51 protein-coding genes and 3 tRNA genes (1 of these 54 running past the window's edge) are annotated in these 56,333 nt (G+C 67.9%); 13 read left to right on the top strand and 41 right to left on the bottom strand.

All coding sequences use genetic code 11. The features are described from left to right. The 12 genes from AB4Y91_RS15675 to AB4Y91_RS15620 all read right to left on the bottom strand — a co-directional run. Positions 1-1,356 carry the 5' portion of a pyridoxal phosphate-dependent decarboxylase family protein gene (locus AB4Y91_RS15675; RefSeq protein ID WP_441419353.1) on the bottom strand. Its footprint begins 39 nt before the window's first position, so 1,356 of the gene's 1,395 nt are visible here — the first part of the coding sequence; its start codon is at positions 1,354-1,356; its stop codon lies off the left edge, out of view. Positions 1,357-1,428: 72 nt separating this feature from the next. Then, entirely contained in the window at positions 1,429-2,223 is a 795-nt protein-coding gene (locus AB4Y91_RS15670) for a sulfite exporter TauE/SafE family protein (protein ID WP_441419352.1), read from the bottom strand. Positions 2,224-2,244: 21 nt separating this feature from the next. Beyond that, a complete protein-coding gene (locus tag AB4Y91_RS15665; RefSeq protein WP_441419351.1) occupies positions 2,245-4,056 on the bottom strand; it encodes a proline--tRNA ligase in 1,812 nt (603 codons plus the stop codon). Positions 4,057-4,432: 376 nt separating this feature from the next. Further along, positions 4,433-5,344, bottom strand: a complete 912-nt coding sequence (locus AB4Y91_RS15660; RefSeq protein ID WP_441419350.1) for a GNAT family N-acetyltransferase — start codon at positions 5,342-5,344, stop codon at positions 4,433-4,435. Further along, positions 5,307-6,473 carry a flavodoxin-dependent (E)-4-hydroxy-3-methylbut-2-enyl-diphosphate synthase gene (ispG, locus tag AB4Y91_RS15655; RefSeq protein WP_138769799.1) on the bottom strand — a complete coding sequence of 389 codons (1,167 nt, stop codon included), beginning with the start codon at positions 6,471-6,473 and terminating at the stop codon, positions 5,307-5,309. The genes AB4Y91_RS15660 and ispG overlap by 38 nt, the downstream gene beginning before the upstream one ends. 62 nt (positions 6,474-6,535) lie before the next feature. Continuing rightward, on the bottom strand, positions 6,536-6,829 hold the full coding sequence (locus AB4Y91_RS15650) for a YciI family protein (RefSeq protein ID WP_441419349.1): 294 nt from the start codon (positions 6,827-6,829) through the stop codon (positions 6,536-6,538). A gap of 126 nt (positions 6,830-6,955) precedes the next feature. Then, positions 6,956-7,480, bottom strand: a complete 525-nt coding sequence (locus tag AB4Y91_RS15645; protein WP_441419348.1) for a hypothetical protein — start codon at positions 7,478-7,480, stop codon at positions 6,956-6,958. Continuing rightward, a complete protein-coding gene (locus AB4Y91_RS15640; RefSeq protein WP_441419347.1) occupies positions 7,477-8,202 on the bottom strand; it encodes a MarR family transcriptional regulator in 726 nt (241 codons plus the stop codon). The genes AB4Y91_RS15645 and AB4Y91_RS15640 overlap by 4 nt, the downstream gene beginning before the upstream one ends. Positions 8,203-8,382: 180 nt before the next feature. Further along, the gene (locus AB4Y91_RS15635; protein WP_441419346.1) at positions 8,383-9,714 is read right to left on the bottom strand and encodes a M50 family metallopeptidase; all 1,332 of its coding nucleotides are present in this window, start codon (positions 9,712-9,714) and stop codon (positions 8,383-8,385) included. A 40-nt stretch (positions 9,715-9,754) separates the two neighbouring features. Continuing rightward, entirely contained in the window at positions 9,755-10,939 is a 1,185-nt protein-coding gene (gene dxr, locus AB4Y91_RS15630; protein WP_441419345.1) for a 1-deoxy-D-xylulose-5-phosphate reductoisomerase, read from the bottom strand. Between the two features lie 103 nt (positions 10,940-11,042). Beyond that, entirely contained in the window at positions 11,043-11,729 is a 687-nt protein-coding gene (locus AB4Y91_RS15625; protein WP_441419344.1) for a response regulator, read from the bottom strand. Continuing rightward, a complete protein-coding gene (locus AB4Y91_RS15620; protein WP_441419343.1) occupies positions 11,726-13,333 on the bottom strand; it encodes an ATP-binding protein in 1,608 nt (535 codons plus the stop codon). The genes AB4Y91_RS15625 and AB4Y91_RS15620 overlap by 4 nt, the downstream gene beginning before the upstream one ends. Before the next feature lie 294 nt (positions 13,334-13,627). Between AB4Y91_RS15620 and AB4Y91_RS15615 the strand changes: the two genes are divergently transcribed. From AB4Y91_RS15615 to AB4Y91_RS15600, 4 genes are read left to right on the top strand one after another with little or no spacing between them, the layout of a single operon-like run. Then, on the top strand, positions 13,628-14,638 hold the full coding sequence (locus AB4Y91_RS15615) for a Bug family tripartite tricarboxylate transporter substrate binding protein (protein WP_441419342.1): 1,011 nt from the start codon (positions 13,628-13,630) through the stop codon (positions 14,636-14,638). Continuing rightward, on the top strand, positions 14,635-15,138 hold the full coding sequence (locus AB4Y91_RS15610) for a tripartite tricarboxylate transporter TctB family protein (RefSeq protein ID WP_441419341.1): 504 nt from the start codon (positions 14,635-14,637) through the stop codon (positions 15,136-15,138). Before AB4Y91_RS15615 ends, AB4Y91_RS15610 begins: the two co-directional genes overlap by 4 nt. Continuing rightward, on the top strand, positions 15,139-16,773 hold the full coding sequence (locus AB4Y91_RS15605; protein WP_441419340.1) for a tripartite tricarboxylate transporter permease: 1,635 nt from the start codon (positions 15,139-15,141) through the stop codon (positions 16,771-16,773). Next, complete coding sequence (locus AB4Y91_RS15600) at positions 16,770-17,171, top strand: universal stress protein (protein WP_441419339.1); 402 nt, start codon at positions 16,770-16,772, stop codon at positions 17,169-17,171. The genes AB4Y91_RS15605 and AB4Y91_RS15600 overlap by 4 nt, the downstream gene beginning before the upstream one ends. Positions 17,172-17,254: 83 nt before the next feature. Here AB4Y91_RS15600 and AB4Y91_RS15595 read toward each other — a convergent pair whose 3' ends face one another. The 7 genes from AB4Y91_RS15595 to AB4Y91_RS15565 are packed head-to-tail and all read right to left on the bottom strand — an operon-like array spanning position 17,255 to position 25,241. Beyond that, positions 17,255-18,091, bottom strand: coding sequence for an HpcH/HpaI aldolase/citrate lyase family protein (locus AB4Y91_RS15595; protein WP_441419338.1), 837 nt, complete (start codon positions 18,089-18,091; stop codon positions 17,255-17,257). Further along, positions 18,088-18,666 carry a MaoC family dehydratase gene (locus AB4Y91_RS15590; protein WP_441419337.1) on the bottom strand — a complete coding sequence of 193 codons (579 nt, stop codon included), beginning with the start codon at positions 18,664-18,666 and terminating at the stop codon, positions 18,088-18,090. The genes AB4Y91_RS15595 and AB4Y91_RS15590 overlap by 4 nt, the downstream gene beginning before the upstream one ends. After that, a complete protein-coding gene (locus tag AB4Y91_RS15585) occupies positions 18,663-19,424 on the bottom strand; it encodes a CoA transferase subunit B (protein ID WP_441419336.1) in 762 nt (253 codons plus the stop codon). Before AB4Y91_RS15585 ends, AB4Y91_RS15590 begins: the two co-directional genes overlap by 4 nt. Before the next feature lie 2 nt (positions 19,425-19,426). Then, on the bottom strand, positions 19,427-20,209 hold the full coding sequence (locus AB4Y91_RS15580) for a CoA transferase subunit A (protein WP_441419335.1): 783 nt from the start codon (positions 20,207-20,209) through the stop codon (positions 19,427-19,429). 19 nt (positions 20,210-20,228) lie between these two features. Further along, a complete protein-coding gene (locus tag AB4Y91_RS15575) occupies positions 20,229-21,392 on the bottom strand; it encodes an acyl-CoA dehydrogenase family protein (protein WP_441419334.1) in 1,164 nt (387 codons plus the stop codon). A gap of 53 nt (positions 21,393-21,445) precedes the next feature. Further along, complete coding sequence (locus AB4Y91_RS15570; protein WP_441419333.1) at positions 21,446-23,626, bottom strand: ATP-binding protein; 2,181 nt, start codon at positions 23,624-23,626, stop codon at positions 21,446-21,448. A 7-nt stretch (positions 23,627-23,633) separates the two neighbouring features. Then, positions 23,634-25,241, bottom strand: a complete 1,608-nt coding sequence (locus AB4Y91_RS15565; RefSeq protein WP_441419332.1) for a carboxyl transferase domain-containing protein — start codon at positions 25,239-25,241, stop codon at positions 23,634-23,636. A 156-nt stretch (positions 25,242-25,397) separates the two neighbouring features. Between AB4Y91_RS15565 and AB4Y91_RS15560 the strand changes: the two genes are divergently transcribed. Then, a complete protein-coding gene (locus AB4Y91_RS15560; protein ID WP_441419331.1) occupies positions 25,398-26,024 on the top strand; it encodes an SACE_7040 family transcriptional regulator in 627 nt (208 codons plus the stop codon). A 745-nt stretch (positions 26,025-26,769) separates the two neighbouring features. Here the strand turns inward: AB4Y91_RS15560 and AB4Y91_RS15555 are convergent. From AB4Y91_RS15555 to pdhA, 3 genes are read right to left on the bottom strand one after another with little or no spacing between them, the layout of a single operon-like run. Continuing rightward, a complete protein-coding gene (locus AB4Y91_RS15555) occupies positions 26,770-28,182 on the bottom strand; it encodes a dihydrolipoamide acetyltransferase family protein (protein WP_441419330.1) in 1,413 nt (470 codons plus the stop codon). After that, positions 28,179-29,189: an alpha-ketoacid dehydrogenase subunit beta gene (locus AB4Y91_RS15550; RefSeq protein WP_441419329.1), complete on the bottom strand. Its 1,011-nt coding sequence runs from the start codon at positions 29,187-29,189 to the stop codon at positions 28,179-28,181. The genes AB4Y91_RS15555 and AB4Y91_RS15550 overlap by 4 nt, the downstream gene beginning before the upstream one ends. Further along, a complete protein-coding gene (gene pdhA / locus AB4Y91_RS15545; RefSeq protein ID WP_441419328.1) occupies positions 29,189-30,367 on the bottom strand; it encodes a pyruvate dehydrogenase (acetyl-transferring) E1 component subunit alpha in 1,179 nt (392 codons plus the stop codon). Before pdhA ends, AB4Y91_RS15550 begins: the two co-directional genes overlap by 1 nt. Before the next feature lie 195 nt (positions 30,368-30,562). On the opposite strand from pdhA, the gene AB4Y91_RS15540 reads away from it, so the two are divergent. Then, positions 30,563-31,036 (top strand): Lrp/AsnC family transcriptional regulator, encoded by a 474-nt coding sequence (locus tag AB4Y91_RS15540; RefSeq protein ID WP_441419327.1) that lies wholly within the window; start codon positions 30,563-30,565, stop codon positions 31,034-31,036. A 127-nt stretch (positions 31,037-31,163) separates the two neighbouring features. On the opposite strand, the gene AB4Y91_RS15535 is transcribed toward AB4Y91_RS15540, so the two are convergent. After that, positions 31,164-32,780: a solute symporter family protein gene (locus tag AB4Y91_RS15535; protein WP_441419326.1), complete on the bottom strand. Its 1,617-nt coding sequence runs from the start codon at positions 32,778-32,780 to the stop codon at positions 31,164-31,166. Further along, positions 32,777-33,157 (bottom strand): DUF485 domain-containing protein, encoded by a 381-nt coding sequence (locus AB4Y91_RS15530; RefSeq protein WP_441419325.1) that lies wholly within the window; start codon positions 33,155-33,157, stop codon positions 32,777-32,779. Before AB4Y91_RS15530 ends, AB4Y91_RS15535 begins: the two co-directional genes overlap by 4 nt. Before the next feature lie 229 nt (positions 33,158-33,386). Between AB4Y91_RS15530 and AB4Y91_RS15525 the strand changes: the two genes are divergently transcribed. The 4 genes from AB4Y91_RS15525 to AB4Y91_RS15510 are packed head-to-tail and all read left to right on the top strand — an operon-like array spanning position 33,387 to position 37,208. Continuing rightward, positions 33,387-34,604: a sensor histidine kinase gene (locus AB4Y91_RS15525; RefSeq protein ID WP_441419324.1), complete on the top strand. Its 1,218-nt coding sequence runs from the start codon at positions 33,387-33,389 to the stop codon at positions 34,602-34,604. A gap of 27 nt (positions 34,605-34,631) precedes the next feature. After that, positions 34,632-35,351, top strand: a complete 720-nt coding sequence (locus tag AB4Y91_RS15520) for a LytR/AlgR family response regulator transcription factor (protein ID WP_175323149.1) — start codon at positions 34,632-34,634, stop codon at positions 35,349-35,351. Continuing rightward, positions 35,348-35,734: a hypothetical protein gene (locus AB4Y91_RS15515; protein WP_441419323.1), complete on the top strand. Its 387-nt coding sequence runs from the start codon at positions 35,348-35,350 to the stop codon at positions 35,732-35,734. Before AB4Y91_RS15520 ends, AB4Y91_RS15515 begins: the two co-directional genes overlap by 4 nt. 7 nt (positions 35,735-35,741) lie before the next feature. Further along, on the top strand, positions 35,742-37,208 hold the full coding sequence (locus tag AB4Y91_RS15510; RefSeq protein ID WP_441419322.1) for a sodium/solute symporter: 1,467 nt from the start codon (positions 35,742-35,744) through the stop codon (positions 37,206-37,208). A gap of 32 nt (positions 37,209-37,240) precedes the next feature. Here the strand turns inward: AB4Y91_RS15510 and AB4Y91_RS15505 are convergent, their stop codons facing one another. The 6 genes from AB4Y91_RS15505 to rpsB all read right to left on the bottom strand — a co-directional run bounded on the left by AB4Y91_RS15505 (position 37,241) and on the right by rpsB (position 42,238). Further along, a complete protein-coding gene (locus AB4Y91_RS15505; protein WP_441419321.1) occupies positions 37,241-37,819 on the bottom strand; it encodes a DivIVA domain-containing protein in 579 nt (192 codons plus the stop codon). 102 nt (positions 37,820-37,921) lie between these two features. Continuing rightward, on the bottom strand, positions 37,922-38,842 hold the full coding sequence (locus tag AB4Y91_RS15500; protein ID WP_441419320.1) for a phosphatidate cytidylyltransferase: 921 nt from the start codon (positions 38,840-38,842) through the stop codon (positions 37,922-37,924). Next, the gene (gene frr / locus AB4Y91_RS15495; RefSeq protein WP_138769830.1) at positions 38,842-39,399 is read right to left on the bottom strand and encodes a ribosome recycling factor; all 558 of its coding nucleotides are present in this window, start codon (positions 39,397-39,399) and stop codon (positions 38,842-38,844) included. The genes AB4Y91_RS15500 and frr overlap by 1 nt, the downstream gene beginning before the upstream one ends. A 74-nt stretch (positions 39,400-39,473) precedes the next feature. Continuing rightward, positions 39,474-40,211 carry a UMP kinase gene (gene pyrH, locus AB4Y91_RS15490; RefSeq protein ID WP_138769831.1) on the bottom strand — a complete coding sequence of 246 codons (738 nt, stop codon included), beginning with the start codon at positions 40,209-40,211 and terminating at the stop codon, positions 39,474-39,476. A 137-nt stretch (positions 40,212-40,348) separates the two neighbouring features. Then, the gene (gene tsf / locus AB4Y91_RS15485; RefSeq protein WP_441419319.1) at positions 40,349-41,185 is read right to left on the bottom strand and encodes a translation elongation factor Ts; all 837 of its coding nucleotides are present in this window, start codon (positions 41,183-41,185) and stop codon (positions 40,349-40,351) included. Between the two features lie 144 nt (positions 41,186-41,329). Next, entirely contained in the window at positions 41,330-42,238 is a 909-nt protein-coding gene (rpsB, locus tag AB4Y91_RS15480) for a 30S ribosomal protein S2 (RefSeq protein ID WP_441419318.1), read from the bottom strand. 463 nt (positions 42,239-42,701) lie between these two features. On the opposite strand from rpsB, the gene AB4Y91_RS15475 reads away from it, so the two are divergent. Then, the gene (locus tag AB4Y91_RS15475; RefSeq protein ID WP_441419317.1) at positions 42,702-43,217 is read left to right on the top strand and encodes a murein hydrolase activator EnvC family protein; all 516 of its coding nucleotides are present in this window, start codon (positions 42,702-42,704) and stop codon (positions 43,215-43,217) included. 56 nt (positions 43,218-43,273) lie between these two features. Here AB4Y91_RS15475 and AB4Y91_RS15470 read toward each other — a convergent pair whose 3' ends face one another. From AB4Y91_RS15470 to AB4Y91_RS15445, 6 genes are all read right to left on the bottom strand, one after another. After that, positions 43,274-44,464, bottom strand: coding sequence for an acyl-CoA dehydrogenase family protein (locus AB4Y91_RS15470; RefSeq protein ID WP_441419316.1), 1,191 nt, complete (start codon positions 44,462-44,464; stop codon positions 43,274-43,276). Positions 44,465-44,835: 371 nt separating this feature from the next. Then, positions 44,836-44,909 (bottom strand) — tRNA-Ile (locus AB4Y91_RS15465). 111 nt (positions 44,910-45,020) lie between these two features. Next, the gene (locus tag AB4Y91_RS15460) at positions 45,021-46,220 is read right to left on the bottom strand and encodes a glycosyltransferase (RefSeq protein ID WP_441419370.1); all 1,200 of its coding nucleotides are present in this window, start codon (positions 46,218-46,220) and stop codon (positions 45,021-45,023) included. Positions 46,221-46,328: 108 nt separating this feature from the next. Further along, a complete protein-coding gene (locus AB4Y91_RS15455) occupies positions 46,329-47,234 on the bottom strand; it encodes a DMT family transporter (RefSeq protein WP_441419315.1) in 906 nt (301 codons plus the stop codon). Beyond that, on the bottom strand, positions 47,234-47,896 hold the full coding sequence (locus tag AB4Y91_RS15450) for a CDP-alcohol phosphatidyltransferase family protein (protein ID WP_441419314.1): 663 nt from the start codon (positions 47,894-47,896) through the stop codon (positions 47,234-47,236). The genes AB4Y91_RS15455 and AB4Y91_RS15450 overlap by 1 nt, the downstream gene beginning before the upstream one ends. Before the next feature lie 55 nt (positions 47,897-47,951). Continuing rightward, positions 47,952-48,845: a phage holin family protein gene (locus AB4Y91_RS15445; RefSeq protein ID WP_441419313.1), complete on the bottom strand. Its 894-nt coding sequence runs from the start codon at positions 48,843-48,845 to the stop codon at positions 47,952-47,954. A 393-nt stretch (positions 48,846-49,238) separates the two neighbouring features. Here AB4Y91_RS15445 and AB4Y91_RS15440 point away from each other — a divergent pair, with 393 nt between their 5' ends. Beyond that, a complete protein-coding gene (locus AB4Y91_RS15440; protein WP_441419369.1) occupies positions 49,239-50,399 on the top strand; it encodes a multidrug effflux MFS transporter in 1,161 nt (386 codons plus the stop codon). Between the two features lie 488 nt (positions 50,400-50,887). Continuing rightward, positions 50,888-51,295 (top strand): hypothetical protein, encoded by a 408-nt coding sequence (locus AB4Y91_RS15435; RefSeq protein ID WP_441419312.1) that lies wholly within the window; start codon positions 50,888-50,890, stop codon positions 51,293-51,295. Positions 51,296-51,370: 75 nt separating this feature from the next. Here AB4Y91_RS15435 and AB4Y91_RS15430 read toward each other — a convergent pair. From AB4Y91_RS15430 to dusB, 5 genes are all read right to left on the bottom strand, one after another. After that, a tRNA-Asn gene (locus AB4Y91_RS15430) sits at positions 51,371-51,443 on the bottom strand. Between the two features lie 148 nt (positions 51,444-51,591). Then, a tRNA-Asn gene (locus AB4Y91_RS15425) sits at positions 51,592-51,664 on the bottom strand. Positions 51,665-51,729: 65 nt separating this feature from the next. After that, positions 51,730-53,673, bottom strand: coding sequence for a DNA primase (gene dnaG / locus AB4Y91_RS15420; protein WP_441419311.1), 1,944 nt, complete (start codon positions 53,671-53,673; stop codon positions 51,730-51,732). A 64-nt stretch (positions 53,674-53,737) separates the two neighbouring features. After that, positions 53,738-55,036, bottom strand: a complete 1,299-nt coding sequence (locus tag AB4Y91_RS15415; protein WP_441419310.1) for a deoxyguanosinetriphosphate triphosphohydrolase — start codon at positions 55,034-55,036, stop codon at positions 53,738-53,740. After that, positions 55,020-56,198 (bottom strand): tRNA dihydrouridine synthase DusB, encoded by a 1,179-nt coding sequence (gene dusB, locus AB4Y91_RS15410; protein WP_441419309.1) that lies wholly within the window; start codon positions 56,196-56,198, stop codon positions 55,020-55,022. The genes AB4Y91_RS15415 and dusB overlap by 17 nt, the downstream gene beginning before the upstream one ends. Positions 56,199-56,333 lie beyond the last annotated feature (135 nt).

The raw sequence follows: 56,333 nt of genomic DNA, 5'->3' as shown, positions 1-56,333 counted from the left end.
GGCGTCGACGGCGGCTGCCACGTCGTCGTCGTCCGTGCTCCAGTTGCTTACCGAAATCCGCAGGATGTCCCGGTCCTGCCAGCGTGAGCCGGACATCCAGACCCGGCCCTCGGCAATGATCCGGGCCGTCACGGCGCGCGTGCTCGCGTCGTCGCCGAAGGCCAGCGAGACCTGGGTGTAGCCGACGTCGTTGAGCACCTCGACTCCGTCCAGCCCGGCGAGTCGTTCGGCGAGCTGCGCGGCGCGCTGGGCCAGCCTGCGGACCTGCTCTGCCACCCCGGTGCGCCCGAGCGATTTCAGCGCCGCCCACACTGGGACGCCGCGGGCCCGTCGGGAGAGCTCCGGGACGGTTTCCAGCGGATCCCCCGCCCCGTCCCCGGCTTGGATCAGGTAGCTAGTGTGCACTCCCAGCGACGAGCGGAGAGCCGTGCGGTCCCGGACCACGACGATGCCGCAGTCGTAGGGGACGTTGAGGGTCTTGTGCGCGTCGGTAGCCCAGGAATCGGCCAGCCCCATGCCCGCCGTCAGGCCGGCGAGTTCGGGCACGGCGGCGGCCCAGAGCCCGAAGGCGCCATCCACGTGGACCCAGGCGCCGTGCTCCTTCGCCACCCTGACTGCCTCGGCAAACGGGTCGAAGGCTCCGGAGTGAAGGTTCCCGGCCTGCAGGCAGACGAGGGCCGGACCGGAGCCCTCGGCGAGTTGGCGTTCCAGTTCGGCCGGGATGATCCGTCCCTGCCGGTCCGACGGAACCGGGGTGGGCGTCCCGAGCCCGAGGTAGCGCAGCGCCAGGTCCACGGAGTCGTGCCGTTCCCTGCCCACCAGGCAGCGGATCCTGGGGGCGCCGAAGAGCCCGTCCCGTTCAAGGTCCCAGCCCGCGTCGGTCATCAGCCGCCAGCGGGCCGCGGCGAGCCCGGCGAAATTCGCCATGGTCGCTCCGGTGGTGAAGCCGACGTCGGACTCCGCCGGAAGTCCGAGCAGTCCGACGAGCCAGTTCCCGGCGGCTTCCTCGATCGCGGACACCGCTGGCGCGGCATAGCGCAGTACGGCGTTCTGGTCCCAGGCGCTGACCAGCCAGTCGGCCGCCAGCGCGGCCGGAAGCGTGCCGCCGATGACCCAGCCGAAGAAGCGGCCGGAGGGCATGGCCATCAGGCCGGGTTCCGCCCTGGCCGCAAGGTGCTCCACCACTTCGGCGGCGGGGGTTCCTGTCTCCGGCAGCGGGCCGCCGAACTCGGCCGCCAGTTCCGCTGCGGTGGCGCTGGGCGCCACCTTGCGGCTGGACTGGCTGTCCAGCCATTCGTGGGCGTGGCGCACGGCGGCTTCCAGGGCAGCGCGGTAAGGGTCCGGACCGTCAGGCATAGCTGCATGCTACGCCTGGCCGCGCCGGTCCGGGAGTGCTTGGAGGTGCCGGCGCCGGGGGGCCGTGGTCCTTCAGGCGAAGGCGTCCTGCCAGACGTCGGAGCCGAGCTTGAGGATCAGCGCGCCCACCACTACGAGGAAGACGATCCGGATGAACTTGCTGCCCCGGCTGACGGCGGTCCGGGCGCCGAGGTAGCCGCCGGCCATGTTCGCTGCGCCCAGGACCAGCCCGAGCCCCCACAGCAGCGAACCGTGCGGCAGGAAGAACATCAGCGCGCCGGCGTTGGTGGCCATGTTGACGATCTTGGCCTTGGCGCTGGCCTCCAGGAAGGCGTAGCCCATCGCGGAGACCAGCGCGATGATCAGGAAGGAACCGGTGCCCGGGCCGATCATGCCGTCGTAGAAGCCTATGACGGCGCCGATCAGGCAGGCCACGACATAGTGCCGGTGGCCGTCGTGCCGCAGCCTGGTCAGCTCGCCCACGTTGGGACGGAAGGCGGTGAACAGGGCGACGGCGACCAGCGCCGCCACGATGATCGGCTTGAACACGCTGGCCGGCAGGGTCGCCGCCAGCACCGCCCCGCCGAAGCTGCCGGCCAGGGCGATCACCGCCATCGGCACCGCGGTGCGCAGGTCCGGCCGCACGCGCCGGTAGAAGGTGACGGCGCTCGTGGTGGTGCCGAAGATGGAACCCATCTTGTTCGTCGCCAGTGCCTGCACCGGGCTGATCCCGGGGATCAGCAGCATGACCGGGAGCTGGATCAGCCCGCCGCCGCCCACCACCGCGTCGACCCAGCCGGCGGCGAAACCGGCCACCACCACCAGGATGAGCGTGCCGAGCTGGATCGACTCAAGTCCGGAAACCATTCCCTGCAACGCCGGGGCGGGTCAGTTGTTGCGGACGGCGTTGACCACGTAATCAACGGCCTTGTCAACGGTCACGTTCTCGGCGTTGCCACTGCGGCGGTCCTTGATCTCCACGACGCCGTCCACCAGCCCGCGCCCGACGGCGAGGATGGTGGGGACGCCCACGAGTTCGGCGTCGCCGAACTTGACGCCCGGGGACACCTTGGGGCGGTCGTCGTAGATGACCTCGAGGCCGGCGGCCTCCAGGTCGAGGGCCAGCTGCTCGGCGGCCGCGAAGATCTCCTCGCCGCGGCCCACCGCGACGACGTGGACATCGGCCGGAGCGACGGCGCGCGGCCAGACCAGTCCCTTGTCATCGTGGTTGGATTCGGCCAGGGCGGCCACCGCGCGGGTGACGCCGACGCCGTATGAGCCCATGGTCACGACGACCTGCTTGCCGTTCTGGTCCAGGACCTTCAGGTCCAGGGCCTCGGCGTACTTGCGGCCTAGCTGGAAGATGTGTCCCATCTCGATGCCGCGGGCGGTTTCCAGCGGGCCGGAACCGTCGGGGGCTTCGTCGCCGGCGCGCACCTCGGTGCACTCGATTACGCCGTCCCAGCCGAAGTCGCGGCCGGCGACCAGGCCGAAGACATGCTTGCCGGCCTCGTTGGCGCCGGTGACCCAGGCGGTCCCGCGGACCACGCGGGGATCAACGAGGTAGAGGAGCTTCGAGGCGGCTTCGGCACCGAGCAGCGGCGCGTCCAGGGACAGGCCGGGGCCGATGTAGCCCTTGACCAGGAGGGCCTGCTTCTTGAGGTCTTCCTCGTTGGCTGCCTCGAGCGTGATCTCGCCGCCGATGGGCAGGAAGGCGCCGATGTTCGCTTCGACGCGCTTGAGGTCCACGCCGCGGTCGCCCGGCACGCCGATCACGACGAGCTGGCGTTCACCGGTGGGCAGGGTCACGGCGAGGACCACGTTCTTGAGCGTGTCCGCGGCGGTCCAGGCGCCGCCGTCGGCCTCGCTGCGGGGAGCCAGGGCGTTGGCGGCGTCGACGAGCGTTTCGATCGTCGGCGTGTCCGGGGTGTCGCGGACCTCCGCGGCCGGGGCGTTGGAAAAGTCGATGTCCGCGGGGACCACGGTGGTGACGGCTTCGACGTTGGCTGCGTAGCCGCCGGCGGAGCGCACGAAGGTGTCCTCGCCGATCTCGGTCGGGTGCAGGAATTCCTCGCTCTTGGACCCGCCCATGGCGCCGGCCGTGGCCGTGACCGGGATGACCTCCAGGCCGAGGCGTTCGAAGATCTTCAGGTAGGCGCCGCGGTGTGCGGCGTAGCTGGCGTCCAGGCCGGCGTCGTCGACGTCGAAGGAGTAGGAGTCCTTCATGATGAATTCGCGGCCGCGCAGCAGGCCGGCCCGGGGACGGGCCTCGTCGCGGTACTTGTTCTGGATCTGGTAGATGCTCAGCGGCAGGTCCTTGTACGAGGAGTACAGGTCCTTGACCAGCAGGGTGAACATTTCCTCGTGCGTGGGAGCCAGCAGGTAGTCATTGCCCTTGCGGTCCTTGAGCCGGAAGATGCCCTCGCCGTATTCGGTCCAGCGGTTCGTCGCCTCGTAGGGCTCCTTGGGCAGCAGCGCGGGGAAATGCACTTCCTGCGCGCCGATGGCGGTCATTTCCTCACGGATGATCTGCTCCACCCGGCGCAGCACACTCAGCCCCAGCGGCAGCCAGGTGTAGATGCCCGGGGCCGCGCGGCGGATGTAGCCGGCCCGGACCAGCAGCCGGTGGCTGGCCACTTCGGCGTCGGCGGGGTCTTCACGCAGGGTGCGCAGGAACAGCTTTGAGAGTCGAAGGACCACTGGGAGGTATCCGTTTCTGAGGAAGTGCGGGTGGACTGGGTAGGTACGAAAATGTCCAGAGACTAATCTACCGCCAAGCCGGGGCCCGGGTTCCCTTCCGGAAATGGAAGAGCCACGCCATGACACGGAAGCCCCTGGCCGTTTCCGGCTGGTCATCCTGTGATGGCGTGGCCCCTGCGACCCCAGTGCCGCTAAGTCCAAGGCTGCCGGGTTGACTGATGCTGCCCTGCCGGGTGGCACCCGCAGCCCATGGTTGGTTTCCCCCTGAGACCGCACGCGCCTGCACGGCGCGGCTAGCTAGAACCTATGTGATCCAAGTCGCTAAAACAAGAGTCTGCAACCAGATTTCTGTCATAAATGGCTGTCACGAACGTGTCTAGAAGAGCACGGTCGCAAAAGTTCCCACCTGGTGGAAACCCACCCGCTCATAGCTGGCGCGGGCACGGGTGTTGAAGTCGTTGACGTACAGGCTCGTGACAGGCGCCAGGGTCTGGGCGAGGACCACGACGGCGGCCATGTAGCCGGCGCTCAGGCCCAGCCCGCGGGAGGCCGGGTTCATCCAGACGCCCTGCACCTGTGTGACCTGCGGTGTCACCGCACCGAGTTCGGCCTTGAACACCACGTCGCCGTCCGGACCAAGATGGACCAGCGAGTGGCCGGCCCGGATCAGGCCCTTGACCCGGCGGCTGTAGTACTCGCGGCCGCCCAGGTAAGGCGAATAGCCCACTTCCTCCTCGAACATGGCCGCGCAGGCGGGCAGGATCCGGTCGAAGTCGGCGAGGTGGCCGAAGCCAAGCGCAGGGTTGGGCTCGACGGCCGGCGACCCGGCGATGGTCAGGAGTGGCTGCTCGCTGCGGATCTCCTGGGCGGAATGGCCCAACTGCTCCAACGCGGCATGGAGCGCCAGGACCGCCTCGGCGGGGCCGAAGATGGAGGCGTAGCGGCGGCCGGCCCGGTGCGCCGCGGCTGCCACCGGGCCGGCCAGCTCCGGATCCAGCTGCACCGGCACCAGATTGGCGCCGGCCCAGCAGGCGCCAACCAGGGCGCCGCCGTCGAACACGCCGAAGATGCTGGCGCCGCCGGCGGTGGGCGACGCCGTCCCGGCGGTCTCGAGGTGGGACAGGATGAAGACGTTGGCGACGGCGTCCTGCCGGGCCAGGTCCAGCAGGGCACGGGTGTCCGCGCCCGCCAGGACCCTGACGGTGAGGCCGGCGGTGAGGCCAGTGGCGGCGCCGGTTGCGGCGCCGTCCCTACGAGACGCTAACCACGGGGCTACCCTGGACAGCATCTTCGCCATCGGACTCCCCCATCTCTTCAGCGAGACGCATGGCCTCTTCGATCAGTGTTTCAACAATCTGGTCTTCGGGAACAGTCTTGATGACTTCGCCCTTCACGAAGATCTGGCCCTTGCCGTTGCCGGAGGCGACGCCGAGGTCCGCTTCCCGGGCCTCGCCGGGACCGTTCACGACGCAGCCCATGACGGCGACGCGCAGCGGGACTTCCATGCCTTCCAGTCCGGCCGTGACCTGCTCGGCCAGCGTGTAGACGTCCACCTGGGCACGTCCGCAAGAGGGGCAGGAAACAATCTCGAGCTTGCGCGGGCGCAGGTTCAGGGACTGCAGGATCTGGTTGCCCACCTTGATTTCCTCCACCGGCGGTGCGGAAAGGGAAACCCGGATGGTGTCGCCGATCCCGCGGGAGAGCAGGGCGCCGAAGGCGGTGGCGGACTTGATGGTGCCCTGGAAGGCCGGGCCCGCCTCGGTCACGCCGAGGTGCAGCGGCCAGTCGCCCTTTTCCGCCAGCATTTCGTAGGCGGCCACCATGATCACGGGGTCGTTGTGCTTGACCGAGATCTTGAAGTCGTGGAAGCCGTGCTCTTCGAAGAGCGAGGCTTCCCAGACGGCGGATTCGACGAGGGCTTCGGGGGTGGCCTTGCCGTATTTCTTCAGGATGCCCGGCTCCAGCGACCCGGCGTTGACGCCGATCCGGATCGAGGTGCCGTGGTCCTTGGCCGCGCGGGCGATTTCCTTGACCTGGTCGTCGAACTTGCGGATGTTGCCCGGGTTCACGCGGACGGCCGCGCAGCCGGCCTCAATCGCCGCGAACACGTACTTCGGCTGGAAGTGGATGTCCGCGATCACCGGGATCTGCGACTTCCTTGCAATGATCGGCAGGGCCTCGGCGTCGTCCGCGGACGGGCAGGCCACCCGGACAATGTCACAGCCTGAGGCCGTGAGTTCGGCGATCTGCTGCAGGGTGGCGTTGATGTCCGTGGTCGGAGTCGTCGTCATCGACTGCACGCTGATCGGCGAGTCGGAGCCGACGCCGACCGAGCCCACCTTGATCTGGCGGGTCTTCCGACGCGGGGCAAGAACGGGGGGCGGTGCCGACGGCATTCCCAGGCTGACCGAGGTCACGTGGACTCCTCTGTGAATCGAATTCTAGGTCGATGGATCGATGGCGGGATTGGCGGTGCGGGCTAGGCCGCAGGGCCGGCCAACAGGCCGGTCAGCGGAGCCCAAGCCATCGTACGGGTGCCGGAGATAGCGCTGGCACCGGCGAAGGGGTCCTGCTTGAGCAACTCATTCAGGGCCTCTTCGTCCGCGGCCTTGAAGATGAGCAGGGCGCCGGCGCCGTCCGAGTAGGGGCCGCTGGCCAGGATGGTGCCCTCCTGCGCAAGTGCGGCGGTCCATTCGCGGTGCGCGGGACGGGCAGCGTCCCGAGCTTCGGCGGATTCGGCATCGTAAACGTACTCAACAGCAAAAACAGTCATACAGCTACCCTATCGCCCTGCCCGCCCGGTTCCCATCCGCGCGGACCCGTTCGCATTGTCGGGGATGTCCGACGCCGGCCCGGCTTCCGTTTGCGCCGCCTGGCGCCGTTTCCGCCGGGACGCGTCTCAGCCGAGGAAAAGCACCTTGGCGAGGGCCGCGACACCGGCCGCCCACAGCAGCGAGGTGAGGGTGCCGATGATGAACCGTTCCGCGGCCACCGGCGTTTCCTTCAGCTCCGCGAAGCGTCCGAGGCCCTTGATCGCCACGACGTAGGCGATCGCGACGGGCTGGCCGGTCAGGATGGCCAGGCAGACCGCCAACCGTTCGAGCACGCCGATGATCGCGCCGCCGCGCAGGATGCGGGTGCCGGCTCCCGGAACCGCGGGCACCGGTCCGGTGCCGTCCGCAGCAGCCTCCGGGGTGGCGCCGTCCTCCGCGGGCAGGGACGGCGCCGTAGCAGGCCGGGTGATCTCGCCGTCGACCGTTCCGTCCGCGTCGGGACTGTCAGGGGTACGGGAACCGCCGGCGGCGTCGGCCCGGCTGTCCGAGCGGTCATCAATGGTCCGGGCGAGCCGGAACACCAGGGCGGTGACCGGCCAGCCGGCGAACCCGGCAATCAGCAGGGCCAGCGTGATCCAGAGGGTGTTCACCGGTCTCCTTCGCTAGGGGCTTGGCGGGCGGCGTTCCGGCCGGCGTCGTTGTCCGGCCCGGCGGTCAGGCCGTTGGCCAGGGCCAGCAGCATTTCCGCAGCAGGCCTCGCCGCCCATTCTTCCTGCCAACCGGAACGAAGCAGCGCGCGGCTCACCGATTGTTCCGTGATTCCGAGTTGCCTGGCCGCGATCTTCTGGGTCCCGTGGGCGCCGGCGAGTCCCTGCCGGACGCCGCGCAGCACGTCGACCACCTTCCACTGCGCGGCGGTGCGGTCCTGGACAAGGCGCCCGATCAGCCGCAGCACGGCCTCCGCGTTGGCGCACTCAAGGGCGCCTGGCGAATCGTCCGCCGGGCCGGCGCCACTCCCCCGCCGTCGGCCGCCGGAGACGACGGCGAGCGGGACGTGGGAGGAGGCGGACTTGGCCCGTTCCACCGCGAGGCGGGCCGCGACAAAGGCCGGCCCCGAGCCTTCCCGCGGGCTCGCGGGCAGCGGGAGGTCCACGGACCCGACGCCGATGCCCACATACCAGCGCCCGCTGCGGAGCGCGTGCAGGGCAATCTCCACGACCTGGCCGGGGCGTTCCAGCACGCCCTGGACCTCGTCGCCGACGGAGCGCTCGAAGCGTGCGCCGGGGCAAAGCTGCACAAGTTCGGCCAGGAGCCCCGGGACGCGGTCGACGTCGGTGCTGCTGCCGCGCTGATCGATGGTCATCACGTACATAGCCCAACCCTAGGCGGCTGATCCTAATGTATCAACCGCTTAGGACTGATTATTCAAAATCAGCCGAAATAAGCTGAGGATAGCTAAACAGTCCCCCACGGTTAATTGGTTACCGGTTGGGGTGACCGGAGACCGCGGCGGCCGGTGCCCGCGGTGCCCGGCCGGCAGGACGTTGCCGGCCTAGCCGAAGAGGTTGACCGGCTTGACGATGTCCGCGTAGATCAACAGCGCGCCCATGCCCATCAGCAGCGCGGCCACAACGTAGGTCACCGGCAGCAGCTTGGCGATGTCGAACGCACCGGGGTCCGGCCGGCCCAGCAGCCGGGCAATTTGGCGGCGGGCCCCCTCGTACAGCGCCCCGGCAACATGGCCGCCGTCGAGCGGCAACAGCGGGACAAGGTTGAACACGGCCAGCGCGAAGTTAAGCCCGGCGAGCAGCCCAACCAAGGCGGCCAGCCGGCTCTGCAGCGGAACCTGTTCCATGGCGGCGACCTCGCCCGCCACGCGGCCCACCCCGACGACGCTGATGGGACCGTTGGGCTCGCGGGGCTCCTCGCTGAAGGCGGCCTGCGCCACGCCGGCCACGCGGGCCGGGAGGTTCACGACGACGCCGGCGATCTGCTTGATGTTCTCGCCGGCCAGCGGCAGCACGGCTGACGCCGGCTGCTGCACTAGCGCGGTCTGGGCGCCGATGCCAAGGAAGCCGACGTCCTGGTAGCGGAGCTTGCCGTCGGCGTCCTTGGCTTGCCGGCCGTCCGCCCCGACGACCGGCCGCGAGGACAGCACCGGAGTGACAGTGGTGGCGACCGGAGCGCCGTCGCGCTCCACCGTGATGCCGACCTGCTTGCCCGCCGAAGCGCGGATCCAGCCGGTGAGCTCCTCCCAGCTGGTGACCGCCCTGCCGTCGAAGGAGGTGATGCGGTCGCCCGGCTTGAGGCCCGCGGCGGCGGCGGGAGTGGGCTTGCAGTCGGCCGAGTTCGGATCCACGGTCTCGCCGGCCTTTACCTGGCATTTGGAGACGTCGGCGATGGTGGTGGTGGACGCGGACACGCCGAAGCCCATCAGCAGCACGGCGGTCAGCGCCACGCCGATCAGCAGGTTCATCGCGGGGCCGCCGAGCATGATGATGATCTTTTTCCAGACCGGGAGCCGGTAGAAGACCCGGTTCCCGTCGTCCGGACCGATTTCCTCGTGCGCCAGGGAACGCGCGTCGGCGGCGAGGGACTGGAACATGCCGGTGCTGGAGGGCCGGACGCTGCCGTCGGCCTTGTTCGGCGGGTACATGCCGATCATGGAAACGAAGCCGCCGAGCGGGATCGCCTTGAAGCCGTACTCGGTCTCGCCCCGGCGCTTGGACCAGATGGTGGGTCCGAAGCCGATCATGTACTTAGTGACCCGCACCTTGAAGAGCTTGGCCGGGACCAGGTGCCCCACCTCGTGCAGGGCGATGGACACGGCGATGCCGATCACGACGAAGACGACGCCGAGGATAAAGAGGACAACGGGACTCATGCTGGGCTTTGCTACTTCCTGGGCACTGGTGGGCTACTTCTTAGGCACTTCCCACGGACAAACGCTCGAGCGTCCGCGCACGTGCCCACTGTTCAGCATCCAGCACGGATTCGACCGTCAGCCCGGAGGATCCTGAATGCTCACTGAGGACGGCTTCGATGGTATCGACAATATCGGTGAAGCGGATCCGGCCGGCGTGGAAGGCCGTCACGGCTTCCTCGTTGGCGGCGTTGAAGACCGCCGGGAAGGTGCTGCCCCGCCTGGCGGCGTCCTTGGCCAGGCCGACGGCGGGGAACGCCCGGGTGTCCAGCGGCTCGAAGGTCCAGCTGGTGGCCTTGCTCCAGTCGCAGGGCTGCGCGGCGCCGGCCACCCGGTCCGGCCAGCCCAGGCCCAGGGCGATGGGCAGCCGCATGTCCGGCGGCGAGGCCTGGGCGATGGTGGAACCGTCCACGAACTGGACCATCGAGTGCACCACCGACTGCGGGTGGACCACGACGTCGATCCGCTCCAGCGGGATGTCGAAGAGAAGGTGGGCCTCGATGACTTCCAGGCCCTTGTTGACCAGGCTCGCGGAGTTGGTGGTGACCATCAGGCCCATGTCCCAGGTGGGGTGCGCGAGGGCATCCCGGGGGGTGACGTCCTGCAGCTGCTCCCGCGTCATGCCGCGGAACGGGCCGCCCGAGGCCGTCAACACCAGCCGGTCCACCTCGGCGGCCGTGCCGGAACGCAGGCACTGGGCAATCGCCGAGTGCTCGGAATCGACCGGGACGATCTGGCCTTCGCGGGCGGCCGCCTTGACCAGGGCTCCGCCCACGATCAGGGATTCCTTGTTCGCCAGCGCCAACGTGGCGCCGGACTTGAGCGCGGCCAGCGTGGGGGCGAGCCCGATCGAGCCGGTGATGCCGTTGAGCACGACGTCGGCGGGGATTTCCGCGATCCGGGTGGAGGCGTCGGGGCCGGTGATGATCTCCGGACGGTAGCCGGTGACGCCGGCCGCGCGGGCGGCGTCGTCGATCAGCTGTTGAAGCGCCACCGCGTCCCCGCTGGCGATGCCGACGGCCCGGGCCCGGGTGTGCACGGCCTGCCGGGCGAGGAGGTCGGGGTTGCCGCCGCCGGCGCTGAGGGCCACGATCTCGAAGAGGTGCGGGGCGCCGTCGACGACGTCGATGGCCTGGGTGCCGATGGACCCCGTGGATCCGAGGAGGACGATTGTGCGCGGCTGCATGGCTTAAGTATCCCGCACCGCGCGAAGTGGCAGGTCACGGCAGTGTTTGCGAGGAACACTGCCGTGATCTGTCAGCTCGGCGATTACACGGACACGGGCGGCGTCACGCCGGCTTCAGCTCGTAGCGTCGCTCGGGACGGCCCGCGCCGTACTTGAGGCGGACGCCCACCCTCGCCTCGTCGTGCAGGTACTCCAGGTAGCGGCGGGCGCTGACGCGGGACGTGCCCAGCAGGTCCGCGACTTCGGCCGCCGAGAGATCCGCCTCGGCCGCCTGAAGCACGTCGACCACCCGCCGCAGGGTCTCGGCGCTGCACCCCTTGGGGAGGCGGATTTCCGTCCGCTCCCCGCGCTCGGTGCGCTCCAGCCCGAAGACGCGGTTCACGTCCGCTTGTTCGGCCACGTCCTTGGCCTGGTCCAGCCCCTGGTAGGCGTTGCGATAGTGCTCCAGCCGCTCCTGCAGGTCCGACTGCGAAAACGGCTTGATCAGGTAATGCACGATCCCGCCCCGCAGTGCCCGGCGGACGGTCTCGACCTCGCGGGCCGCGCTGATCACCAGCACGTCCAGTTCCGGCGCCGTCTCCCGCAGCCTGGTCATCAGGTCCAGCCCATTGATGTCGGGGAGGTGAATGTCGAGGAGGACCAGGTCAGGCTGCAGCCGGGCGGTTTCCGCGAGCGCCTGGGCTCCGGTGTGCGCCAGGCCCACGACGGCGAAGCCGGGTGTGCGCTGAATGAATCCGGAATGGACTTTTGCCACCATGAAGTCGTCGTCGACGATGAGGACATTGATCACAGCCTGCCCACCTTTCCTTTCCCCGGCGCCCGCTTGGCCGGCGTCCTTTTCAGCCGGGCCGTAAAGACTGCCCCGCCGTCGTTAGCCACTGTGAGGCTTCCGCCGCTGCGCCGGCAGACCACGCGCGAGAGCGCCAGGCCAAAGCCCCGGCCGCCGTCGGGACCGGGTTGCTTGGTGCTGAACCCCTGGCGGAAGATCTCATCGGCCGCCGCGCCGTCAATGCCCGGGCCGGTGTCCCTCACGGTCACGACAACTTCGCCGTGGCTGTCCTCGACAAGGACCCGAACGGAGGCCTCCGTTGCCCCCGTGACGGCGTCGAGTGCGTTGTCCACGAGGTTTCCGGCGACGGTGGTCAGGTCCCGGGAAAGTTCGTCCCCCACCCGCGACAGTGACGACGCGGGGTCCAGCTGCAGCAGCACTCCGCGCTCCACGGCGAGGCTCGACTTGGCGATGAGCAGAGCGGCGAGCGCCGGGTCCTGGATGCGGCTGGTCACGTCGTCGCTGAGCCGCGTCCGCTCCACGGTGACGCCGTTGACGAACTGCACCACGGAGTCGTACTCGCCAATCTGGATCAGTCCCGAAATGACGTGCAGCTGGTTTGCGAACTCGTGGGCCTGCGCCCTGAGGGTGTCCGTGGCCGTACGCGTTGCACCGAGCTCGCGTTCCAGTGACGAGAGCTCCGTCCGGTCACGCAAGGTAGCGACGGAACCCATAACCCGGCCCTTCGAACGAATGGGCACCCGGTTCAGCACCACGAGTCGTTCCCCCACCAAAACCATCTGGTCCTGGCCCGGCTGTTCGCCGGTCATCACTTCCTTGAGCGCCGGTTCAACCGGGAGCCCGGCCAGGTCCTTGCCCACGCAGTCCGGCGGCAGGCCCAGCAGCGCCCGGGCACTGTCGTTCGCCACGGTAATCCGTCCGCGGAGGTCCAGTGCCACCACTCCCTCCTTGAGCCCGAACAGCATCGCCTCGCGGTTCTCCACCAGGCCGGAGATTTCGCTCGGCTCCATGCCGAGGGTCTGCCGCTTCACCCTGCGGGACAGCAACAAGGAGCCGGCGACGCCGAGCACGCTGGCGACGCCCAGGTAAGTGAGCAGGTTGGGGATGGCGTCGCCCAGCCGTTCCCACGCGGAAGGGTAGTTCCGGCCGATCGAGGCAATGCCGATCATGGTGCCGGAATCGTCCAGGACGGGAACGTGGGCTGAGAGCAGGACGGTGCCCGTTCCTCCCACCACACCGGTCCAGGCCCGTCCCTCCATGACGCGGCTCTCCCCTAGTTGCAGCGAGCGGCCCAGCAAGGACGGGTCTGAGGAGGCCACAACCGTGCGGTCCAGCTTGGCGAGCGCGACCTGCGATGACCCGGAAACCGTCCGGACGGATTCCGCGACCGACGGCAGGGCCGAGCCTTTTGCCGGCTCTGCCGCGGGAAGCAACGCCCGGACGGCGGGATTGCTGCCCAGCGCTTCGGCGGCGGACAACGCCCGGCGGCCCTCGATACGCTCGAAGGCAGCAGCAGACTGCGCCAGCGAAATAGCGACGACGCCCACCAACACGGCCATGACAATAAGCAACTGCAGAACCAGATACTGTCCTGCCAGGGACATTCCTCTTCGTCGAGTCACGAACTGTCTTTCCTCAGGGTGCTTGCCACGCCGCGGGGAGCGCGGGAACGGCGCGTCTGTGCATCACAATCCGCGGCGGTGCCGTGAACTATACCCCACCCAACGGTGCCGCTTCCGCTCCGCTGCGGGCCATGTGAAGTGCCGGAAACGTGAACGAAATGAACTTAACTTTCTCTGCGTACACAAGAGTGGCCCCCGTCACGTCGGCCCCTAACATCAAACCACCGGCCAGTCCGCTGGCCGATTATTGACTAACCAAATTTGAGAAGAGGAAACATGCGCCAAATCCGCGCATTGCGAATTGCCGCCGTAGCTGCCGGCATCGCGCTGATGGCCACCGGCTGCGGTGCCACCGGCAAGAGCTCCACCGGTACGGCCAGCTCCGGAGCCGCTGCGGGGCCCATCACGGGCCTGCAGATCCTAGTGCCCAACACCCCGGGCGGAGGGTACGACACCACGGCCCGCGCCGCCGCGAAGGTCCTCGACGACGAGAAGATCGCCAGCAACACGGAGGTCTTCAACCTCGCCGGCGCCGGCGGTACGGTGGGCCTGGCCCGCGTGGTCAACGAGAAGGGCAACGGCGACCTCGCCATGCTGATGGGCCTCGGCGTCGTCGGCGCGAGCTACACCAACAAGTCCGGGTCGAAGCTTACGGACACCACTCCGCTGGCCCGACTCATCGAAGAGCCGGGCGCGATCATGGTCGCCAAGGACTCCCCGTATAAAACCATCAAGGACCTGGTGGCGGCGTGGAAGGCCAATCCCGGATCGATCAGCGTAGGCGGCGGCTCCTCCCCCGGCGGGCCCGACCACCTTCTCCCCATGCAGCTGGCCGGTGCAGTCGGCATCGACGCGACCAAGGTCAACTTCGTTTCCTACGACGGCGGCGGCGATCTCCTTCCGGCCATCCTCGGCAACAAGCTCGGCTTCGCCGCCTCCGGTGCCGGTGAGTACCTGAAGCAGATCGAGTCCGGCGAAGTCCGCGTGCTGGCGACCAGCGGGGAGAAGCGCCTCGACGGCGTCGACGCCCCCACGCTCAAGGAATCCGGCATCGACCTGGTCTTCAGCAACTGGCGCGGTGTTGTTGCCCCTCCCGGCATCAGCGACGCCGACAAGGCTTCCCTGATCGCTGCCCTGGAGAAGATGCACGGCACCGCTTCGTGGAAGGAGGCCCTCAAGTCGCACAGCTGGTCCGACGCCTTCCTCACCGGTGACGACTTCAAGTCCTTCCTGACCGAGCAGGACAAGCGCGTGGCCGATGTCTTGACGAAGCTTGGACTGGCGTGACGTCTTTGACTTCCAGGCTCAAAGGCCGCTCCGAGCTGGGGGTCGCCCTCCTGCTCGGGGCGGCCGGCGGGGTGGTCCTATGGGACGCCGTCGGCCTGGTAACCCCGTACTCCAAATCGGACCCGGTCGGCCCGAAAACGGTCCCCTACATCGTGGCCGGCCTGCTGATTGTGTGCGCGGTGATGCTGGCCATCAACGTGCTGCGGGGCGGACACGGCGAGACTGAAGGTGGCGAGGACGTCGACCTGTCCCATCCTGCCGACTGGAAGACCGTGCTTCCCCTCGCGGGAGCGTTCATCGCCAACGTCCTGATCATTGATTGGGCCGGCTGGGTCATTTCCGGAACCGTTCTCTTTTGGGGCAGCGTCTGGGCCCTGGGCAGCCGGCACTACGTCCGCGACGGGCTGATCTCCGTTGCCCTGTCCCTGCTCACTTTCTATGGCTTCTACCTCGGCCTCGGAATTTCGCTGCCCGCCGGGCTGCTGGAAGGGATCCTCTAAATGGACGTCTTTAGTTCCTTGATGGACGGCTTCGCCACCGCCCTGACCCCCATGAATTTCCTCTACGCCGTGATCGGCGTGGTCCTTGGCACCGCCGTCGGCGTCCTGCCGGGACTGGGCCCGGCGATGACCGTGGCGCTCCTGCTCCCCGTCACGTACGTGCTGGAGCCCACCAGCGCCTTCATCATGTTCGCCGGCATCTACTACGGCGGCATGTACGGCGGATCCACCACCTCGATCCTGCTCAACACCCCCGGTGAGTCCTCGTCCGTGGTCACGGCCATTGAAGGCAACAAGATGGCCAAGGCCGGGCGGGCCGCCCAGGCACTGGCCACCGCGGCCATCGGTTCCTTCGTGGCCGGGACAATCGGCACCGCCCTCCTCGCGGTCTGCGCACCCATTGTGGTCAAATTCGCCGTCAGCCTCGGATCGCCGAGCTACTTCGCCATCATGGTCCTGGCGCTCCTGGCCGTCACCGCAGTGCTCGGCTCCTCCCGCCTCCGCGGTTTCGCCTCGCTGGGCCTTGGCCTGGCGATTGGGCTGGTCGGAATGGACTCCGTCACAGGGCAGGCGCGCCTCACGTTCGGCCAGCCGCTGCTCAGTGATGGGCTCGACATCGTGGTGGTAGCCGTGGCCATCTTCGCCGTGGGCGAAGCCCTGTGGGTGGCCGCCCACCTTCGCCGGACCCCGCTCCACATCATCCCGGTGGGGCAGCCCTGGATGGGCAAAGAGGACTGGAAGCGGTCCTGGAAGCCCTGGCTGCGGGGAACCGTGCTCGGCTTCCCGTTTGGTGCGCTGCCCGCCGGGGGCGCGGAGATCCCGACTTTCCTGTCCTACGTCACGGAAAAGCGGCTCACCAAGCACCCCGAGGAGTTCGGCAAGGGCGCCATCGAGGGTGTCGCCGGACCGGAAGCCGCCAACAACGCGGCGGCGGCCGGCACCCTGACCCCGATGCTGGCGCTGGGGCTGCCGACCAACGCCACCGCCGCCGTGATGCTGGCGGCCTTCACCTCGTACGGCATCCAGCCGGGGCCGCAGCTATTCGAGAGCGAGGGACCGCTGGTGTGGGCCCTTATTGCCAGCCTCTTCATCGGAAACTTCCTGCTGTTGGTCATCAACCTGCCGCTGGCACCGCTCTGGGCAAAACTCCTGCAGCTGCCGCGACCGTACCTGTACGCCGGGATCCTTTTCTTCGCCACCCTTGGCGCCTACTCCGTGAACCTGCAGGCGTTCGACCTGGTGATCCTGCTGGTGCTCGGCGCGCTCGGGTTCATGATGCGCCGGTTCGGCCTGCCGGTCCTGCCGCTCATCCTCGGAGTGATCCTGGGCCCCCGGGTCGAAGGCCAGCTGCGCAAGACACTGCAGCTCAGCGCCGGGGACCCGGCCGGTCTGTGGAGCGAGCCGATCGCCGTCGGCATCTACGTCGTCGTGGCGATCATCCTGGCGTGGCCGTTGCTGCTGAAGGCCTGGCGCAGGTCGCGGCCACAGGCGGAGCCGGCGTTTGCCGGCATGCACGCCACGCCGGAGGCTGACCCTGACCGGACAGACGCCGGTGGCGCGAACGCCCAGCCCTTCGATGACCGCGACATGGACACCACCACGAACACAGCAGCAGGACGACAGGAGCGACCATGAGCATCATCGTTGGCTACCTTCCCACTCCGGAGGGAACGGCGGCACTCGAAGCAGCCATCAGCCAGGCCCGCAAGGATGCGAAACTCCTGGTGGTGATCAATTCCTCACGGGGCGACGTCCTCGTGGACAAGCGCTACGCCGAGGATGAGGAGATCGTCGGGATCGAGGAACGGCTGAAGAAGGAGGGCATCGAGCACCTCGTCCAGCAGCCGGTCCGTGGAAACGACGCAGCCACCGAGGTCCTGCAGGCAGCAGAACAGCACCGGGCGGACCTGATCGTCATCGGCCTTCGGCGGCGCACCCCGGTGGGGAAACTCATCATGGGGAGCACGGCCCAGCAGATCCTCCTCGAGGCAGGCTGCCCGGTGCTTGCCGTAAAGGCCGGCCACCAGCCCTGACCGGGCCCTAAGCCCGAGATGACACTTCGCGGCAATGCCTGGGTGCAGCATTGCCGCGAAGTGTCATCTCGCGAGGGCAGTTGTCAGGGGCGTCCGGCGCGGCGGAGCGTGGCTTCGGCGTGCTTGATGATCGGACCGTCGATCATCTTGCCCTGGTACTGGAACACGCCCGTTCCGGCGGCAGCGGCGGCGCGGAGCAGTTCGGTGGCCGCGGCGACGTCGGATTCGGACGGGGCGTAGGCGTCCCGGACCACGGCCACCTGGTTCGGGTGGATGCAGGCCTTGGAGCCGAAGCCGGACGCGACGGCGTCGCGGGCCTCGGCTCCGAGGCCGTCGAGGTCGGGAATGTTGACGTAGACGGAGTCGATCGCTTCCTTGCCGAACGCGCGGGCGGCCAGCAGCACGGTGGAGCGGGCGTGCAACGCCACGGCGCGGTAGCCGCCGTCGTCGCTCCGGCTGGAGGTGCCGCCAAGTGAGGCGAGCAGGTCCTCGGCGCCCCACATCAGGCCCACCACGTTGGGTTCCGCGGCGATAGCGGCGGCGTTGACGATGCCGGCGGCCGTCTCGCACAAGGCGACCACGCTGTAGCCCTCGAGCTCTTTGAGCTGGGCGGCGCTTTCGGCCTTGGCAAGCATCACGTGCCGGTAGGGGGTGTGCTTGAGGCAGTGCAGGTCTTTTTCAAACTCCTCCGTACCGGCCGGGTTGAGCCGGATGATTGTGCGGCTGGGATCCAGTTCGGGGACGTCCCCGGCGGAGCCGAGCTGGGCGAGAATGGCGCCGCGGGCGCGCTGCTTGTCGGCCGGCGCGACGGCGTCCTCGAGGTCCACGATCACGGCATCGGAGCGCTCGGCGGCCTTTTGGTAGCGCTCGGGTCGGTCGGCGGGGCAAAACAGCAGGGCGGGGCCCATCAGGAAGCTCATGCTTCGATTGTCCCCTTTTCGGCTGCGTCTTTCTGCCCCGGTGCCTGCTGCGCCGGTTCCTGCTGTGAGGCATGCGCCTCCCGCGTCCACATCAGGCAACTGCGGGTCGCTAGGGCCACCACGACGCCGTCCTGGTTCCGGCCGGTGTGCTGCATGGTCACGATGCCCTGGCCTGGCCGGGACGAGGAGAGCCGCTTGCCGGTGACCACGGTCTCCGTGTAGAGCGTGTCCCCGTGGTACAGCGGGTGCGGGAAGGACACGTCCGTCAGTCCCAGCTGCGCGATGATGGTTCCTTGGGTCAGTTGCGGGACGGACTGCCCTACCAGGGTGGCGAGGGTGAACATGGAGTTCATCAGCCGCTGGCCGAACGGCTGTCCGGCGCTCCAGGCGGCGTCGAGGTGCAGCGCCTGGGTGTTCATGGTCATGGTGGTGAACAGGACGTTGTCCGTCTCCGTCACGGTCCGGCCGGGCCGGTGCGCGTAGAGCACGCCCTCTTCAAGTTCGTCGAAGTAGAGCCCGCGCTGTTCAATCACCCGGCGGCCGGTTCCGGACCCGGGCGCTGCATTCGTTGTCATACGGTGAGTTCCTGGTCTTCCTCGAAGAGTTCGGCGCCGGTGGCCGCGGCCACGTCCTCCGCGGTGACGTCGGGCGCCAGCTCGCGCAGCACCAGCCGGGACTTGCCGCCTTCGGTCACGACGTCGATCACGGCAAGGTCGGTGATGATCCGGTCGACGCAGCCCTTGCCGGTCAGCGGCAGGGTGCACCGTTCCACGATTTTCGGGTTGCCGTTGCGGTCCACGTGCTCCATCATCACGATCACGTTCTTGGCGCCGAAGACCAGGTCCATCGCCCCGCCCATGCCCTTGACCATCTTGCCGGGGATCATCCAGTTGGCGAGGTCCCCGTTCTGCGCCACTTCCATGGCGCCGAGCACCGCCACGTCGACGTGGCCGCCGCGGATCATGCCGAAGGATGCGGCCGAGTCGAAGAACGCGGCGCCCTTGTTGACGGTGACCGTTTCCTTGCCGGCGTTGATCAGGTCCGGGTCCACCTGGTCCTCGGCCGGGTAGGGCCCGACGCCGAGGATCCCGTTCTCCGAGTGCAGCACCACCTCGACGCCGGCCGGAATGTAGTTGGGGATCAGCGTGGGCATCCCGATGCCGAGGTTGACGTACTGGCCGTTGTGCAGCTCCTGGGCCACCCGGGCGGCCAGTTCGTTGCGCGTCCAGCCCTTGCCTTGCACGCCGGCGGGGTGTTCGACGGCGGAACGCCGGTATTCGTGCCGGACCGCTTCGGGCCTGGGCGGCGCGCCCTGCGCGTTGTTCGTCTCCACGGCTATGCTCCTGCCTTCTCGGTGGTGCTGGAGGTGGTGCTGGAGGTGGTGCGCTTTTCGATCCGTTTCTCCGCCTGCGGCGCGAGGACCACCCGCTGGACAAAGATGCCGGGGACGTGGACGTGCTCCGGGTCCAGCTCCCCCGGCTCCACGAGCTCCTCAACCTCGGCGATGGTGATCCGGCCGGCCATGGCGCAGAGCGGATTGAAGTTCATTGCGGTGGCATGGAACACCAGGTTGCCGTGCCGGTCGCCCTTCCAGGCGTGCACCAGGCCGAAGTCGGGGGTCAGTGCCTCCTCCAGCACGTAGTCGGCGCCGTGGAAGCTGCGGACTTCCTTGGCTGCGGAGGCGATAGCGACGGTCCCGTCGGCGTCGTACTTCTGCGGCAGGCCGCCGTCGGAGACCTGGGTCCCGACGCCGGCGGGCGTGTAGAAGGCCGGGATGCCGGCTCCGCCGGCGCGCAGCTTCTCGGCCAGCGTGCCCTGCGGGGTCAGGACTACTTCGAGTTCGCCGGCCAGGTATTGCCGGGCGAATTCCTTGTTCTCCCCCACGTACGAGCTGATGGTGCGGCGGATCCGGCCGTCCTTGAGCAGGATGCCGAGCCCCCAGTCGTCCACGCCGCAGTTGTTGCTCACAGTTTCCAGATCCGTCGCGCCGCTCTCATGCAGGGCGTCGATTAGCGCCACCGGGATGCCGCACAGCCCGAAGCCGCCGACGGCGAGGGAGGCGCCGTCGGGGATGTCCGCGACGGCCTCGGCGGCGCTGGCAACAACTTTGTTGATCATCGGTGACCCTTCCGGCCGGCTACAGTCCCAGTTCGCGGGCGATCAGCATCAGCTGGACCTCCGTGGTGCCCTCGCCGACTTCGAGGATCTTGGAGTCGCGGTAGTGGCGCGCCACGGTGAATTCGTTGATGAAGCCATAGCCGCCGAACACCTGGGTGGCGTCCCGCGCGTTGTCCATGGCTGCCTCGCCTGCGACCATCTTAGCGATGGCCGCCTGTGTCTTGAACGGCTTGCCGGCGAGCATCCGGGCGGCCGCGTCGTAGTAGGCCAGGCGGGCGGTGTGGGCGCGGGCTTCCATCCGGGCGATCTTGAACGCGATGGCCTGGTACTTGCCGATGTTCTGGCCGAAGGCGCTGCGCTCCTTGGCGTATTTCACCGACTGGTCCACGCAGCCCTGGGCGGCGCCGACGGCGAGGGCGGCGATCGCGATCCGGCCCTCGTCGAGGATGGAGAGGAAGTTCGCGTAGCCGCGGCCCCGGGTGCCGAGCAGGTTTTGCTCGGGGACACGGACGTTGTCGAGGGTCAGCGGGTGGGTGTCCGAGGCGTTCCAGCCGACCTTGTTGTAGGCCTTCTCCGCCGTGAAGCCGGGCGTGCCGGCGGGCACCAGGATGGTGGAGATTTCCTTCTTGATGCTTCCGTCCGGGCGTTCCTGCTGGCCGGTCACCGCGGTGACGGTGACGAGCTTGGTGATATCGGTGCCGGAGTTGGTGATGAACTCCTTGTTTCCGTTGATGACCCACTCCCCGCCCTCGAGGCGCGCGGTGGTCTTGGTGCCGCCGGCGTCGGAGCCTGCCTCGGGCTCGGTCAGGCCGAAGCCTGCGAGCGCCTTGCCGGAGGCCAGCAGCGGCAGCCATTCCTGCTTCTGCGCGTCGGTGCCGAAGCGGTGGATCGGCATGGCGCCGAGCGAGACGCCGGCCTCGAGGGTGATCGCGACCGACTGGTCCACGCGGCCGAGCTGTTCCAGGGCCAGGGCGAGGGCGAAGTAGTCCCCGCCCATGCCGCCGAACTCTTCCGGGAACGGCAGTCCGAACAGGCCCATGTCCGCCATCTGCGAGACGACCTCGTAGGGGAAGCTGTGCTCTTCGTCGTGCTTGGCGGAAACCGGGGCCACCACCTGGTCGGCGAATTCGCGGACGGTGTTGCTGAGGTCCTGGTAGTCCTCGCTGAGTTCAAAATCTGGCATGGGGGTGACTCCTGTGTCTGGTGTGGCTGTGGTGTGGTGGTGGGCGTACGGGGCTAGTCCGCCGCGCCCATCGCGATGACGGCTTCTTCGATCGTGTCTTCGGCTTTCGACGGCTCGGCGGGGTGGATGGTGGCCAGCACCTGGTCCGCCTTGACGAGGTCTCCGGTGCCGGCGCTGATGTGGACGGTGCCGTCCAGCGGCGCCACCAGCTGGTGCTCCATCTTCATGGCCTCCACCGAGAGCAGGACCTGTCCGGCTGTCACGGTCTCGCCGTTGCTGACCGAGACGGACACCACGGTGCCGGGCATCGGCGAGCGCACCGCCGGGTCGGCGGCGCCTTCCTCGCGTTCGACGGCGGCCAGCACCCGGGCGAGCCGGGCCTCGCGGCTCAGCACCTCGAGGCGGCAGGACCAGCCGTCGTTGCCGAGGAATATGTCGGTGGGCGCAGGGCTGTCCGGCCCCGGGTGGTCGGGGCCCGTGGACACCTGTGCAAGGGAAAACCGTCGGGCTTCCCCGTCGAGGGTCACCTCTGCCTGGTTGCGCCCGGCGAAACCCAACGATGCTGTGCGTTGCGGGCCGCCATTGACGCTGACCGTCGCAGTCCCCCGCCCTAGCGAGCCGGACACCTCAACGTTGGCGACTCCGCCGTCGGGCGTTCCGAGACTGATCCGGCGCGGGGCAGCTGCACCGAGCCTCCAGCCGTCACGGCGGCGCCAAGGTCCTTCCCCGGCGTCAACTGAATCGGGTTCCCGCATCGCCGCGGCGAAGACGGCGGCAGCGGCCACCTCGAAGTCGCCCGCATGCCGGAACGTGAACTCGGGCATCTTGCGTTCGATCAGGCCGGTGTCGAGGCGTCCGGCGCGGACATCGGCGTCATTGATCAGCAGCCGCAGGTACTCGACGTTGGTGTCAATGCCTAGGGCGGTGTACCCGGCGAGCGCCCGGTCCAGGGTGTCCAGGGCCTCCGCCCGGTCCCCGCCCCAGGCGATGACCTTGGAAATCATCGGGTCGTAGCTGCTGGAGATCTGGAGGCCCTCCAGCAGGGCCGAGTCGACACGGACGCGGCCCGCTGCGGCATCCGGCTCTTCGTCCAGCAGCACGACGCGTCCGATGGATGGAAGGAAGTTCTTCTCCGGTATCTCGGCGTATACCCGGGCCTCCACCGAGTGTCCGGTCAGCACGACGTCGTCCTGGCGGAGGGTGAGTTCCTCCCCGGCGGCGATCCGCACCTGCCATTCGACCAGGTCCACGCCGGTGACCATCTCGGTGACCGGGTGTTCGACCTGCAGCCGGGTGTTCATCTCCATAAAGAAGAACTCGTCCGGGGCGTTGTCCGAGACGAGGAACTCCACGGTGCCGGCGCCGCTGTAGCTGACGCTGCGTGCGGCCTGGCAGGCGGCCTCGCCAATCCGGGCACGGATGTCCGCCCCGTCGGGCAGGGTTTCGAGCAGCGGGGAGGGTGCCTCCTCGATGACCTTCTGGTGCCGGCGCTGCAGGGAGCACTCACGCTCGCCAAGGTGGATGACGTTGCCGTGGTTGTCCGCCAGCACCTGGACCTCGATGTGGCGCGGCGTGGTGACGAGCCGTTCCAGGAACAGGGTGTCGTCGCCGAAGGCACTCGCCGCCACCCGGCGGGCGGTGGCCAGCGTGGCTTCCAGGTCCTCAGGCCGGTCGACGACGTGCATCCCCTTGCCGCCGCCGCCGGCGGAGGGCTTGATCAGCAGCGGGAAGCCGACGCCGGCCGCCGCCTCGATCAGCTGCGTGTCGGTCATGCCGGGTTCGGCGATGCCCGGAACCACGGGGACGCCGTAGCCGGTGACGTGGTTCTTGGAGCGGATCTTGTCTCCCATGACGTTCAGGGATTCGACGCCGGGCCCAATGAACGTGATCCCGGCTTTTTCCAGTGCGCGGGCAAAGTCGACGTTCTCGCTCAGGAAGCCGTAGCCGGGGTGCACGGCGTCGGCGCCGGTGTCCCGGCAGGCCTGGATGATGGCCTCGATCTTGAGGTAGCTCTCGGTGGCGGCCGCGGGGCCGATCCGGACGGCGACGTCCGCCTCGCGCACGTGGCGGGCGTCGGCGTCGGCGGCGGAATAGACCGCCACGGAACGGATGCCGAGGGCCCGGAGGGTGCGGATCACTCGGCAGGCGATCTCGCCGCGGTTGGCGACGAGGACGGTGCCGAAGAGCGGCTTCCGGGGTGCTGGAAGAGAAGTAGTCGACGAAAAAGTAGTCATTGCTGGCTCACATCCGGAACAGGCCGAAGGAGGTCTCCGGCAGCGGGGTGCGGGAGACGACGTCGAGCGCCAGTCCCAGGACGGTGCGGGTGTCCGCGGGGTCGATTACGCCGTCGTCCCAGAGGCGGGCAGTGGAGTAGTAGGGGCTGCCCTGGTCCTCGTACTGGGCCTTGATGGGGGCCTTGAAGGCTTCCTCGTCCGCGGCGGACCATTCCTCGCCGCGGGCCTCGTACTGGTCCCGCTTGACGGTGGCGAGCACGCTGGAGGCCTGGTTGCCGCCCATCACCGAGATCCGGGAAGCCGGCCACATCCAGAGGAAGCGCGGCGAGTAGGCGCGGCCGCACATCGAGTAGTTGCCGGCGCCGAAGGACCCGCCGATCACCACCGTGAGTTTGGGAACCCGGGCGGTGGCGACGGCGGTGACCATCTTGGCGCCGTTCTTGGCGATGCCGCCCTGCTCGTAGTCCTTGCCGACCATGAAGCCGGAGAGGTTCTGCAGGAAGATCAGCGGGATGCCGCGCTGGTCGCAGAGTTCGATGAAGTGCGCGCCCTTGAGCGAGGACTCGCTGAAGAGCACGCCATTGTTCGCCACGATGCCTACGGGGTGGCCGTGCAGCTTCGCGAAGCCGGTGACCAGGGTGGTGCCGTAGTTCTTCTTGAATTCGTGGAAGCGGCTGCCGTCCACCAGCCGGGCGATAACCTCGCGGACGTCGTACTGCGCGTTGACGTCGGTGGGCACCGCTCCGTACAGCTCGTCCGGGTCGGCAACGGGGTCGACGACGGTGTCCACGTCCCAGACGGGGGCCGCCGGCTTCGGCAGGGTGGAGACGATGTCCCGGACAATCTGCAGGGCGTGTTCATCGTTCTCGGCGAGGTGGTCGGTGACGCCGGAGATCTTGGAGTGCACCTCGCCGCCGCCAAGTTCCTCGGCCGTGACGATCTCGCCGATCGCGGCCTTCACCAGCGGCGGGCCGCCGAGGAAGATGGTGCCCTGGTTGCGGACGATCACGGTCTCGTCGCTCATCGCGGGAACGTAGGCGCCGCCGGCGGTGCAGGAGCCCATCACCGAGGCGATCTGCGGGATCTTGGCTGCGGACATCTTGGCCTGGTTGAAGAAGATCCGGCCGAAGTGCTCCTTGTCCGGGAAGACCTCGTCCTGCTTTGGCAGGAAGGCGCCGCCGGAGTCCACGAGGTAGATGCAGGGCAGCCGGTTCTCCAGCGCGATTTCCTGCGCCCGGAGGTGCTTCTTCACCGTCATCGGATAGTAGGTGCCGCCCTTGACGGTGGCGTCGTTGGAGATGACCAGGACCTGGCGGCCGTGGACCAGGCCGATCCCGGCAATCACCCCGGCGCCCGGCGAGTCGCCGTTGTACATGCCCTCGGCCGCCAGCGGGGCGATCTCCAGGAAGGGGCTGCCGTCGTCGAGCAGCCGGTCGATCCGTTCCCGCGGGAGCAGCTTGCCGCGTGCCACGTGCCGTTGCCGGGACTTCTCCGGCCCGCCCAGCGCGACGGCGGCGAGGCGGTCCTTCAGCTCCCGGGCCAGGCCGAGCTGCGCCTCGCGGTTCGCGGCGTAGCCCGGGCTGCCCGCGTCCAGCTGGCTGGCGATTGTCTCCATTGACTGCTTTCCGTCCCCGGCCGTGCGGTGCCCGCCCCCGTGGGGCGTCCCGGCCATTTCGGTTAGTAACGCATAACTGAGATTTAGGTTAGTCTCTATTAACTGTGATGTCCAACACAGGATAGTCTCAACACAGGACAGTCGAGAGGGACGCCGGTGACCGAGTCCAGCCAGACAACCCAGCGAAGCCAGGCCAAGGAGAACCGCCGGAAGGCGCTGCTCACTGCGGCGGCCGCCCTCTTCGCAGCGGACGGCTTCAACCGCGTTTCCTTGGAGGACCTGGGCGCCGCCGCCGGGGTCAGCGGGCCCGCCGTGTACCGCCACTTCGCCGGCAAGCAGGCGGTCCTCGGGGCCCTGCTGCTCAGTGTCAGCCAGGACCTCCTGGAGGGCGGCCGCAGCGTGGTGGCCGGATCCGAGGGTGCCGCCGCGGCCCTCGCCGGGCTGGTCGAATTCCACGTGGACTTCGCGCTCAGCAACCCGGACGTCATCCGGGTCCAGGACCAGGACTTCAGCAACCTCGACGACGATGACGAGGCCGAGGTCCGCACCCTGCAGCGCAACTATGTGGAGCTCTGGGTGGACGTCCTGGCCGGGTTGCATCCGGACACCGATCCGGCTGAGCTGCGAATGCGCGCGCACGCCACCTTCGGCCTGATCAACTCCACGCCGCACTCGGTACGCAACCACGGGCGCCGGATGGCCCTCAAGCGCGCCCGGCCACTGCTCGAAAGCATGGCCCTGGCCGCCCTGACGGCGCCGGCCACACCGCGCCCGCTCGGCTGAGGGCTGGCCTCTTCCCGGCTCAACCCCGCAGCACTCCGGGGGCACATTGGCGCGGACACGCCGACAAACCAGGGCCCGCCGTCGAATATTGCCCTCAAAGTGCCCCCGGACGGCAAACGGCCGGGCTCAGTGGGATGCGGCTGGGAGGCCCAATGACTTACTGTTCGTGGCAGATCAACCCCAAGCGGAGAAGGTGCGAGTGGCAGCGTTACGCGACCCAGGCTTCTGGGGGCACGACGGCCGTGTCGGAGTAATTACCCAAGGAACGTGGGCAGATCGCCTGGTTTTGGTTTATCCGGACGCTCTGGAGACTTGGACCTTCATACCAAGCTCTACTCCGGAAGAAGAGATGCTTGATTTCTACCCGGTCACGGACCAAGCCGCTGAAGAGGTCATCACGGAACTAGGCATAGTTTGGTTGGCCCGGAACCAGCAAGAGAACCAACTTGAAAGACTGATCTTTGACCAGCGGTCTCATCTGGGCGAGGACACATCCATACGTGGAATGCTTGCTGAAGCGATCAAGCGACTCCTTGGGGGGAAACAAACAGGCGGCCCGTCGAACAGGACAGGCTATTGCCGGCACCCACGGCCAGAAGCATTGGCTGGTCAACCCGCCGCGCTCCGGGGCACATTGGCGCGGACACGCCGACAACCAGGGCCAGCCGTCGAATATTGCCCTCAAAGTGCCCCCGGACGGCAAACGGCCGGGCACCCATAGCGTGGATGCCCGGCCCCGAAGTGCCTAGACCATCGCCAGCGCCATGCCGGGATCGGCGAGGATGGCGCCCAGGTCCTGCAGGAACCGCGAGCCCTGTTCGCCGTCGACCAGCCTGTGGTCGAAGGACAGGCTCAGCGTCATGACCTGGCGCAGCGCCACCTCGTCCTGGTACTCCCACGGCATCTTCCGCACCGCGCCGAGAGCCAGGATGGCGGCCTCGCCGGGGTTGAGGATGGGCGTGCCGGCGTCGATGCCGAAGACGCCGATGTTCGTGATGGAGATGGTCCCGCCGGAGAGGTCCGCCGGGGCCGTTTTACCGGCCCGGGCGGTCTCAGTCAGCTCCGTAAGCGCGGTAGACAGCTGCAGCAGCGACATCTGGTCCGCGTCCTTGATGTTCGGCACGGTCAGCCCCCGCGGCGTGGCGGCCGCGATGCCGAGGTTGACGTAGTTGAACTGGACGATCTCCTGGTTGGCCTCGTCCCACCGGGCGTTGAGCGTCGGGTGGTTGCGCAGCGCGATCAGCACAGCCTTGGACACCAGCGTCAGCGGTGTCAGCTTGTAGCCCGCGAACGAGCGGCTGGCCTTGAGCCGGCCCAGCAGCTCCATGGTGGGAGTGACGTCGAGCGTCAGGAACTCGGTGACGTGCGGCGCCGTGAAGGCGCTGGACACCATGGCCGCCGCGGTGAATTTCCGCACGCCCTTGATCGGGGTCCGGGTTTCCCGCTCGCCCTGTACCGGTGCCGGCGCAGCGGCCTGGCCGCCGGCGAGTTCCTGGGGCGCCACCGGAAGGTCGCCGCCGCCAACGAAGTTCCGCACGTCATCGCGGGTGATGAGCCCGCGCTCCCCCGTGCCGGTGATGGCTGCGAGGTCGACGCCGAGGTCCTTGGCCAACTTGCGCACCGGCGGCGTGGAGCGCGGACGCTCTGCCGGAGTGGTGTCAGCGCCATGGGTGTCTGCCACCGGCGCGGGTTCGGCCACGGTCTGCACGGCTGCCCCGACCGGCGCGGCAGCCGGGGTTTCAGCGGGAGCTGCCACAGGAGCCGCCGGAGCTGCCGGGGCTGCCGCGGCGGCGAAGCTGCGGGCGCGGCGGGCCGGACGGCCGGAGCCTTCCAGTACGGCGCCGTAGCCGACCAGGTTCGGTTCCCGCTTGGCGGGGGCTTCCCCGGAGTCACCGCCGCCGTCGTCGCCCTCGATCTCGAAGGAGACGATCGGCTTGCCGACCTCAACCACGGTGCCCGGCTGCTCATGCAGCGCCGTCACGACGCCGGCGAACGGCGAGGGCAGTTCGACGACGGCCTTGGCTGTTTCCACCTCGGCGATGATCTGGTTAAGCGTGACGGTGTCCCCGACGCCCACCTTCCACGCGACGATTTCTGATTCCGTCAGGCCTTCGCCGAGGTCCGGAAGCCGGAATTCCTTGATCATGGTGGCGGTCATCCTTCCAGCCCGCTAAGGGAGTTGGGGCGGCCCAGGGCCCGGTCGACGCCGTCGAGGATCCTGTCCAGGCCCGGCAGGTGGTGCATTTCAAGCTTTGAATACGGGTACGGGACATCGAAGCCGGTCACCCGGACGGGCGCCGCTTCGAGGTGGTAGAAGCAGCGTTCCGTGATGCTGGCGGCCACTTCGGCGCCGAGGCCGCCGGACTGGCTGGCTTCGTGCGTGATGACCAGCCGGCCGGTCTTCCGGACCGAGGCCTCCAGGGTCGCGAAGTCCAGCGGGGCCAGCGAGCGCAGGTCGATCACCTCGACGGAGACGCCTTCATCCGCGGCAGCGAGCGCGGCGTCGCGGGCGGTCTTCACGAGCGGACCGTAGGCGACCAGCGTCACGTCGGTGCCCTCGGTGACCACGCGCGCCTTCTCCATGGACAGGGCGGCGGCGAGGTCGAGCGACTCATCGACTTCGCCCTTGTCGTGGTAGCGGCGCTTGGGCTCGAAGTAGAGCACCGGATCGTCAGAGGCGATGGCCTGCTGGATCATGGTGTGGGCGTCCTGCGGGTTGGAGACGCTGACCACGCGCAGGCCCGAGGTGTGGGTGAAGTAGGCCTCGGGCGACTCGGAATGGTGTTCCGGTGAGCCGATGCCGCCGCCGAAGGGCACGCGGATGGTGATCGGCATCTTGACCGCGCCCTGGGTGCGGTAGTGCATCTTGGCAACCTGGCTGACAATCTGGTCGAACGCCGGGTAGATGAAGCCGTCGAACTGGATTTCAACCACCGGGCGGTAGCCGCGGTAGGCGAGGCCGACGGCGGTGCCGAGGATGCCGGATTCGGCGAGCGGGGTGTCCACCACGCGGTGCTTTCCGAAGTCTTTCTGCAGGCCGTCGGTGACGCGGAAGACACCGCCAAGGGTGCCGATGTCCTCGCCCATGAGGATCACCTTGGGATCGTTTTCGAGGGACTTGCGCAGGCCCGAATTAATGGCTCGGGCAAAGGTCATCTGCGTCATCAGCGTGCACCTTCTTCGGAAGCGGCCTCTGCGGGATCGCCGAAGGAAGCCAGGTAACGGGTGTAGTGGTCCTGCTGGCGCTCCAGCGAGGAGTTGGGCGTGCTGTACACGTGCTTGAAGATGTCCAGCGGCGCCGGTTCCGGCATGTTGATGGTGCCGGAGCGCAGTTCCTTGGCGACGGCGTCGGCTTTGGCGGCGACGGCGGTTTCCAGCTCGGCGGTCAGCAGGCCCTTACGGTCGAGCAGGGTCTTCAGCCTGGCGATCGGGTCCTTCGCGGCCCAGTCCTCGAGCTCGTTGGCGTCCCGGTAGCGGGTGGGGTCATCCGCCGTCGTGTGCGGTCCCATCCGGTAGGTGACGGCCTCAATGAAGGTGGGTCCCCCGCCGCGGCGGGCACGGTCGATGGCGATCCTTGTGGCGGCCATGACGGCCAGCACGTCGTTGCCGTCGACGCGCATGCTCGGGATGCCGAAGCCGGAGGCGCGGTCCGCGATCTGGATGTGGGATTGCAGCATTACGGGCTCGGAGATGGCCCAGTGGTTGTTCTGGCAGAAGAAGACCACGGGGGCCTGGAAGCTCGCCGCGAAGACCATGGCCTCGTTGACGTCGCCTTCGCTGGTGGCGCCGTCGCCGAAGTAGGCCACGGCCACCGAATCAGCGCCGTCGTTCTGGATCCCCATGGCGTACCCGGTGGCGTGCAGCGACTGGGCGCCGATGATGATTTGCTGCGTCGCCACGTTCACCGTGTAGGGATCCCAGCCGGCCAGGGCGTTGCCGCGCCAGGCTTTCACGATGTCCGCCGGCTGGACCCCGCGGACATAGGCGACGCCGTTGTCACGGTAGCTGGGGAAGACGAAGTCGTCGTCGCGGAGCGCACGTGCCGAGCCGATCTGGGATGCTTCCTGGCCCAGCAGCGGAGGCCACAGGGCGAGCTCGCCCTGGCGCTGCAAGGCGGTGGCCTCGGCGTCGATCCGGCGGATGGCCACCATGTCCTCGTAGAGCGAGGTGAGTTGTTCGTCGCTCACGTCCTGGACCCAGGAGTCGAACTCCGGATGGCTTACGCGCTCACCTCCCGGGGTGATGAGCTGGACGAGATCGCCGCCCGAGCGCCTGTTTGATTCTGCACTGTTCCCGGGGCCGCCGGCGGCAATGCCGCCCTTGCCCGCGTCGTCGGTAAACACAGTTTGTCCGCACCTTCTGACGTCGTCTGACCCTGCCCGCGGGACTCGTGATCCCTACGCGCGACGGCCACCCGGGCGCCGTTGCCCCGGATAATTGTGACCCTACTCACAACTGCCATTGGGTACAACCACCCTCGAATAAATTGAGCATTCTGCCCTGTCTGGCCCTTTGGGACCGTGCTAACCTTGCGCATTATGCAAGCTTTGGATGGCACCGACACCCGCCTACTTTCGGCCATGGCGAGGGATCCCCGGCGTACCGTGGTGGCACTGGCGCAGAAGCTGGGCTTGTCGCGCAATACGGTGCAGGCCCGGATGGCCCAGCTGGAGAAAAAGCACGTCTTCCTCTCCTTCGAACGCCGGATCAACCCGGCCGCCCTGGGCTATCCCCTGATGGCGTTCATCTCCGTCCACGTCCAGCAGCAGAAACTGGGCCAATTGGCGGTGGAACTGGCGGGCATCCCGGAAATCCTGGAAGGCTACGGCCTCACCGGTTCCGCCGACCTGCTGCTCCGGGTGGTCGCCCTCGACGCCGAGGACCTCTTCCGGATCAACGGCAAGATCCTCGCCTGCGACGGCGTGGAGCGCACCGATACCGCCCTGGCCATGGGTGAACTGATTCCCTTCCGGATCCAGCCGCTGCTGGAACGCGGCTCCGCGGAGGCCTGAGCCGTTCACCTGGCTGCCTGGCAACCGCAAGGCAAAGAGGAGCCCCCGTGCAACTGCACGGGGGCTCCTCGTCATTGGTGTTGCCTGCCGGGGCCGCCTGCTTGTGGTCCGCGGCCCGGCCGGGCGTTTAGTGGTTGGTGGCCTTTTCGGCGCCCACCCCGGTCAGGGAGCGGACCTCCATTTCGGCCTGCTTGGTGGTGTCTTCGAGCTTCTTGTCCAGGACCGTGCCCAGCCAACCCAGCAGGAAGGCGAGCGGGATGGAGACGATGCCGGGGTTGCTCAACGGGAAGATCGCGAAGTTGGCCCCCGGGATCATCGACGTTTTGGCGCCGGAGACCACCGGGGAGAGCGCGATCAGGATGATGGCCGAGCCGAGCCCGCCGTACATGCTCCAGATGGCTCCCTGGGTGGTGAACCGGCGCCAGAACAGCGAGTACACGATCGTGGGCAGGTTGGCCGAGGCCGCCACCGCGAAGGCGAGTGCTACGAGGAACGCGACGTTCTGTCCGTTGGCGAAAATTCCGCCGATGATGGCGAGCAACCCGATCACGACGACCGTGCGACGGGCAACCTTGACCTCGGTATTGGCGTCGGCCTTGCCCTTGGCGATGACGCTGGCATAGATGTCATGCGCGAAGGACGCTGCCGCCGTGATCGTGAGGCCGGCGACGACGGCCAGGATCGTGGCGAACGCCACCGCGGAGATGAATCCGAGCAGCAGGGGTCCGCCCAGGTGGAAGGCCAGCAGCGGCGCTGCCGAGTTGACGCCGCCCGGCGCCCCCTTGATCGTGTCGGCACCCACCAGCGCGGCTGCGCCATAGCCCAGGACCAGCGTGAACAGGTAGAAGATACCGATCAGCCAGATGGACCACACCACGGACTTGCGGGCTTCCTTGGCGGTCGGAACCGTGTAGAAGCGCATCAGGACGTGCGGCAGGGCCGCCGTGCCGAGGACGAGCGCCAGGCCAAGGGACATGAAGTCAAGCTTGGAGGTCTCGGTCTTGCCGTACTGCAGGCCCGGGTTCAGGATGCTCGGGTTCTTCGAGGTTTCCACCGCGCCGCCGAGCAGGTCGGAGAGGTTGAAGCCGTAGATGGCCAGCACCCAGAAGGTCATGACGGCCGCGCCGGCAATGAGCAGCATGGCCTTGATGATCTGGACCCAGGTGGTGCCCTTCATCCCGCCGATCAGCACATACATGATCATCAGGGCGCCGACGACGACGATCACGAGCGCCTGGCCGCCCCAGTCGCTGATGCCCAGCAGCAGCGAGATCAGGCTGCCGGCTCCCGCCATCTGGGCCAGCAGGTAGAAGAAGCAAACGGCCAAGGTCGAGATGGCCGCGGCGATGCGGACCGGGCGCTGCTTGAGCCGGAATGAAAGGACGTCGGCCATGGTGAACTTGCCGGTGTTGCGCAGCAGTTCGGCCACCAGGAGCAACGCGACGAGCCACGCCACGAGGAAACCGATGGAGTACATGAAGCCGTCATAGCCGTTGATGGCGATGGCGCCGGTGATACCGAGGAACGAAGCCGCAGAGAGGTAGTCGCCGGCGATCGCGGTGCCGTTTTGCGGGCCCGTGAAGGAGCGGCCGGCGGCATAGTAGTCCGCCGCGGTCTTATTGTTTCGGCTCGCCCTGACGACGATGACCATGGTGATCGCGACGAACAGGGCGAAGATGCCCATGTTCAGCGCGGTGGTGTCCTTGAGATCCGCAACGTTGACCGCGGGAACCATAAACGTCATTTTGTTTCTCCGCTCACTCGGTTGCCGTGCTTGTCGAACTCGTGGCCTTCGATTCCGTGGCGGATATCGGCGGCGATCGGGTCCAGTTTCCGGTTCGAGTAGCTGACGTACCAGCCGGTGATGGCGAACGTGGAGACGAACTGCAGCAGGCCCAGGATCAGGCCGATGTTGATGTTGCCCCAGACCTTGGTGGACATGAAGCCCACCGCGTAGTCGGCCAGCAGGACGTAGGCGAAGTACCACAGCAGGAATGCGATGGCCATCGGAAAGACAAAGCTGCGGTGACGTTTACGCAGTTCCTGAAACTGCTCCGTCGATTGGACTTCCTTGAAGTCCACGAACGCCGGTGCGTCCGTTTCTTGGGCTTCGTGACCCATCGTTCCTCCTCATTGAGACTGGCGAGCCACCCCCGGGTACCCCGGGCTCCGGGAAACAGACTTCCGGCCTTGTGTGACTGCAATCACTGTGCCTCGTGATGCGTATTACATTCCAGCACCGCCGTGTTTCCCGTCGCTCAACGGTCGCGATGCTGCGCCCAACGGCGCCTTTCGGCCGTTCCGCCGGTGTTCTCCCCCGGCCTGCGGGCCGCCACGCTACGCTGGCAGCATGCCGGACTCTCCCCTCTTCACCGCCGCGGCGATCGCCGTGATCGCCTTGGCAATCGCCGTCGTCGTGGCTGTCGGGCTCAAGGTCCTGCGCTCCTTCCGCGAGCTGGGTACCGACGCGGAACGCGCCACCTACAAGACGTTGCACGCGGCGTCCCGCGCCGGCCAGTATCTGCGCACCGGACTGAACCCGGCCGGCGCAGCCAAGGCGAGCCGCCAGCTGCGCAGCCTGCTGGGCTGCGATGCCCTGGCGATCACCGACACGACCGGGGTGCTGGCCTGGGACGGTGCCGCCGAAGAGCTCAAGCCCGCCTTGATGGGCCTCGCCGCCAAGGTACTGGAAGGCGGCCACACCGCCGTGATCCCGGCAGGCGAACTGCAACTGCTCGCCAACGGCAAGGCCGCCGCGCCGCTGGCCCCCGGGACGGAACGCGCCGTCGTGATCGCCCCGATCAAGGCCAGCACCCGGGTGGTGGGCGTGGTGGCGGCCTTCGCCCCGGCGGCCGGCGCGGGGCTGGTGCGCGCCACCAGTGAGGTGGCCGACTGGGTGGCGACGCAGGTGGAACTGGCCGAGCTGGACGCGTCCCGGACGCTGCTGATGGAGGCCGAGGTCCGTGCGCTCCGGGCCCAGATCAGCCCGCACTTCATCTACAACTCGCTGAACGCGATCGCGTCCTTCATCAACACCGACCCGGTCCGCGCCCGCGAGCTGGTGGTGGAGTTCGCGGATTTCACCCGATATTCCTTCCGCCGGCACGGCGACTTCACCACGCTGGCCGAGGAACTGCGCTGCATTGACCGGTACCTGCTCCTGGAGCGCGCACGCTTCGGCGACCGGGTGCAGGTGAGCCTGCGGATCGCCCCCGAGGTGCTCAGCACCGTCATCCCGTTCCTGAGCCTGCAGCCGCTGGTGGAGAACGCGGTCCGGCACGGGCTGGAGGCCAAGGAGGGCCCGGGCCACATCAGCATCACGGCCAACGACTCGGGCGCCTTCGCCGAGGTGACCATCGAAGACGACGGCGTCGGCATGGATCCGGAGAAACTGCGTGCCGTCCTGGCCGGGCACAGCGACGGCGAACACGTCGGCCTGCACAACGTCGATGCCCGGCTGCGACAGGTGTACGGCGAGGACAACGGCCTGGTGATCGAGACGGCGCCGGGCGAGGGCACCCTGATCACCATGCGGGTGCCCAAGTCCCAGCCGCGGCACGACGCCTGAGTCCGTACCCGGCAGTACCCTAGAACCATGATTAACGTCCTCGTCGCCGATGACGAGCTGCCCGCTGTCGAGGAGTTGGCCTTCCTGCTGGGCCGGGACGAGCGGATCGGGGCGATCCACCGTGCTTCCTCCGGCGCCGAGGCGCTGCGCGCCCTCGAGTCCCAGGAGGTCGACGCCGTGTTCCTGGACATCCATATGCCGGCCCTCTCCGGCCTGGACATCGCCCGGGTCATCGCCCGCAGCGCCAAGCCTCCCGCCGTCGTCTTCGTCACCGCCGACGAGGACTGCGCGCTGGAGGCGTTCGAGCTGGCGGCCGTCGACTACCTGCTCAAGCCGGTCCGCGCCGAGCGGCTGGCCAGGTCGATCGGCCGCATCAGTGAGCTGATCCGTGAGGGGGCACCGGCGCCGGAGATGATCACGGTGGATCTGGGTGGAACCACCAAGATGATCCGGCGCGAGGACGTCACCTACGTCCAGGCGCAGGGCGACTACGCCAGGCTGCACACCGCGGACGCCAGCTACCTCATCCGGGTGCCGCTGGCAGACCTCGAGCAGCAGTGGGCCGATGCCGGGTTCCTGCGTATCCACCGCTCGTACCTGATCGCCCTGAACCACGTCGGCCACATGAAACTGGCCGCGGCCCGTCCCAGCGTGACCGTCGCCGGGGCCGAACTGCCGATCAGCCGCCGGCACCTGCCGCCGGTCCGGGAGAAACTCGAGGCGACCCGGATCCGGCCGCAGGCATGACCCGGGTCCGCGTCACCGCACCGCGCAGCTTCAAGGTAGGCAGCGCCGCGTCAGGCAGCATCGCCGCCGGGCGCTCGGCCGCCGACACGCGCGAGGCCGCCGAGGAATCCGACGCCGGGCAGGTGTTCGTCCGCTCTCTAATCCGCTCCCAGCTCCGGCTTGGCATCGTGGTGGCCGCCGGTTTCCTGCTCATCCTGCTCGCCTTCGCGCTGATACTGGGGCTGGTGCCTGGCCTGGCCGAGCTGCGGATCGCGGGGCTGCCCTTCGACTGGGTCCTGCTGGGCGCCGGGATCTACCCGGTGATCGGGCTCAGCGCCTGGCTGTACGTCCGCACGGCCGCGCGGAACGAGTCCCGCTACCGCGACCTGGCCGGGGACAAGTGAGGCGCGGGTGAACCCGGTCGTCGGCATCGCGGCCTTCGCGGCAGTCTCGCTGGCCACCGCCGTCATTGGTTTCTACGGCCTCAGGGTCTCGCGCACCACCGGGGATTTCTACGTCGCTTCCCGCACGGTGCGGCCCTGGTGGAACGCCTCGGCGATCGGCGGCGAGTACTTGTCCGCCGCCAGTTTCCTCGGCGTCGCCGGACTCATCCTGCTTTCCGGCACCGATGCCTTGTGGTTCCCGGTCGGGTACACAGCGGGATATCTGATGCTCCTGTTGTTCGTGGCCGCCCCGCTCCGCCGGTCCGGCGCGTACACGATTCCCGACTTCACCGAGGCCCGGTTGGATTCCCGGGCGGTCCGCCGGGTCACGAGCTTCGTGGTGGTGGTGGTCGGCTGGCTTTACATCGTCCCGCAACTCCACGGCGCGGCGCTGGCCATCCGGATCACCACCGGGCTGCCGGCCTGGGTGGGACAGGTGGCCGTAGTCGCCGTCGTGTGCGTGACGGTGGTGTCCGGCGGGATGCGCTCCATCACCTTCGTCCAGGCGTTCCAGTACTGGCTGAAGCTGACCGCGCTGGCCGTCCCTGCGCTGTTCATCCTGCTGGTGCTGGCCGGCAACGGCTCCCGTGCGGTCGCCGAGGCGTCGGTGAACCCCACCGCGATGGCCCCGGCCGGGCCCTACCAGAACATCTCGCTGCTGGTGGCGCTGCTGTTCGGGACCCTGGGGCTGCCGCACGTGCTGGTGCGCTTCTACACCAACCCGGACGGCCAGTCGGCGCGCCGGACGACCTTGATTGTGCTCGGCCTGCTCTCGGTCTTCTACCTGTTCCCGACGGCGTACGGCCTGATCGGGCGGACGTTCGCCCCGGGTCTGGCCAAGAGCGGCCAGGCCGATGCCCTGGTGCTGCTGCTGCCGGGCCGGATGATCGGCGGAACGGCAGGCGACCTGCTCTCCGCGCTGGTGGTGGCGGGCGCCTTCGCCGCCTTCCTGTCCACCACCTCGGGGCTGGTGGTGTCGCTGGCGGGTGTCATCAGCCAGGACATCCTGGGCGGCAGCGTGCGCGGGTTCCGGCTCGCGGCGCTGATCTCGGCAGTGGTTCCGCTGGGGATCGCGACCATGACGGACTCCACGGCGCTGGCCGGGAGCGTGGGGCTGGTCTTTGCCTTCACGGCCTCGACCATCTGCCCCGTGCTGTTGCTGGGCATCTGGTGGCGCGGGCTGACAGACGCCGGCGCGATCGCCGGAATGCTGACCGGGGCGGTGTCCTGCGGCGGCGCCATGCTGGCCGGCGCCATGCTGGGCTCCGCCGGCACGCCGCCGTGGCTCGCGCAGCCGGCCGCGTGGACGGTCCCGGCTGCGTTCGCGGTGATGGTCCTCGTCTCGCGGGCCACCCAGGGCCGGGTTCCGCGGACCATCACCCGGCTGATGACAAGGCTGCACACCCCGGAACGGCCGCTCGCCACCGAACGGTGACGCGCCAGTCTGTGACGCGTCGGCCGGTGGCGTCAGTCGATCGCGGCCATCAGTTCGACGACGCGGTCCAGGAAAGCGTCGACCTGGCTTTCCTCGTAGCCTTCGCGTCCGACGGCGGGACGGAAGACGGCGCGGCGGATGTTGTCCACGCTGAGCGGCTGGTCTTCCTCGAGGTAGCCGATCAGCTCGTGGCAAAGGTCGTCGACGTCGGTGGTGTTGTAACTGCGCACCTTGGCCTTGGCCGGGCGGCGGAAGCGCTGGCCGTCGGGGCGGTGCAGGCGGCCGCGGAGCAGGCCCGCGAGCCGGCCGATTTCACGCAGCCAGGCTTCCTCGCCGCGCTCCCCGATCAGTTCGTCGCGTTCCCGGCGGGCCAGGGCGTCCTCGAGGCGGTCCAGGGCCGCGTCCACCCCGGCGGCTGAGTAGCCGCCCTTGACCGGGTCGAAGGAGACGGCCCGGACATCGGCGCTCTTGACCGCCCGTCCCGCGGCCTGGGGTGTTTCGAACGAGACCCGCGCGCGCTGCAGGAACTGGTCCACCTGCTTGGCGTTGTAGCCGTACTGGTTCCGCTGCACGCGGTCAAAGGAGGCCGGGATCTGCCGTTGAATGTCCACTGTAACTATGTTTCCTTCGATGCCGTTCGGCTCTGGTTGCGCCAACTTCAGGCGTGTTTGCCCGGCACCATTCTAGGCACCGGGAGGAGGCGGGATGCCGCCTTAGCCGCCGGCGCCGGCGGAGAAGATCATGAATGCCACCGGGGAGGCGAAAACGATGGAGTCAAGGCGGTCCATGACTCCCCCGTGGCCGGGCAGGATGCTGCTCATGTCCTTGATGCCGAGTTCGCGTTTGACCATGGATTCGGCCAGGTCGCCGGCGGTCGCCGCGGCGACCATGCCCACGGCGAGGGCGGCGCCGAACCACCAGGGTTCGCCCAGCACGTAGACGCTGGCAAGGATGCCGACCAGGACGGCGCCCGCGATCGACCCGCCGAAGCCTTCCCAGGACTTCTTCGGACTGATCTTGGGGGCCATCGGGTGCTTGCCGAGGGAGGCGCCGACGAGGTAGCCGAAGGTGTCGTTGGAGACCACCAGCAGCAGCAGGGTGCCGATCTGCCAGGCCCCGATCGGCACCACACCGCCGGGCCAGGGTCCGATCGGGGTGACGCCGCCGGAGGCATGCAGCGGCAGCACGGCGAAGCTGATCAGGAACGGCACCCACGTCATCGTGAAGACGCCGGCGAAGATGCTGCGCGCGGACCCGGCCGCCCCCTCCAGGGAGCGCCACAGGAGCACCGCGACGCTGCTCAGCAGCAGCGCGAACAGTAGGCTTTCGGGGCCACCGAAGTAGGCTGCGAGCGGCATCGCCACGGTGCCCGTCATCGCCGGGATGATGGGCAGCCGGGTGCCGGAGGCCTCCAGCGCACGGAACACCTCCCAGACACCGAAAACGGCGAAGGCGGTGACGATCAGTACGAAGGCCAGGGGCAGGAACAGCAGGCCGCCGAGCACGGCGAAGAGCATGGCAAGGCCGACCGCCGTGGCGGCGGGAAGGTTCCTGCCGGCTTTGGGCGTCGGATTCTTCCGCTCTCTCCCCCGCACCCGGACGCGTGGTCCGGGTGCCTGCTGTTCGTCCCCCATCAGACCTCGAGCAGCTCGGCTTCCTTGCGCTTGAGCAGCTCGTCGATGCCGTCGACGTGGGCCTTGGTCAGGGCGTCGAGTTCCTTCTCGCCGCGGGTGCCCTCGTCTTCACCGGCTTCGCCGTCCTTAACCAGCTTGTCCAGGGTTTCCTTGGCCTTGCGGCGGATGTTGCGGATGGACACCTTGGCGTCCTCGCCCTTGGACTTGACGATCTTGACGTATTCCTTACGGCGTTCCTTGGTCAGCTCCGGGATGGTGATCCGGATGACGTTGCCATCGTTGGAGGGGTTGGCCCCCACCTCGGAGTCGCTCAGGGCCCGCTCGATGTCCCGCAGGGCGGTCTTGTCGAACGGGGTGATGAGGATGGTGCGGGCATCCGGGACAGCAAAGGAGGCCAGCTGCTGCAGCGGCGTCGGCGAACCGTAGTAGTCCACCAGGACCTTGTTGTACAGGCCCGGGGTGGCACGTCCGGTGCGGATCGAGGCGAAGTCTTCCTTGGCTACCTCAACCGCCTTGTCCATCTTGTCCCCGGCTTCGAGCAAGGTTTCTTCGATCACGTTCTCTCCTCAGAAATTGGTGCGCACCCCTTTGCCCGGGGAGCGGAGCTGTCCTAAGAACATCCTAGCCGCAGCTAGGGGGTGACTACGGTGCCCAGGTCCTCGCCGCGGATGGCCCGGGTGACGTTGCCTTCGCCCTCCATGCCGAACACCACCATGGTCAGGTTGTTGTCCTTGCACATGGTCATCGCCGTCTGGTCCATGACCCGGATATCGCGGCGCAGGGCCTCGTCGTAGCTGAGCCGGTGCAGTTTCTCGGCAGCGGGGTCCTTCTTCGGATCGGCGGTGTAGACGCCGTCGACCCCGCTCTTGGCCATCAGGACGACGTCGGCGTGCACCTCCATGGCGCGCTGCGCGGCGACGGTGTCGGTGGAGAAGTACGGCAGCCCGGCGCCGGCGCCGAAGATGACGACGCGGCCCTTCTCCATGTGCCGGATGGCGCGGCGCGGAATGTACGCCTCGGCCACCTGGCCCATGGTGATGGCGCTCTGCACGCGGGTCTCCACGCCGGCCTGTTCCAGGAAGTCCTGGAGGGCGAGGCAGTTCATCACGGTGCCGAGCATGCCCATGTAGTCGGCGCGGGAGCGGTCCATGCCGCTCTGCGAGAGTTCGGCGCCGCGGAAGAAGTTCCCGCCGCCGACGACGATTGCGACCTCGACGTCGGGAACGGCGGCCGCGATCTGCTTGGCGACTCCGCGGACCGTGTCCGGGTCAACGCCCAGTTTGCCGCCGCCGAAGACCTCGCCGGACAGCTTCAGGAGCACGCGGCGCCTGGTCTTCTTTGGCTGGGCTGAATTGTTGACGGTATCCATGGTGCCTTCCCGTTGGTGAGCTCTGAAAAAGGTTATCGTGCCGGGGGCCAAAGGCTGCATTCCGCCCCGGGCCAGCGTGAGCGGATGCATGCAAAAGGGGCGGCCACCGCAGTGACCACCCCCTCAGCGTGACTTACTTAGGAACCGACGCGGAAGCGCGTGAAAGCGGTTGCCTTGACGCCGGCCTCTTCGAGGACCTGCGCGACGGACTTCTTGGCATCCTTGGCGAATGCCTGGTCAACGAGGACCTCGCCCTTGTAGAAGCCGGTAACGCGGCCTTCCACAATCTTGGTCATGGCAGCCTCGGGCTTGCCCTCGGCCTTGGCGGTTTCCTCGGCGATGCGGCGCTCGGACTCGACCAGCTCGGACGGAACGTCCTCGCGGGTCAGGTAGTTCGGGGCCATCGCGGCGATGTGTACGGCGACGTCGTGGGCGGCGGTGGCAGCAGCTTCGCCTTCGCCGTCAACGGCGAACAGCACGCCGACCTGGGCCGGGAGGTCCTTGGAGGTCTTGTGCAGGTACGCGTCGACCGTGGGGGCCTCGATGCGGGCAATACGGCGGACGACAACCTTCTCGCCCAGGATGGCGCCTTCTTCGACGACGACCTCGGAGAGCGGCTTGCCGTCGACGTCGGTGGCCAGCAGGGTGTCGAGGTCGGCAGCGCCGGACTCAACAGCAACAGCGAGCACCTTGTCGGCGAGCTGGATGAACTTGTCAGCCTTGGCGACGAAGTCGGTCTCGCAGTTGACCTCGATCATCACGCCGACGCCGCCGTCGACCTTGGCAGCAACCAGGCCTTCCGCGGTGGAGCGGCCTTCGCGCTTGGTGGCGCCCTTGAGGCCCTTAATGCGGATGATTTCGATGGCCTTCTCGGCGTCACCGTTGGCTTCGTCAAGAGCCTTCTTGACATCCATCATGCCGGCGCCGGTGCGCTCGCGCAGAGCCTTGATATCAGCGGCAGTGTAGTTCGCCATGTGAACCCCTCTGTCTAGAAATTTTGTGTGGTGTACGGACTGACAGGACGGCTGCTCACCGAGTGAGCGGCCATCCTGTCAGTACCCCTTGCGCAGCAGGCAGCTGCCTGCAGCGGTCGGGGAGATCCAGATTTACTTGTCTGACTACTTGGCTTCGTCGGCGGTCGGAGCAGCTTCGGCAGCGTCAGCGGCCGGGGCAGCTTCGGCGGCGGGAGCCTCCGGGGCAGCCTCTGCGGCTTCCGGAGCAGCAGCTTCAGCGGCGGCCGGAGCGGCAGCCTCTTCGGCCTTGCTGCCTTCGAGGAGCTCGCGCTCCCACTCGGCCAGCGGCTCTTCCGGAGCTTCCGTGGTGCCGGTGGCGCGCTGGTTGCGGGCGATCAGGCCCTCAGCAACGGCGTCGGCAACAACGCGGGTCAGCAGGTTTACGGAGCGGATGGCGTCGTCGTTGCCCGGGATCGGGAAGTCGACTTCGTCCGGATCGCAGTTGGTGTCCAGGATGGCCACAACCGGGATGTTCAGCTTCTTGGCCTCGTCAACGGCGAGGTGTTCCTTCTTGGTGTCGACAACCCAGAGGAGCGAAGGCGCCTTGGTCAGGTTGCGGATACCACCGAGGTTGGTCTCCAGCTTGGTCAGCTCGCGGCGAAGGAGCAGCAGTTCCTTCTTCGTGTAAGCGGAACCGGCGACGTCGTCGAAGTCGATCTCTTCGAGTTCCTTCATGCGCTGGATGCGCTTGGAAACCGTCTGGAAGTTGGTCAGCATACCGCCGAGCCAACGCTGGTTCACGTACGGCTGGCCGACGCGGGTTGCCTGCTCGGCGATGGCTTCCTGTGCCTGCTTCTTGGTACCGACGAAGAGGACGGTGCCGCCGTGTGCAACGGTGGCCTTCACGAACTCGTAGGCACGGTCGATGTAGGACAGCGACTGCTGCAGGTCAATGATGTAGATGCCGTTGCGCTCCGTGAAGATGAAACGCTTCATCTTCGGGTTCCAACGACGGGTCTGGTGTCCAAAGTGGACGCCGCTGTCAAGCAGCTGGCGCATAGTTACGACGGGCATGCCGACGCTCCTTCCGGCAGGTCATTCATGAGAAAGCCCTGGGCTCTCTTACCCTGCCAATAGTTGACGGTTATTTAGCAACACCCAGGCGGGTGTTCCTCCTGGCATCCACCGCACCCCTCATCCGGACCCTGGGGCCGGACCGTAAGAGGCGCAGTCCTCCGCACCCGGAAGCCGGGCTTCGGACAGGGAGGGCTGGATACGCGTAGTCAGCCACTGCTCCCGCACTCCTGAATGAGATGTGCTGCCGCTCCAAATGACTGGAACAAAAACGGATCCAGCCAAAGTGAACAAGGCATGAGGGCACAGCAAACTGCTCCACCAAGTGTACTACAGCAGACCTGCCCGAATGGACCGTCTCGGGGTGCCCGCGGAGGGGGCTCCGAGTGTGGCTCCGGCGGGAATTCCACATAGCCTTCGAGGGGACTTTCCGGGCCCGGGCCGGCCGCCGCAGGCTGGCAGCATGAAGGCTTCTCTCTTATTCGCAGCATTGCTGCTAGTCCCGGCCCCGGCAACAGGACGGCCGGCTTCCCCGCCCGGGAGCTGGAGCTGGCCGCTCTCCCCCAGGCCCGCGGTGCTGCGCGTCTTCGACCCGCCGGACCGGCCCTGGCTCAGCGGCCACCGCGGCGTGGACCTGCAGACTGCGTACGACGGCGCTCCGGTGACCTCGCCGGCGGCGGGCACGGTCGCCTTTGTGGGCTTTGTGGTGGACCGGCCGGTGGTCACCATCGACCACGGCAACGGCCTGCGGAGCAGTTTCGAACCCGTCGCAAGCACGCTGCGGCCCGGCGACGCCGTCGCGGAGGGGTCGGTGCTGGGACGGGCGCTGCCCGGCCACTGCGGCGGGACGCCCTGCATCCACTGGGGCGTGCGGCGCGGCGACGATTACCTCAATCCGCTGGCCTTCGTGATGGACCTGCGGCCCTCCATCCTGCTGCCGCCCGTGAATCCCGGTTCGGGACAGGGCGGTTCCGGATGAAGGGCCGCAAGGGTGCTGCGCGGGACGGCCGGCGTGCACGGCCGGCCGCGGACCGATTAGACGATGGCCGAGATCCCCGTGATTGCCCGGCCGGTGACGAGGGTGTTGATCTCGTGGGTGCCCTCGTAGGAGTAGATCGCTTCGGCGTCGGAGAAGATCTTGGCCATCTCGTAGTCCGTGACGATGCCGTTGCCGCCGAGGAGGCTGCGGCCGATGGCGACACTTTCGCGCATCCGCGCCGTGGTGAACGCCTTGGCCAGGGCCGACTGCTCGTCCTTGGCCTCGCCGGCGTCCTCAAGCTGGGACAGGCGGACCATCATGCCCATCGAGCTGACGACGTTGCCGAGAATCTGCACGAGCTGGTGCTGGACCAGCTGGAAGGAGGCGATCGGGCGGCCGAACTGGCTGCGCTCGACGGCGTAGCGGCGGGCGACGTCGAACGCGGCGAGCTGCTGGCCGACGGCCTGCCACGCGACGGACAGGCGGGTAACCTTCAGGACCTTGTTGGTGTCCCGGAAGCTGTTGGCGTTGGCCAGCTTGAAGAAGTCCGGCACCACGACATTCTCGAGGGTGATGTCGGCGTTCTGGACGGTGCGCAGCGAGATCTTGTTCTCGATCTTGGTGGCAGTGTATCCCTCGGTCTTAGTGTCCACGAGGAAGCCCTTGACCTGGTTGTCGGCGAGGTCGCGGGCATAGATGACCACCCAGTCGGAGAAGGTGGCGTTGCCGATCCAGCGCTTGGCTCCGTTGAGGATCCAGCTGTCACCCTCGCGCCGGGCGGTGGTGCGCGTGCCACCGGCGACGTCGGAGCCGCCCAGCGGCTCGGTCAGGCCGAAGGCGCCGATTTTCTTCAGGGAGTAGATGTCCGGCAGCCAGGCGTCCTGCTGCTCCTGCGAGGCGAGCGCCTCGATCGAGCCGGTGAAGAGCCCGTCGTGCACGCCCAAGAAGGTGGCGATCGAGGTGTCCGCACGGGTTGCCTCGGCATGCAGGATCCCGGCGAAGAGATTCGAGTAGCCCTGGCGCTTGACCGGGCTGACCAGGTCGATCTCGGCCAGCTTCGGGATCAGGTCCATCGGGAACTCGCCGCGGTTCCAGCAGTCCACGGCGATCGGCTTCACCTCACGGGCCAGGAACTCGCGCACCTCCGCCAGCCGGTCCTTCTCCTTGCCGCTGAGCAGCTGTTCGAAAGCGAAGAAATCGCCATCGGCGTAGGGGAGGTTGTTGATGTCGATTGCAGCTTTGGACATGTTGTTCCTTCACTTGTGATCGGCAGCGATCAAAAGGGCGCGGGCTTCGCGCCGCGGATATGTTACTCGTGAGTAACATATCCCAGCTTTCGGCCGGGTGGCAAGTGACGGGGCACACGGCAGGCCATGGATCCTCACGGCAGGAGGCGAGGGGTGCGCCCGGATACCGGGTCGCAGCGGGATGGCTGCCGGATGGCAGGGGGTCGCCGGGACGGTCGCTGCGCGGGGTCGCCGGGCAGGCCGCTGCGCGGGGCCGCTGGGCGCGGTCGCTGGACCGGCCCCTGGGGCGGGAGACGAAAAGGGCCGCAGCTGACGAAGGACGTCCGCTCCGGCCCCGGGGACACGGCGTGTCCAGGGAACTGTTGATGATGTAGGGCTACTCGGACTTGAACCGAGGACCTTAGGATTATGAGTCCCGCGCTCTAACCAGCTGAGCTATAGCCCCGTGGGCCGGAACGGTCACGCCCTGACGGGCCGGACCATTCCGGGCAAAAACACTCTAGCAATAGTAGTCGCCCCGGCTCGGGCAACGACCGCCTACGGCGATCCGGGCCGCCTAGACGACCAGGTCGTCGTAGCTGGCGCCGCGGTAGATGTCCTCGAAGGTTTGCAGGGTGCGTTCGATGCTGTGGCTTTCCACCATGCTTCGGCTCGCCTTGCCCATGGCCGCACGCTCGTCCGCCGGCAACGACAGCACGCGTTCGATCTTGGCCGCCAGGTCGTTGCTGTCATTCGGCGTGAACAGGTAGCCGTTCTCGCCGTCGTGGACCAGGTGAGGCAGGGCCATGGCGTCGGCCAGCACCACCGGGGTGGACGCGGACATCGCCTCCAGGGTGACGAGGGACTGCAGCTCGGCGGTGCCGGGCATGCAGAACAGGTCCGCGCTCAGGTAGGCCCGGCGCAGTTCCTCGTCGCTGGCCAGGCCAAGGAACTTCACACGGTCCTGCAGGCCCAGCCGTTCCACCTGTGCCTCGAGTGCGGGCCGGACCTCGCCGCCGCCGACGACCTCCAGGTGGACGTCGAGCGCCGCCGGCGTCTTGGCTACGGCGTCGATCAGCACGTCGATGTGCTTTTCTTCGGCGAGGCGGCCGACGAACAGCACGGTGGGGCTGGCGTGCGGCGTTGATTCCTCGCCCGGCTTCAGTTCGTAGGCTGCGGCATCGATGCCGTTGGACAGCGGCAGGACCTTGCGCAGGAAGGCGTGCTGGTGCATGGCCTTGGCCGCGAGCGGCGTCGGCGTCGTGACGACGTCGGCCTGGCCCATGACCTTGCCCATGTCGCGCCACGACACGCGGCCGACGATGTCCTTGAACCACTGCGGGAAGGGCAGGAACGGGTTGAGGTTTTCGGGCATGAAGTGGTTGGTCGCGACGATCCTGATGCCGCGCTTGACCGCCTCGTAGAGGACGTGTTCGCCGATCATGTAATGGCTTTGGATGTGCACGACGTCCGGCTGGATCCGGTCGAACAGCAGGCCTATTTCCTTCTTGATCTCCCACGGGAAGGTGATCCGGAAGTACTCGTGGGTCGGCACCGAGTGCGAGCGGAGCCGGTGCACGGTGGCCTCGTCGCGGAACTCGCTGAAGCTCTTGCCCTTGCTGGGCCGGCACGCCAGGACATGGACGTCATGCCCGCGGCCGGTCATGCCCTTGGCCAAGCGGTAGCCGAACTGTGCGGCACCGTTGACATCCGGCGGGTAGGTGTCAGCGGCAATCAGGATGGTCAGCTTTTTGTCGGCTTGGTCATTCTCGGGCATGGTCACGGGGATAGCTCCTGGTGGTCACGGTGCGGTCAGCGGGGCTGTGGTGGCCGGCTGGCCATCGGCACAGGCGGCGGGCCTGCGCCAGAAGTCTGTGGCGCCGCCCTAGGACAGCCGTCCCGCGGCTTTCCGCGCGTCCTTCTTGCGCTTGGTGACCTCGGGGTGGTGCCTTGAAAGGGCGATCACTCCCACGATAGCAAGGAGTGCGGCCGCGCCCATGGCAATCGCCGTCACGGCGTGGACGTCGGGCCGCAACTCCCCCAGGATCACGATGCCGATCGCGATGCCGATAATCGGGTCGATGACGGTCAGTCCGGCGATCACGAGGTCGGGCGGACCTCCGGAGTAGGCGCTCTGCACAAACCATGAGCCCAGCCCGCCGGCGGCAAGGATGGCGACCAGCGTGTACCACTGGACGTTGAGCAGGAGCTGCCCGTTCGGGTCGACCAGGTGCTTGCCGATAATGCGGGTCAGGACCGCCACGAAGCCGAACAGGACGCCGGCGCCGAGGATGTACACGAAGGCGCTCATCCGGTGCTTGAAGAGCAGCGCCAGTGTTCCAAAGAGGCTTACGGCCAGGGCCAGCAGCAGCACGATGGTCAGCTCGTCCGAGCCGCTGACGTGGTGGTTTTCCTGGGTGACGTTCACAGCGAGCACCACGAACAGGGCCGAACCGGTGACGCACGAACTGATGGCCACGACGGTGGCCCGGTTCATGCTCAGCCCTTGGTCTTTGGCATTGATGATGGTGGTGATGACGAGGGCGATCGCTCCGATCGGCTGGACCACGGTCAGTGGCGCGGAGACCAGGGCGACGGCATTCATCGCCGTCCCGACGCAGAGCAGCATGAGCCCCAGGACCCAGCGCGGGTTGCGGATCAGGCGGAGCAGTCCGTGGGAACTGAGCGCCAGCCCTCCGGTGTCTGCCTTGACCGCACTCCCCTGCCGCTGGGCGCCGAAGGCCAGGAAGAAGGCGCCAAGTACCGCCAGCACAACCGCAAGCCAGACCATCAGCGGAGGCCGCCGTCGTCGATGTCGCCCTCGCTGGCGTGCTGACCGCGGGCGTTGCCGGCTTTGAGGTCCCGGCCCTTGCGGATGATGGCCCAGAAGTAGTTGTAGGCCGCGATCCAGTGCCCCACGAGGCCCAGCCCCAGGAAGATCCAGGCAGCCACAAAGTAGGCGTCGGTCCCGGGGACGGGCAGCTTGGAGAGCACCAGCAGGGGGGTGCCGACCAGCAGCAGGGCGGTGCGGATCTTGCCGGTCCGGCTCACGGGCAGGTCCGGGTGGCTGTGGAAGTAGAACAGCGAGATGGAGAGCAGCACAAGGTCCGGGACGAGCAGCGCGGTCAGGTACCACCACTCGACGACGCCGGCGATCACGAGGGTGACGGCCACCGCGATGAGCGAGAGCCGGTCCGCGATGGGATCCATGATGCGGCCCAGCTTGGACATCTGGTTGAAACGGCGGGCAATGTAGCCGTCCACCCAGTCGGTGCTGCCCATGACCGCCAGCACCAGGGCGGCGGCGCCGTATTCCTGCTTGGCCAGGACCAGCCAGATGAAGAGCGGGACGCCGAGGAACCGGACCACGGTCAGCAGGTTGGGAACGGTGAAGACCAGGTCGTGATGGATCTGGGGCTGCCCGGGGCGTGTGCCAGCGCCGATGAACTTCATCCGTTCCCCCTTTCCACAGCCGGCAACGATTTAGTGTCGGAGTTCAGGGCGAAGCCTAGCCCTTGAGGAGTCGGCGCAGCAGGAACACGAGCGCCGTTGTGGAAGCTGCAAGGGCGGCCAGCGGTTTCCAGCGCTTGCCGAGTTCGGCCGCGGTTCCAGACCTGTTGGCCGTGGCACCGGGGGTAGCGGCCCTTTCGCCCGAGGCCTTGGCCTGGCTGCGGAACCCGGCGATCTTGTCGTCCACGAGCTCCCTGCCCTCCTCCAGCTTGTGCTGGGTGGCGGTGAGGAGGGCCTGGGCCTGGGTCTTGACGTCGAGTTCCTGGCCGAGCTCGTCGCGCACGCCGGTGAGGTGCCGGCGGCGCGTCTCGAGCCGGCGGCGCAGCTCGTCCTCGGTCGGGGCGGGGCCCAGATCGGGCTGTTCTGCGGCCTTCTTGGCTTCCTTTTCGGCCTTAGCCTTTGCGGCAGCCTCTTCCTTGGCGGCTTTGGCTGCCTTGGCCTGCGGGGAGTTGGGGTCAAGGACGGCGGGGTCGAAGGAAGAGCCTTCCTTCGCAATGCCGAGGTCGTATTTGAGGCCGCGGATGGTCTCCTCGGGGAGCAGCGGCATGGCCTTCTTGAACCGGCCGTAGCCGATCAGGCCCACGATCAGGGCAATTACCAGGAAGGCGGCGCAGACCAGCAGGGCCGCGAGCCAGGCCGGCATGACGGTGGCCAGGCCCATGATGGCCGCCACGATGAGCCCGATCACGAGGAAGGCGACAAAGACGAGGGCGACGCCGAAGAAAGCTGCAGCGACCCCGAGCTGGATGCCCTTGCGCTTGAGTTCGGCCTTCGCGAAGGCAATCTCGTCATTGAGTTGCCGGGGTGCCAGCTTGAAGATCAGTTTCAGGGTCTTGGGCAGCGCGGAAAGGCGCAGCCCCCCGTTTGTCCTGCCGGTGTGCCGTCCGCTCATCGGTTCCGCCTAACTGGTTCCATCTGTGATTCCGCTTCCGCTGGATTGCCGGGTCTGCGCGGCTTCGCGCACTCCCAGGTGTCAAAACTACCATTCAGGGTCCGGCCGGCGTCCCGCGCGCGCCCGTCGGGACGGGCGTGGCGGGCTGGGCCGCCGTGCGGCGGCTTACGACGGCGCCCGGCGAGCACCGCGTCGGCGTCGTCGGGCTGCCTGGTGCGGACGACGACGGGCTGCCTGGTGCGGACGACGACGGGCTGCGCCGGGTAAGCGCGACGGGCTGCGCCGGGCAGGCGCCGCGGTCGACGCCGGGCGGGCCTAGGATTGACCTCTGTGCATACACACAGCAATCCCGGGGACTCCCTGACCCGCCGTCGGAAGCTCCTCTACATCCTGATGCTCGGCGCCTTGACGGCCCTTGGGCCGTTCACGGTGGACCTCTACCTGCCGGCATTTCCTGCCCTGGAGGCGAGCCTCGGTGTCACCGAGGCCGCAGTGCAGCTGACCCTGACCGGCACGACGGTAGGTTTCGCCCTGGGCCAGCTGGTGGTGGGGCCGCTGAGCGACAAGTTCGGACGACGTCTTCCCCTGATCCTGGCCACCGCGGTGCACATCGGAGCCTCGCTCGGGGCCGCCCTTTCCACCGACATCGGCACGCTGGGCCTCTTCCGCGTGCTCATGGGCATCGGTGCCGCCGGCGGCGGCGTGGTGGCGATGGCGATGGTGCGGGACCTATTCAGCGGCTACGCGATGGTCCGGATGTTCTCCCGGATGGCGCTCGTCAACGGCCTGGCCCCGATCCTGGCACCGGTCATCGGATCGCAACTGCTGCTGCTGATGCCGTGGCCGGGCATCTTCTTCTTCCTTGCCGGCTACGGCAGCTGCGTGATCATCGCGGCCGTGTTCGTGGTGCGCGAGACCTTGCCGCGCGAACTGCGCGGCACCACAGGCCTGACGGTCCGCCAGCGCTACGGCGTCCTTTTCGCCGACCGGATCTTCGTTGGCCTGCTGCTGCTGGGCGGCATGAACTTTGGCGGTCTCTTCACATATCTCTCGGCCTCGCCGTTCCTGTTCCAGGACGTGTACGGCTTCTCCCCGCAGCAGTATGGCCTGCTGTTCGGCATCAACTCGCTGGGGATCGTCGCTGGGGTCCAGACCAGCTCCAGGCTCATCAAGCGCGTCCCGCCGCAGTGGATCCTCGCCTGCTCGACGGCGTGGATGTTCCTCATGGCGGTGCTGATCGTGGTCTTCGACCAGCTGGGCTTTGGCCTGTGGGGCGTCATGGTGCCGCTCTGGTTCTACATCCTGGGCGCCGGATTCACCTTCCCCTGCGTCCAGGTGCTGGCCCTGGCCAAGCACGGCGCCCAGGCCGGAACCGCAGCCTCCCTGCTCGGTGCCGCGACCTTCCTGATGGCCGGCATCATCTCCCCCGTGGTCGGCTGGCTGGGCCTCGGCTCGGCGACGCCGATGGGGGCCGTCCAGGCCGGCTGCATCCTCCTGGCGGCCGCGTCACTCTGGCTCGTGGTCCGGCCGCGGACCGTGCCTTCCATCCACTAGCACCGGCCGCCCTTTGGGGGACATGCCCCACGCACGGCACGCGCGGGTGGGTATGCCCCCTGCGGAGACGACAGGGTGGACATGCCCGGTCCCCGCGACCAAGAGTGGACATAACAGGCATATGTCCATGCTTCGAGGCGCAGAAGGGGCATGTCCGATGGCAGGCACGGGCACCGCACATGCTCCCAGGGTGGACATGCCCAGTCCCCGGGACCAAGAGTGGACATAACAGGCATATGTACATGCTTCGACGCACCGTAGGGGCATGTCCGATGGCAGGCACGGGCACCGCATATGCTCCCAGGGTGGACATGCCCAGTCCCCGGGACCAAGAGTGGACATAACAGGCATATGTCCATGCTTCGAGGCGCACAAGGGGCATGTCCGGCGCCGGACGGCACCTAGGGGCATGTCCAGCAGCGGAGGCTGGGCTGGGCTGGGGCCATGCTGCCCTGTTCGCGGCCTGCGGCTGGCGATAAAGTTGTTGTGTGCCTGACTGGCAGGACCCTCCTCCCCTACCGGCCACGTGGCAGCGGTGCGACGACGGTATTCTGCCTCTGTGGTGGGAGCGGCTGTGCTCGCAGACCAGCCCCCAGTCGGCGGCCCTCTATGCGGCCGGGCTGTTCACTGAGGACCGGCGCCGGCCGATCGCGCAGTGGTACAACCCAGCCTACGACTCAGCCCTGCTGGTGGCCCCCGAGACCTCGCCCGAATGGCCGGTGCAGCGCTTCGGCATCTTCTACGCGCCCCCGCGTGGCGGCTTCACCCGCGTCCATTCGTCGGCCCACGAGTGGCACCCGCGGGAGCCGCGGCAGTCTCCCACGGAGGAGGAAGCCTTCCAGGCCGCCGTGGCCGAGGCGGAGCGCTTCCTGCAGGTAGAGATGTTCTTCGTCTAGGGAGCACCGGAGAGGGTATCGAGGCAAGAAAAAAGGCCCCGCAGCCGGTTATTCACCGGCCGCGGGACCTGTCTGCTCCTCCTGCTGGACTTGAACCAGCAACCCTTCGATTAACAGTCGAATGCTCTGCCAATTGAGCTAAGGAGGAATGAAGCAGGTATGACATTAGCAAAGGTTTTACCGCTAGGGAAATCGGCGGCGCGGGAGACGGAGGGCGCGCACTCCGCCCCGACCGCATACCCCCTCCGGGTATACAAAAAGTCCCCGTCCCGGTGACCCGGAACGGGGACTGTGCGCTCCTCCTGCTGGACTTGAACCAGCAACCCTTCGATTAACAGTCGAATGCTCTGCCAATTGAGCTAAGGAGGAATGAAGCGGATATAAGCCTAGCAAACACCGTGCCGGGAAGCGAAATTGGCCGCCCAGCGGGGCAATCAGGAGTCCATGCGGAGCGAGCGCCGCTGCATCTCCAGTTCCATGAGTTCCCGATTCAGCCGCTGGAATGCTTCCGGGTCCGCCGTGGCGTCGAGACGCTGCAGCTGGCCCATCTTGTCGGCCTTGACCCGGGTGATTTGCAGCTCGAACAGCCGCGCCAGAATGTCGCGGCAGTAGCGTTGGACGGCTTCGGCGGTGCTGGCTGGCAGCGGCACGACGGCGAGTTCGGACACGAGCGGCCGGAGCGGTTCAGGGACCTCCTGCAGCAGCTGCTCGACCCACCGCGCAGGGTCACCGATGGAACCCGGACCGGAGGCACGGATCGCTTCGTGGATCGCCAGGTAGGCGGGCGTGGAGAACCGCGCCTCGGAGAAACGCTGCCATGTCGCCCCCTCAAGGGTCGAAGGATGCTGGAGTACCACCTCGAGCGCCTGGCGCTCCATCGCGGCCACCGGGTCGCGCGGGTCGGGCCGGTTGAAGGCCGGCAGCGTGGCCGACGGCGGCAGGGGCGCCACGCCCGGGGCGGCACCGGGGGCCGTTCCGGCCGGGCGCGTCGGGTTCTGGCCATGGCCCTGGCCATATCCCTGTCCGGCGCCTCCGGACGTTCCCTGGGCGTTGCGTTTGATCGCGGCGCCAACGGCACGGCTGACTTCCTCGACCGGCATGCCCAGCCACCCCGCCAGTTCGCGGGCGTAGGCGGGCCGGATGCCGGCATCACGGATTTGGGCGACCACTGGAGCCGATTCTCGCAGGGCCGCGATCCGTCCCTCGACGGTGTCCAGGTTGTGCCGCCTCAGGCTGGCGCGGATCGCGAATTCGAACAGCGGCCGGCGGGTGCCGATCAGGTCCCGGACGGCGGAGTCGCCCTTGGCCTGTCGCAGCTCGCAGGGGTCGGATCCGCCGGGTTCCACTGCGACGTAGGTCTGCGCCACGAAGCGCTGGTCCTCTTCGAAGGCGCGCAGCGCCGCCTTTTGGCCTGCGGCGTCGCCGTCGAAGGTGAAGATGACTTCTCCCCCGCTGCCGTCGTCGGAGAGCAGCCGGCGGGCAATCTTGATGTGCTCGGTGCCGAACGCCGTGCCGCAGGTGGCCACCGCCGTCGTGATCCCGGCCAGGTGGCAGGCCATCACGTCGGTGTAGCCCTCCACCACCACCAGTTGGCGGTCCTTGGCGATGTTCCGTTTGGCGAGGTCGATCCCGTAGAGGACCTGCGACTTCTTGTAGAGCGCGGTCTCGGGGGTGTTGAGGTACTTTGGGCCCTGGTCGTCCTCGTAAAGCTTGCGGGCGCCGAAGCCGATGGTGTCGCCGGCGATGTCGCGGATCGGCCAGATCAGCCTGCCCCGGAAACGATCGTAGATCCCCCGTCCGCCCTCGGAAAACATGCCGGTGAGTTTGAGTTCCGCGTCGGTGTAGCCGCGGCCGCGAAGGTGCTTGAGCAGCGAGTCCCAGCCCTGCGGGGCGTAGCCGACGCCGAACTGTTCCGCCGCGGCGCGGTCGAAGCCGCGGCCGTAGAGGAAGTTCCGGCCCTCGGTGGCGCCCGGGGTCAGCAGCTGCGCGCGGAAGAATTCGTCGGCGATCTTGTGCGCGTCGAGGAGGCGCTGGCGGCGGCCGATTTCCTCGCGGTTGGGGCCGGACCCGCCGTCCTCGTAGCGCAGTTCATAGCCGATCCGGGCAGCGAGCTTCTCCACGGCCTCATGAAAGGTGGTGTGGTCAAGTTTCTGCACGAAGGAGATGACGTCGCCGTCCTCGCCGCAGCCGAAGCAGTGATAGCGGCCCACCTGAGGGCGCACGGTGAACGAGGGCGAGCGCTCATCATGGAAGGGACACAGGCCCTTGAAGGACCCCAGCCCGGCACCCTTGAGGGTCACATAGCCGTCGACAACTTCCTTGATGTCGGTGCGCTGGCGTACCTCGTCGATGTCTTCACGTTTTATCAGGCCGGCCACGGTGCCATCCTAGTACCCGGGTACGACGCCGGTCGGCGGCGTATGGCGCCTGTCACCCGCACCGTCACCACAGCGACGGCAGGCTGCCGACGAGCCGTTCGTACATGGCCAGCGCGGAGCCGTCGGTCAGTGAGGCGACCTGGTCGATGACAACGCGCAGCCGGGCGCCGTCGTCCTCCGCGGCGCGCCAGTCGGCGGCGAACATCGGCTCCAGGTGGCGGTCGCCGCTAGCGCTAAGCGCGGTCACGAGCGCGTGCAGGACCTCGCGCTGGCGTTCGTAGATGGGCTGCCGGTGTTCGGTGGTCATCACGAACGTGGTGGCCAGGCCCTTCATCACGGCGATCTCCATCACGGTCTCGTCCGGGACGATGAGTTCGGCGTTGTAGCGGGTGAGATTTTCCGGGCCGTAGACGGTGCGGGTGGTCTCGAGCGCGCTTTGGCAGAACCGGCCGATCAGCTGGCTGGTCATGTCTTTGAGCGCAGCCATGGACTTGCGGCTGCCGTCGGCCTCGCGGACCCAGACACTCGTGGCCTCCAGCCGGGCCAGGGCGGCGTCGATGGCGGCTGGATCGTTGTGCGGCAGGTACCACTGCTTCGCGTAGCCCACCACCCGGGCGCGGTGGTCGGGATTGTCCATCCAGCGAAGCTGGAAGTGCCCGGCGACGATCGCGTCCTCGACGTCGTGCACCGAGTAGGAGATGTCGTCCGCGAGGTCCATGACCTGGGCCTCCAAGCAGGAGCGCCGCTCGGGTGCCCCCTCGCGGATCCAGTCGAAGATCGGCAGGTCGTCCTCGTAGGCGCCGAACTTGCTGGTCCGCTGGCCGTGGATCACCGGCGCGTTCTCGGCCGACCACGGGTATTTCGCGGCGGCGTCGAGGCTGGCGCGGGTCAGGTTAAGGCCGGCGGGGCGGCCGTCCGGGGCCAGCACCTTGGGCTCCAGCCGGGTCAGCAGGCGCAGCGTCTGGGCGTTGCCTTCGAAGCCGCCGATCGCGTGCGCGACCTCGTTCAGGGCCGACTCGCCGTTGTGGCCGAACGGCGGGTGGCCGAGGTCGTGGCTGAGGCAGGCGGTGTCGACGACGTCGGGGTCGCAGCCCAGGGCGCGGCCGAGTTCACGGCCCACCTGCGCCACCTCGAGGCTGTGGGTCAGCCGGGTGCGGACGAAGTCGTCCGTGTCCGGCGCGACCACCTGGGTCTTGGCCCCGAGCCGGCGCAGCGCCGAGGAGTGCAGGACGCGGGCGCGGTCGCGTTCGAAGTCGGAGCGGTAGGTGCTCTTGGGCGGCTCCTCGACCCAGCGGGCGCAGTCGCGGTCCACGTAGCCGTCCAGCACGGGCGCGCTCGTCCTGGTTTCAGCCACCGGAGACATCCAGTTCGGCGAAGGAGATGTCGCGGGTCTGTTCGGAGTCCAGGCTGCGGTTGAGCAGCCAGTCCTTGGGCAGGGCGGGCTTCTTGGGTGAACCGGCGCGGCCGCGCGGGCCCTCGGCGTCGGCGCCCGGGTAGGGTGAATCAAGGTCCAGTTCGTCCAGGGTGCCGCGGAGCACCTCGAGGCTTGTCACGAGCGCCAGCCGGTTCCGCAGCTCGCTGCCCACCACGTACCCCTTGAGGTACCAGGCCATGTGTTTGCGGATCTCGCGGAGGGCCTTGCCCTCGTCGCCGAAGGTCTCAACCATGAGTTCGGCGTGCCGGTAGATGCTTTCCGCCACCTGGCGGAGTGCCGGGGTGTGGCGGACGTCGCTGCCCTCGAAGGCAGCCATGAGGTCACCGAACAACCATGGCCGGCCCTGGCAGCCGCGGCCCACCACGACGCCGTCCACGCCGGTCTCGCGGACCATCCGCACCGCGTCTTCGGCGGACCAGATGTCGCCGTTGCCGAGGACCGGGATGTCCGGGAGCGCCTCGCGCAGCCGTGCGATGGCGGACCAGTCGGCCTTGCCGGAGTAGAACTGCGCGGCGGTGCGGCCGTGCAGGGCGACGGCGGCGACGCCGGAGTCGCGGGCAATGCGGCCGGCGTCGAGATACGTGAGGTGGTCATCGTCGATGCCCTTGCGCATCTTGATGGTCAGCGGGATGTTGCCCCTGGACGCTTCCTTCACCGCGGTCTGGACGATCGAGGTGAAGAGATCCGTTTTCCAGGGCAGCGCCGAGCCGCCGCCGCGCCGGGTCACCTTGGGCACCGGGCAACCGAAGTTGAGGTCGATGTGGTCCGCGCGGTTCTCCTCGACCAGCATCCGGACGGCCTGGCCGACGGTCACAGGGTCCACGCCGTAAAGCTGGACGGAGCGGACTTTCTCGTCCTCGTCGTGCGAAATGATGCGCAGCGATTCGGGCGTGCGCTCCACCAGGGCACGGGAAGTCACCATCTCCGCCACGTACAGGCCGCCGCCGTATTCACGGCAGAGCCTGCGGAAGGCGGAGTTGGTGATGCCCGCCATCGGAGCCAGGATCACGGGAGTGTCCACCGTGAGGGGACCCAGCTTCAGGGGCGGCAGTTCCAGCTTGGGGGCGGGAGGCGTTGCTACAACAGTCACCCGTCCATTGTCTCAAAGCCGGGCAAATCGGCGGGATCCAGGCCGGCTATGTGGAAATCGCGGCGTGTACCGGGCGGCGCGCAGCGGCCCGGTCAGCCGGGCACGGCGGCGCGTCGGCCGCGGCGGCCCGCCGGC

The organism is Arthrobacter sp. YAF16 (genome assembly GCF_052113385.1).
GTDB lineage: Bacteria > Actinomycetota > Actinomycetes > Actinomycetales > Micrococcaceae > Arthrobacter.
This window is presented reverse-complemented; position numbering and strand designations above follow the sequence as displayed.

Bases quoted from the DNA above. Each gene is read 5' to 3' on its own strand.
- AB4Y91_RS15570 (WP_441419333.1), bottom strand. From the start codon at position 23,626: ATGACTACTTTTTCGTCGACTACTTCTCTTCCAGCACCCCGGAAGCCG.
- AB4Y91_RS15470 (WP_441419316.1), bottom strand. From the start codon at position 44,464: ATGTCCAAAGCTGCAATCGACATCAACAACCTCCCCTACGCCGATGGC.
- AB4Y91_RS15520 (WP_175323149.1), top strand. From the start codon at position 34,632: ATGATTAACGTCCTCGTCGCCGATGACGAGCTGCCCGCTGTCGAGGAG.
- AB4Y91_RS15450 (WP_441419314.1), bottom strand. From the start codon at position 47,896: ATGAAGTTCATCGGCGCTGGCACACGCCCCGGGCAGCCCCAGATCCAT.
- AB4Y91_RS15670 (WP_441419352.1), bottom strand. From the start codon at position 2,223: ATGGTTTCCGGACTTGAGTCGATCCAGCTCGGCACGCTCATCCTGGTG.
- AB4Y91_RS15615 (WP_441419342.1), top strand. From the start codon at position 13,628: ATGCGCCAAATCCGCGCATTGCGAATTGCCGCCGTAGCTGCCGGCATC.
- AB4Y91_RS15590 (WP_441419337.1), bottom strand. From the start codon at position 18,666: ATGACAACGAATGCAGCGCCCGGGTCCGGAACCGGCCGCCGGGTGATT.
- AB4Y91_RS15440 (WP_441419369.1), top strand. From the start codon at position 49,239: ATGCTCGGCGCCTTGACGGCCCTTGGGCCGTTCACGGTGGACCTCTAC.
- AB4Y91_RS15635 (WP_441419346.1), bottom strand. From the start codon at position 9,714: ATGAGTCCCGTTGTCCTCTTTATCCTCGGCGTCGTCTTCGTCGTGATC.
- AB4Y91_RS15605 (WP_441419340.1), top strand. From the start codon at position 15,139: ATGGACGTCTTTAGTTCCTTGATGGACGGCTTCGCCACCGCCCTGACC.
- AB4Y91_RS15595 (WP_441419338.1), bottom strand. From the start codon at position 18,091: ATGAGCTTCCTGATGGGCCCCGCCCTGCTGTTTTGCCCCGCCGACCGA.
- AB4Y91_RS15565 (WP_441419332.1), bottom strand. From the start codon at position 25,241: ATGGAGACAATCGCCAGCCAGCTGGACGCGGGCAGCCCGGGCTACGCC.
- AB4Y91_RS15535 (WP_441419326.1), bottom strand. From the start codon at position 32,780: ATGACGTTTATGGTTCCCGCGGTCAACGTTGCGGATCTCAAGGACACC.
- AB4Y91_RS15600 (WP_441419339.1), top strand. From the start codon at position 16,770: ATGAGCATCATCGTTGGCTACCTTCCCACTCCGGAGGGAACGGCGGCA.
- AB4Y91_RS15660 (WP_441419350.1), bottom strand. From the start codon at position 5,344: ATGCTGTCCAGGGTAGCCCCGTGGTTAGCGTCTCGTAGGGACGGCGCC.
- AB4Y91_RS15475 (WP_441419317.1), top strand. From the start codon at position 42,702: ATGAAGGCTTCTCTCTTATTCGCAGCATTGCTGCTAGTCCCGGCCCCG.
- AB4Y91_RS15530 (WP_441419325.1), bottom strand. From the start codon at position 33,157: ATGGGTCACGAAGCCCAAGAAACGGACGCACCGGCGTTCGTGGACTTC.
- AB4Y91_RS15515 (WP_441419323.1), top strand. From the start codon at position 35,348: ATGACCCGGGTCCGCGTCACCGCACCGCGCAGCTTCAAGGTAGGCAGC.
- AB4Y91_RS15460 (WP_441419370.1), bottom strand. From the start codon at position 46,220: ATGCCCGAGAATGACCAAGCCGACAAAAAGCTGACCATCCTGATTGCC.
- AB4Y91_RS15445 (WP_441419313.1), bottom strand. From the start codon at position 48,845: ATGAGCGGACGGCACACCGGCAGGACAAACGGGGGGCTGCGCCTTTCC.
- AB4Y91_RS15555 (WP_441419330.1), bottom strand. From the start codon at position 28,182: ATGACCGCCACCATGATCAAGGAATTCCGGCTTCCGGACCTCGGCGAA.
- AB4Y91_RS15650 (WP_441419349.1), bottom strand. From the start codon at position 6,829: ATGACTGTTTTTGCTGTTGAGTACGTTTACGATGCCGAATCCGCCGAA.
- AB4Y91_RS15550 (WP_441419329.1), bottom strand. From the start codon at position 29,189: ATGACGCAGATGACCTTTGCCCGAGCCATTAATTCGGGCCTGCGCAAG.
- AB4Y91_RS15575 (WP_441419334.1), bottom strand. From the start codon at position 21,392: ATGCCAGATTTTGAACTCAGCGAGGACTACCAGGACCTCAGCAACACC.
- dxr (WP_441419345.1), bottom strand. From the start codon at position 10,939: ATGCAGCCGCGCACAATCGTCCTCCTCGGATCCACGGGGTCCATCGGC.
- AB4Y91_RS15415 (WP_441419310.1), bottom strand. From the start codon at position 55,036: ATGTCTCCGGTGGCTGAAACCAGGACGAGCGCGCCCGTGCTGGACGGC.
- AB4Y91_RS15540 (WP_441419327.1), top strand. From the start codon at position 30,563: ATGCAAGCTTTGGATGGCACCGACACCCGCCTACTTTCGGCCATGGCG.
- AB4Y91_RS15580 (WP_441419335.1), bottom strand. From the start codon at position 20,209: ATGATCAACAAAGTTGTTGCCAGCGCCGCCGAGGCCGTCGCGGACATC.
- AB4Y91_RS15500 (WP_441419320.1), bottom strand. From the start codon at position 38,842: ATGGGGGACGAACAGCAGGCACCCGGACCACGCGTCCGGGTGCGGGGG.
- rpsB (WP_441419318.1), bottom strand. From the start codon at position 42,238: ATGCCCGTCGTAACTATGCGCCAGCTGCTTGACAGCGGCGTCCACTTT.
- AB4Y91_RS15620 (WP_441419343.1), bottom strand. From the start codon at position 13,333: ATGTCCCTGGCAGGACAGTATCTGGTTCTGCAGTTGCTTATTGTCATG.
- tsf (WP_441419319.1), bottom strand. From the start codon at position 41,185: ATGGCGAACTACACTGCCGCTGATATCAAGGCTCTGCGCGAGCGCACC.
- AB4Y91_RS15640 (WP_441419347.1), bottom strand. From the start codon at position 8,202: ATGTACGTGATGACCATCGATCAGCGCGGCAGCAGCACCGACGTCGAC.
- pyrH (WP_138769831.1), bottom strand. From the start codon at position 40,211: ATGGATACCGTCAACAATTCAGCCCAGCCAAAGAAGACCAGGCGCCGC.
- AB4Y91_RS15525 (WP_441419324.1), top strand. From the start codon at position 33,387: ATGCCGGACTCTCCCCTCTTCACCGCCGCGGCGATCGCCGTGATCGCC.
- AB4Y91_RS15455 (WP_441419315.1), bottom strand. From the start codon at position 47,234: ATGGTCTGGCTTGCGGTTGTGCTGGCGGTACTTGGCGCCTTCTTCCTG.